This is a genomic window from Deinococcus aerophilus (assembly GCF_014647075.1).
In the GTDB taxonomy this organism is placed as follows: domain Bacteria; phylum Deinococcota; class Deinococci; order Deinococcales; family Deinococcaceae; genus Deinococcus; species Deinococcus aerophilus.
This window is the reverse complement of the sequence record NZ_BMOM01000004.1, coordinates 112,708-168,963: the sequence shown is the minus strand read 5'-3', so window position 1 is coordinate 168,963 and position 56,256 is coordinate 112,708. Positions and strand designations below refer to the sequence as shown.

Genomic DNA, 56,256 nt, shown 5'->3' with positions numbered 1-56,256 from the left:
CGGCTTTCCGAGGCCCATCCGCAACGACAGCGGCTACCGCCTGTACTCGCCCGAGGACGTGCGCGACATCGGGCTGATGAAAGAACACCTGCGGCGTGGAGTCAGTGCCAGCCGCGCCGCAGAGCTGACCCTGGGCGGCGTGCCGGTGGGAGCAGAGGCCCCGCCGTCGTCTTCCCTGGTCCGCCAAACTGAACCGGACCTCCCGGTCCAGCCGGACGATCTGGCCGAACGCCTGACCGCTGCACTGGTCGCTGCCGATACGGCGCGGGCCAGCGCCGTCCTGGCCGAGGCCCACGCGCACCTGCCCATCGAGGACGTGCTGATGCGCGTGATGTCGCCGGCCCTGGTCGAGATCGGGACCATGTGGGCGCGCGGCAAGATCACGGTGGCGCACGAACACGGCGCCAGCGCCTTTTTGCGTGCGCGGCTGTCGGCGCTGATGGACATCGCGGGCGTTCAGGAAGGCCTGGGGCCGCTGGTGGTGGCCGCCTGTGCGCCCGGCGAGCAGCATGAACTGGGCCTGATGATGCTGACCCTGGCCCTGCGCCGCCGGGGTGTGCGGGTAGCTTACCTGGGCGCCGACCTGCCGGTGGCCGCCATGATCGCCTTCGCCCGCGAACAGGGCGCGCAGGGGCTGCTGCTGTCGGTCAACGGCGAGTGGGCGCTCGACGCCCTGGAGCCCGCCCGCCCGCAGCTGCGTGCTCTGGGCCTCCCGGTATTCCTGGGGGGAGCGCTGCTCAACGCCCGCCCCGAACTCGCCGCCGAACTGGGCGGTGTGTACGCCGGACCCGACGCCCCGCACGCCGCGGCGATCATCGCCGGGACGCTGGACCGTCCACGTCCAGGCAACGCGCACCCTCAAAAGACCCAGATGGAGGAACAGCCATGAACATCCTCGTGACCGGAGGCAGCGGATTTGTCGGGCAGGAAATCGTCAGGGAACTCGTCTCACGCGGCCATGCGGTGTGGGCGGGCAGCCGGGAGGGGGCGGCCGTCGCCGGAGCGCGGGGTGTGCCACTGGATGTGACCGACCCCGGCAGCGTCCTGCGGGCGGTGGCACACAGCAACCCCGACGCCGTGATTCACCTGGTCGGCATCATCGCCGAGAAGGGGAACCAGACCTTCGAGGCGGTTCACGTGCAGGGCACGCGGCATGTGCTCGCCGCCGTGCCGCGTGGAGCGCGTTATGTCCACATGAGCGCCCTGGGCGCCGACCCCGAGAGCGGCAGCGGCTACAGCGCCAGCAAGGCCCGCGCCGAGGCGCTGGTCCGGACCAGCGGCCTGCCCTACATCATCTTCCGGCCCAGCTTGATCTTTGGGATCGGGGACGACTTTTTTGGGCGGGTGCTGCGCGAACTCGTCAGGACCGCGCCCATCGTGCCGCAGATCGGCGACGGATCCTTTCCCTTCCGGCCCGTCAGCGTTCAGGATGTGGCCCGGGCCTTTGCCACCGCCGCCGAGTCCGGGACCGGCGTGGGCGAGACCTACGCCCTGACCGGTCCAGAGGAGTACACCTTCCGCGAACTGCTGCAGCAGGAACTCAGCGCGATCGGCAAGAAAAAACCCATCGTGCCGGTGCCGCTCGCCCTGATGAACCTGGCCGTGCCGCTGATGAATCTGCTGCCCAGTCCGCCCATCACGCGCGACCAGTACGCCATGCTCAAGGAGGGCAACACGGCCCCCAACGAACCGGCCCGCACGGTTTTTGACCTACCGATGCTGCGCCTGCCCGACCAGCTGCCAGCCATTGTGGCAAACGCCACGGAATAGCCCGGTCCGCGCCGCCGGCTCAGCGCAGGGGAACTGCCCGCTTCAGATGGTGGCGGGCAGTTTTTCCAGGTACTTGAAGGGCAGGGACAGCGCTCCCTCACCCTGCCGGAAGGCCGCCAGATAACCCACCACCGTGCCGCCGGCCCGCTCGGCGATGCGCCCCAGGGTCTGGGCGGTTCCGCCGCTGGAAATCACGTCCTGCACGATGGCGACCTTCTTGCCCTTCAGGCGGGCGGCGTGGGGACTGTCCAGCCAGAACGTCTCGGCCACGCCCAGGGTCATGCTCGGGGCGTCCTGAATCAGCGGGTCGGTCATGTACGGACGGCGCTTCTTGCGCACGCATTCGTAGGGCAGGCCGCTGCGGTCGCTGAGTTCGTGGGTCAGCGGCAGGGCGTTGGTCACCACCGTGAGCAGCACCTCGGTGCCCTCGGGAATCATGACGAGCATCTCCTGGGCCACGGCATTGGTAAACTCGCTGTCACCGATGAATTCCACCAGCGGCACGCGGCCCATGCTGCCGACGCGGGCGCTGGGCAGGGTGCGCTCTACCCCACCGATGCGGACGGTCACTTCATTCATGAGACCCACCCTATCCCGGACCGTCGGCCCAGCAGTCATTCCGACTCCGAGGAGAACAGCGGCAGGTGTCCCAGGGCCGTGACCTCGGGGCGCTCCTGGCCCTCGGTGAACACGGCCAGGATGGCGGCCACTTCCCCGTCCACTCCCTCGATGATCTGGCGCAGCGAGTGCAGTGTGCCGCCGCTGGACACCACATCGTCCACAATGGCGACCTTGCGGCCGCGCACCTTGGGCACGTCGAAGCCGTCGAGCACGAGAAGCTGCGGAATGCCGGTGGTGATGCTGACCACCTCGCGCGCCACCGGATCGACCATGTAGGGCTTCTGGGTCTTGCGGATCACGATGTACGGCTTGCCGCATTCACGGCTGATCACGTGCGCCAGCGACAGCGCCTTGACCTCGGGCGTGACCAGCACGTCGATATCTGCGGGAAGCAGGCGGGCCAGCGCCTTGCCCGCCGCCTCGGTCACCTCGGTATCTCCCAGCATGTTGAACAGGGCCACGCTGACCCCTGGCGCGACCTCGACGATGGGAAGGTCGCGGCTCACGTCCCCGACTTGTACGGTGTGCGTCTTCACGGGCCAAAGTGTAATACGGACCGCCCGCGTGGGCAGCCCGGTCCACGCTCCGGCGGCGACCCTGCCTGCCGGGAACTCTTCAACATCTTCCAGAACACTTCCCGCCTGCTTGCTTCCTCTGGAATTCGTTCAAACCCCGTTTCAGGCGGTGGACCCAGGGGCACACTGCGTTATTGAAGGCACTGAGTTATGAAAAGCACTCCGCACGGCCCCCACCGCCCATGACCCCGGATGGGTCACCGCCCTCCATGCCCTCCCCGGCAAACGTCTAGCCGAATGGGAGAAGTTGACTTGTTTTGTCATCAATAAGGGTTTACCTTTCTGATCAATGATTGCCTCCTCCCCTACCCGTCCGGCCACTCCACCGGCCCGCACTGACCTCAGTGCCCTGAAATTCAACCAGTACACCGTGATCGCGGTGACGCTGCTGGCCGTGGTGGCTGGCCTTCCGGCCCTGACCGTGGTGCTGGGGGCCGCCATGCTGCTGGGCGCGCTGCGGCCTGACCTCTCGCCGCTGCGGGCGGCCTACCGGGCGCTGGGACCGAAAGTGGGTCTACACCCCGAGGTCGTGGATGAAGATCCCCGCGCCCACCACTTCGCGCAGGGCGTGGGCGGCAGCTTTCTGCTCGCCTCCGGCCTGAGCGTGCTGGCCGGGCTGAATGTCCTGGGGCTGCTGCTTGGTCTGGCCGTGATCGCTCTGGCGGGCCTGAACCTCAGCCAGCGCATCTGCGTGGGCTGCCTGATGTATTTCCAGTACCGCCGCCTGCGCTACGCCGTGCTGAGCCGCTGAGTCGGCTCTCAGCCCCCCTTCCCATCCTTCCCATCCCCGAGGTCTTCTGCCATGTCGGACATTGAAACGCTGAAGAAAGAACTGCCACCCTTCCAGATTTTTGATCTGATTCCGCAGTACGCCGCCGCCGGACAGATCGACCCCAAGAAGATTGACCTGCTGAAGTGGGCCGGGGTCTACCCGCAGCGCCCGGCCGAGGACGGCTTCCTGATGATGCGTGTCAAGGTGCCGACCGCCGAGCTGGGCAGCGAGGCCCTGCGGGTGGTGGCCGGCATTGCCGAGGACTTCGGGCGCGGGCTGCTGGACGTGACCGACCGGCAGGCCTTCCAGTTCCACTGGCTGCGCATTGGGGACATTCCCGAGATCCTCGACCGTTTGGAGCCGGTGGGGCTGCATACCCGCGGTTCGTGCGGCGATACCGTGCGCGCCGTGATCGCCTCGCCGCTGGCCGGGCTTGACGCCCGCGAACGCATTGACGTCCGTCCGATTGCCACGGCGATGGAAGGCACCCTGAGCGGCAACAAGGACTTCGAGGACCTGCCCCGCAAGTTCAAGATCAGCCTGACCGGCACGCCCGAACTGGAAGGCATCCACCTGATCAACGACATCGGCTTTCTGGCCCACGAGGTGGACGGCGAGATCGGTTTTGATGTGTGGGTCGGTGGCGGGCTGGGCGCTGTGGCGCATCTGGCGCGGCGGCTGGGCGTGTTCATCCGGCCCGACGAGGTGGTGGAGGTGGGCCGCGCGATTGCCGGGGCCTACCGTGACCACGGCTACCGCGTGAACCGCAAGAAGAGCCGCCTGAAGTACCTGATCAAGGACCTGGGTCCGGAGAAGTTCCGCGAACTCGTGGAAACCGCGTATCTGGGCCGCAAGCTGCGCGACGGGCCGCCCGCCCCGGTGGCCCGTTTCGGCGGCAGCGACGTACTGGGCGTGAACCCGCAGCACGACGGCCTGAACTACGTGGTCCTGACGACCACGGTAGGACGCATTGACCCGGCGAAGGCGCGGGCGCTGGCAGACCTGGCCGAACGGTACGGCAAGGGGGTCGTGCGCACCACCGCCTTCCAGAACATGATGATTCCGCATGTGCGGACCGAGGACGTGGACGCGCTGGTGGCCGAGCTGCAGTTGCTGGACCTCGCGCCCCGCGCCACGCTGCGCGGCACCACCATCGCGTGCACCGGCACGCAGTTTTGCCGCCTGGCCCAGACCGAGACCAAGGCGCGTGTGGCGGGCATGATCGATGAGCTCGAACCCCTGCACAGCGATCTGGACGTGCCGTTCGTGATCAACCTGACCGGATGCTCCAACGCCTGCACGCGCTATCAGGTGGCCGACCTGGGCTTCATGGGAGCGCTGCGCCAGAACAAGGAGGGCGGTGAGGAGGAGGTCTACAACGTCCACCTTGCGGGCAGCATCGGGCAGGCACAGCGCACCGGCAGCAAACTCAGGGGCATTGTGCCGGCCAGCCGCCTGACCGAGTACACCGACCGCGTGCTGAGCGACTTCAAGGCGCACAAGGCCGCGGGCGAGAGCTTCGTGGAGTACGCCGACCGTATGGGCAACGAGCGCTTCCTGCCCGATGCGGTCCTGAGCAAGGAACCGGAGCTGGTACCCGCGTGACCGTGGCCGTCTCGAGTTCGCCGCGCACGGCCGCCGGCCGCGTCGTGTGGTTCACCGGCCTCAGTGGAGCGGGCAAGAGCACGCTGGCCGCCGCGCTGCATGCCGAGCTCAGCGTGCGCGGCGTGCCGGTAGAACTGCTTGACGGCGACGCCGTGCGCGAGAACCTCAGCAAGGGCCTGGGCTTCTCGCGCGAGGACCGCGACACCAACGTCCGGCGCATCGCCTTCGTGGCGGGCCTGCTCGCCCGGCACGGCGTGACCGTCCTGGTCAGCGCCATCAGCCCGTATGCGGACACCCGCCGCGAGGTGCTTGGCGAGCTGCCGCGCCCGCTGGAGGTCTTCGTGGACGCTCCGCTGGACGTGGTGACGGCGCGCGATGTCAAGGGGCTGTACCTCAGAGCCATCGCGGGCGACCTGCCCCATTTCACCGGGGTCAGCGATCCCTATGAAGCTCCCCCACAGCCGGACCTGCACCTCAGGACCGACCGGATCAGCGTGTCCGAGGGAGTGCGTGAGTTGCTGCGGGCGCTGGGGGAAGAATGACCGGGCATATGGCGCAGGACCGGGCTCCGCTCCTGGCCTCCCCGCCGCGCGCCGCCACCCACGACCTGTTGACCTGGGCCCTCACGGCCCATCCGGACGCCCTGATGCCGAGTGCCTTCAACCTCAACGGAGTGGTCCTGATTGACCTCGCGGTGCGGGCTGGTTACCACGGTGAGGTGGTATTCGTGGACACCGGCTACCACTTTCCGGAAACCCTGCAGACCCGTGACCGCCTGGCCGCGCGCTACCCCGGCCTGACCTTCGTGACGCTCAACGCCGGGGCCACCCCGGAGGACGGCCAGACGCCCCCGGACCTGTACGCCCGCGACCCCGATGCATGCTGCGCCGCACGCAAGGTCGCGCCGCTGCAGCGCTACCTGCGTGAGAAGAACCCCTCGGCCCTGCTGAATGCCCGCAGCCGGGATCAGGCCACCACCCGCGCGGACATTCCCGTGGTGGAACACGGCGCCCGCATCAAGATCAATCCACTCGCCAGCTGGACCCGGCCACAGCTCGAGGCCTATGCCCGGGAACACAGCCTTCCGGTCAACCCCCTGTATGCCGACGGCTTCCTCTCGGTGGGCTGCTGGACCTGTACGCGCGCCGTGCGCCCCGGCGAGGATGTCCGCGCTGGCCGCTGGGCAGGCCAGGGCAAGACCGAATGTGGATTGTGGGCCGGCGCCGGCAAGCTCTGAACTTTCACGGCTCCATAGTTGACCTTTCTTATCCACTCTTTTCCCCCTTCCTGGAGACGCCATGCCCACCCTGCCCCATCCCGTGTCCTCGCTGCCCACACCGCTGGGCGGTCAGCTGATCGGCCGCGTGGCCCGCGCCGAGCCGGCCGAACTCGCCGGGCTGCCCCGCCTGGAACTCTCCGAGCGCAGCGCCGCCGACCTGGAACTGCTCGCCACCGGCGCGTACTCCCCGCTGACCGGCTTTCTGGGAGAGGCCGACTACCTGAGCGTTATCGAGCACCTTCGTCTGGCGGACGGCACGCCGTGGAGCTTGCCCATCACGCTGCCGGTTTCCCGGGCAGCGGCGCGCGGGCTGCGGGGCCGGGTGGTCCTGACCCGCGACGGCGCCGCCGTGGGCCTGATCGAGGTGCAGGAACACTTTGAGGCCCGCCGGGCCTGGGAGGCGCGCGAGGTCTACCGCACCGAGGACGAGGCCCATCCCGGCGTGGCGGCGCTGTACGCAGGGGGCGAGATCAATCTCGCCGGTCCGGTTACGCTGTTCGAGGTGCCGCGCGGGGCCTTCGCCCAGCACCACCGCACACCCGCAGAGGTCCGCGCCGTAATCGAGGCGCGGGGCTGGCGCACCACTGTCGCCTTCCAGACCCGCAATCCGGTTCACCGGGCACACGAGTACCTGCACAAGGTGGCCCTGGAGCTGGTAGACGGCCTGCTGCTGCACCCGCTGGTGGGCACCACCAAGGGCGACGACGTGCCGGCCGAGGTGCGCGTCAAGGCCTACGAGGTGCTGCTCGACCACTACTACCCGGCCCCGCGCACGCTGCTCAGCGTATATCCGGCGGCGATGCGTTACGCCGGGCCGCGCGAGGCGATCATTCACGCACTCTCACGGCGCAACTACGGAGCCACCCACTTCATCGTGGGCCGCGACCACGCGGGCGTGGGCAGCTACTACGGCACCTACGACGCGCAGGAGATCTTCAGCGCCTACTCGGCCGAGGAACTTGGCATCCGCATCCTGAAGTTCGAGCACACCTTCTACTGCCAGTCGTGCGGGCAACTGGTCAGTCCACGCACCTGCCCGCACGACGCCTCGCACCACCTGGTCCTGAGCGGCACGCGGGTCCGCGAGAAGTTGCGCGGCGGTGAGCCGCTGCCCGCCGAGTTCACCCGTCCGGAAGTGGCCGAGGTGCTGCGGGCGGCCTATACCGCGCCGGCCCTCGCACCCGGCAAAGTGGCCCCGGTCTGAGACGCCTGCGGTCCTCCGGTCTGCCCTGAACGGACGCAGGGCCCGGAACCGACTCCATCCCACCGGCCAGAGTCCGGGCCCGACAACACAAAGAAACAGACTTCATCCTTCATTCCGGAGCAAACCCATGACCCCAGACGACCGCACCCGTTTGAAGCGACGTTTCCGGACCCGCGCCGCACTGGCAGTCCTTGCGGCGCTGCTGCCTACCACCCACGCCCAGACCGTCACCACCGTTCGGCTGGGCTACTTTCCCAACCTGACCCACGCCCCCGCACTGGTGGGTCTGGAACGCGGCACCTTCCAGAAGGCCCTGGGAACCGTCAGGCTTGATGCCCGCTCCTTCGTCTCCGGCACCACCCTGACCGAGGCGTTTGCGGCGGGGCAGATCGACCTCGCGTACATCGGTCCGGGACCGGCCATCAGCGCGTTGGGCCGGGGGATGCCGGTGGGGCTGCTTTCGGGCGCCGCCGAGGCCGGAGCGGTGCTGGTCGCCCGGCAGGACAGCGCCATCCGGTCCTACCGGGATCTGGGGGGCAAAAATGTGGCGGTGCCCAGCCTGGGCAACACCCAGGACATCAGCCTGCGTCACCTGCTCAGGGAAAACGGCCTGCAGATCCGCAGCGACGGGGGCACGGTCACGGTCTCCCCACTTCCCCCCGCCGACGTGGTGGCCGCCTTCGCGGGGCGGCGGGTGGACGCCGCGCTGGTACCGGAACCGTGGGGCGCGGCGCTCGAGGCGCAGGGCCACCGGGTGATCGGTTCGGAAAAGACGGTGTGGCGGGGCGGCAATTACCCCACCGCCGTGGTGATCGTGAACACCCGCTTCGCCCAGGCCAATCCGGCGCTGGTTACCGCCTTTCTCAAGGCCCACACCGAGGCCGTGGCCTTCCTGAACCGCTCACCGGTCGCGGCCCGGAACGCGGTCAATGCACAGCTGCAGAAACTCACCGGCCAGAAGCTCGATCTGCGCGTGCTGCAACGGGCCTTCGCCCGCACCCACTTCACGGCCTCACTCGACCTGGAAGCCCTCCGGGAGTACGCGGCGCTCAACGTGGAAGCCGGCTATGCCCGCAGCGTGCCGGAGCTGAAGCTGCTGGTGGTCAAGTGACGCGGCCCGCACCCGGCCCATTTCACTCCAAAGGAGCCAGATGACCACCCTGCCCCACAAGACCGACCTTTCCCAGCCGGCCCGCCGACCGCCCTCCCGCTGGAGGGTGCTGTCATGGCAGGTTCTCGGGCTGGCCCTGATCCTGGGCGCGTGGTGGCTGGTCACCGACGTGCTCAAGCTGTATCCGGCCTACGTGTTCCCCGGTCCCCGCTCGGTATGGACCGAGATCAGTTACGGCCTGTGGGGCAGTGGGCCACAGGACGGCAAACTGCTCTCGGCCATCGGCGGCAGCCTGCGCCGGGTCCTTACCGGCTACGCCGCCGCCGTGCTGCTGGGAGGTGTCGCCGGACTGCTGATGGGAGCGTGGCTGCCGCTGCGGGCCACCCTGGGCGCGTACCTGACCGGCCTGCAGAGCGTGCCCAGCATCGCCTTCGTGCCGTTCGCGATCCTGTTTTTCGGCCTGAACGAGCGGGCGGTGCTGTTCGTGGTGATCCTGGAAGGCTTTATCCCGGTGGCCCTGGCGGTGTCGGGCGCCCTGCTGAATGTGCCGCCCACCCTGCGCGTTGCGGGGCGCACGCTGGGAGCGCGGGGCATGGGTCTGACGCTGCGGGTGCTGCTGCCCGCCGCGCTGCCCAACGTCCTGACCGGCCTGCGGACGGCCTGGAGCTTCGCGTGGCGCGCCCTGGTCGGCGGCGAGCTGCTGATCGCGGGGGCCAGGAGCCTGGGCGAGCAACTGGAGGTAGGCCGCAACACCGCCAACGTCGGCCTGGTGCTCGCCACCATCCTGATCATCGGCGTGATCGGCGGCCTGTTCGACGCCGCCCTGCGCGCCTTGGAAGGCCGCGTGCGGCGCGATTACGGTCTGGAGGTCCACCCATGACCACCGTGCAGGACAGACCCGATCACCAGACCGCTCCCCCATCCCCCCTGGCCGCCCGGACGTCCGACGGCCTGGGCCGCAGCCTGTCGCTGACGGGCGTGGGCTACCGCTACGGCGGGCGGGGACAGTCCGGCGCGGGCGTGGGGCCGCTGAACCTGCACATCGCACCGGGCGAGTTCGTGTGCGTCGTCGGTCCCAGTGGCGGCGGCAAGAGCACGCTGCTGTCGCTGCTCGCCGGCTTTCTTGCCCCGCAAAGTGGGCAGATCCAGCTGGGCGGCGAGGCTGTGCGCGGGCCACATCCGGGCCTGACGCTGGTGCAGCAGGAAGCGGCGCTGTTTCCGTGGCTCACCGTGACCGGCAACGTGGCCTTCGGGCTGCGCGGCCTGAAGCGCTCCGAGCGCGCGGCCCGCGTGTCCGACGCCCTGCGACAGGTCGGGCTGGCCGGATACGGCCCGCGGCGTGTTCACGAACTCAGCGGCGGCCAGCGCCAACGCGTGGCCCTGGCCCGCGCCCTGGCAGTGCAACCGGGCGTGCTGCTGCTCGACGAACCCTTCAGTGCCCTGGATCACGCCACCCGCACCGCCCTGGCCGACGAACTGCTGGGACTGTGGTGGCAGCACAAGCTGACGGTGGTTTTCGTGACCCACCAGCTGGACGAGGCGCTGCATCTGGGCGGACGGATCCTGGCCCTCAAGAACGGCGAGGTCGCGCTGGACGCGCCGGCAAAGACACTCAGCGTGCCGCGGCTGCGCGAGGTGCTGGAGTAGCACCCGGGTCACCGCCCAGAAACACAAATGCGCCCGCACCACCACGCAGGCCCGCCTCCATCCCACAGACGAGGGAAAGAGGCGGGCCTGTGTGACAGGAGTGCTGATTCTCAGTGCGCAGCCACCACTTCTTGTCCCCGCTGCTGCTCGGCCAGCCGCTCCCAGTTCACGCGCCGGCGCCGCCACTCGAAGATGCCGACCTTCACGATTTCCTCCAGGCCGCGGGCCACAAAAACGCCCCATATACCCAGCGGGGTGTACAGCCCGAGCGTGATCGCCAGCGGCAGCCCCACCACAAACGCGCCCACCACGTCCCCGATGATGATGCCCCGGCCGTCGCCCGCGCTGGGCAGCACGCCGCCCCCCACGATCATGTTGCGGACTTTGAAAACCTGGGTACTCGCGTTGATCAGAATGCCGAACAGCGCGATGTGATGCACATCCGCCCCGACTTTGGGAAACAGGCCGGGCACAATCAGGGCGCTCAGGGCAAACAGGGCACCGAAGCCCAGACCTGTGATCAGCCCCGCGCGGGTGATGCGGGCCAGCCACAGCTGCGCTCCGGCAGCGTCGCCGGCACCCAGCGCCCGCCCGATGAACACGGTGGCCGCGCTCATCAGGCCAAACGATCCCACAATGAAAATGCCCTCCAGCGTACCCACGATCTGGCTGGCCGCCAGCGCCACCGTGCCCACACGGGCGTAGACGGCAGCGTACAGGAAGTTGCCCAGGCTCCACGCGAACTCGGTGAAGGCCAGCGGCGCGCTGAGGGCGAGCAGCGGCGCGGCGATGGAGCGCAGGGCGGTGCGGGCCGGAAAACGCAGCGCGGCCAGACGGCGGGGTCCAAAGACCTGATACGCGAGCAGCCCGGCCTTGAGCACGTTGGCAATGACCAGCGCCCACGCTGCGCCCACCACCCCCAGCTGCGGCAACGGCCCGACCCCGAAAACCAGACCGTAGGCCACCAGACTCTCCACCACCACGGTCATGCTGGTGATGACCAGCGGCGTGCGGGCGTGCCCCAGCGAGCGCAGCGCCCCGCTGAAGATCCAGCCCAGCATGCCGGGAAGCAGGGCGAGCATGGCCACCTGCATGTACGGAGTCGCCGTGCGCGTCACTTCCGGCGCGCCGCCCGCCAGCCCCAGCAACCGTTCGGCCCCCAAGATGATGGGCAGTGTCAGCGCGGCCCCCAGCACCGTGCTGAGCACCAGCGTCACGCTGAGGGTATGGTTCACACCCGTCTGGTCATTGGCCCCGGCGCGCCGCGCGATCAGGATGCTGGTGCCCGAACCCAGCGCGCCCAGGGTGATGAAGAACAGAAAGCTCAGGCTGCCGCTCAGGCCCACGGCGGCCACCGCCACCGCCCCCAGCGTGCCCACGATGATCTGGTTGATGAAGGTCAGCAGCAGCTGAATCACCATCTCCAGGCTGACCGGAACGGCGATGGAGGCGATCTCACGCATGGGTGACTTGATCGTTTCAGTGGAGGGAACAAGACTGGGCACGGCAGACATACCGCGCCACCTTACACCGCGCAGGTCACGGCCGAATCAGTCAGATGGCCCATTGAAAGGCCCGGTGAAAGCCCCGGGCTCAGGCGGTGGCCGCTTCGCCCACCTCCGGCACCGCCACGAAGCCGCCTTTCGGATTGGCCTGCAGGCGGGCAAACGGAGTCTCGGGATCATGTGGCGTGCACAGAACCACCCCTTCCTCAAACCACTGCGGCAGGTACTTTTTACGCATTTCCAGCGTCGTGACCGGATACAGGTCGTATCCCATGATGTACGGCGTGGGCGCATGCGCCAGCATAGGAATCAGATCGGCAGCGTACACCAGGGTCTGCCCGGCACTTCTCAGGACCACGCCCTGCTGGCCCAGGTTGTGGCCCGGCAACGGCAGCACGCTCAGGCCGGGCCTGAGTTCATGCTCGCCGTCAATCACGTCGAACAGGCCGGCGTCGGCAATCGGCTCGAAGGTGTCGGGCACGTAGCTCGCACGGCTGCGCTCATGGGTGTTCCGGGCGTCCTCCAGCTCACGGCGCTGAACAACGTAGCGGGCGTTGGGAAAGGCCGGGGTGTTCAGCGCCGTGGTGTTGCGCCCGGCGTGGTCAAAATGCAGGTGGGTGTTGATGACCAGATGAATGTCATCCGGCGTCAGTCCCACGCCCTCCAGCCCCCGGAACACCGTTTCGTCGCGGTCCAGTCCGTAGATCGCCTCGAACTTCTCGCCGCCCCGGTCCCAAAAGCCGGTCTCGATCAGGATGTTCTCGCCCCCCAGCCGGATCAGCAGCGGGTTGATGCGCAGGCGGATGCGGTTCAGCTCATCTGCCGGGGCCACCCGCTCCCACAGCGTCTTGGGCACGCTGCCGAACATCGCCCCGCCGTCCAGGCGAAACCGACCGTCTGTGAGGCTGATGACCTCAATGTTTCCGATGCGTCTGTGATGCGTCCAGGCCATGCGGTCAGCTTAACGCAGCGCGCGCGGTGTCCCGGCGCCTACAGCCCGAGCGCCGCGCGCTGACCCGGCGGGACCAGGTCCAGGTACCTGGGGTGCTCGCGGATGTAGGCGGCCACGAAGGGACAGGTGGGCACGGCGTTCAGCCCGCGCGAGCGCAGGTCGTCCAGCGCGTACCGGATCAGCCGCGAGCCCAGTCCCTGGCCCTCATACTGCTCCTCGATCTGGGTGTGCGGCAGCATCCGGGCCCCGGAAAGAGGCCGGTATTCCGCGTAGCCGGCCATCTCGGCACCCACCCGGATCTCGTAGCGCTGCGCGTCCTCGTTGTCCCTCACGGTGATCTCCCCGCCGTCGCTGGTCATGCCCGATGGTACGGCAGGGGCGCGGCGGGCCGCTCCGCGGGCGGGGCCACGTCAAGGGTCTCATAAGGCCCTCTGCAGAGACCTTAAAGCGTACCGGTGGGTTGCGCCCATTCTGGGAGCCCACACTGGAAGGAATGTTCCGAAGTGCCGGCGTGAGGCCTCCGGACCGTTGCCCCGACCCTTACTCCCTTCCCGAGCGGTCTTCCACCCTCCCTTCAAAGGTTTCCCCATGACCAGTCCACAGCTCCCCCTCCACAATGCCCAAGCCACCCCCATCGAGATTCTGCTCGTTGAGGACAGCGAGCCCGACATTCTGCTGACCCGTGAGGCCTTTGAGGAAGCGGGCATGCTCAACCGGCTGCATGTGGTCCGTGACGGCGTGGAGGCGCTGGCCTTCCTGCGCGCCCGGGAGGGCACGCTTCCGCGGCCCGACGTGATCTTGCTGGACATCAACATGCCGCGCATGAACGGCATGGAACTGCTGCGCGAGATCAAGCGCGACCCCCAGCTGATGACCATTCCCGTGATCATGCTCACCACCAGCCAGGCCGACGAGGACATCCTGCATTCGTATCAGGCGTTCGCGGCGAGCTATGTGGTCAAGCCCATCGAGTTCGAGCACTTTTACCATGCCATCCAAGCGCTGGGCCGCTACATGCTGACCATCGTGCGGGTACCCCCTCCGGCGCGGCCCCAGGCCTCCGAACTGCTGGAATAGAGCCCGCGCCCGCGCCTTCTTCCCCGCCCTAAGAAGCGCTGGAGCGGCGCTGGCGCTGGCACTCGTACAGCATCAGGGCGGCGGCGGTGGCCACGTTCAGGCTGTCGGCTCCGCCCGCATGCATGGGGATTCGTACGCTGTGGTCGCTCTGCCGCCACGCGGCCGGCAGTCCCTCGTGTTCGGTGCCGAGCAACAGGGCCACCCGCCCACGCAGCGGCGCGTCCCAGTACACGCGCGGCGCGTCCGGCGTACACGCCACGGTGGTGAAGCCGTGTGCCGAGAGCCAGGTCTGCGCCTCCTCCTCGGTCATCACGGCCACGGGCAAGGCAAACACGCTGCCCTGGCTGGCCCGGATCACGTTGGGGCCGTAGGGGTCTGCCCCCCGCCCCAGCACGAGAACGCCCGCCGCACCCGAAGCGTCCGCCGTCCTCAGAATTGCGCCCACGTTGCCGGGTTTTTCCAGTCCGTGCAGCACGACCACCACCGCTTCCGGCCCGGGTTCGGGCAGCCTGACCCGTGGGGCGGAGACCACCGCCAGCAGACCGTCGGGGTTCTCGCGGCCGCTGACCTTCTCGAAGGCCGGGCGCGACAGTTCGGTCAGCGGGGCGCTCAGTGTGTCGGCGACCTCATGGGCCTCGGGACTGTACAGCTCCGGGCAGTGGTACACCTCGGCCGGCACGAGTCCACCGCCGATCGCCCGGAACAGTTCACGCGCCCCCTCGATCAGGATCACCCCCTCCTCGTCGCGGGCGCGGCGGGTCTTGAGGCGGACCAGCCGTTTGATCTGGGGATTTTGCAGCGAGGTGATGATGGGAGCGCGGGTCATGACCCCCGATTATGGGCCCCGTCCCGGTCGGGAGCGCTGAACCGGGTGCAGAGTCGGCCACACGGAGGCGGGCTGTGAGCTAGCTTGACGCCATGCCCCTGGCATATCCGCCGTTCAAGTCCTGCCCCTGCGGTTCGGGACACAGCTATGCCCACTGCTGTGGACCGGCACACGACGGGACGTGCCCGCCCGCCACGCCCGAGGCGCTGATGCGCGCGCGCTACGCGGCCTATGCCCTGGGCAACGCCGCTTTCGTGCTGAAGACCTGGCACCCCGACCACCGCCCGACAACGCTGCACCTGAATGACCACACGCGCTACCTGTGCCTCAAGGTCCATGAGGCGAGCGGCGACGAGGTGGAATTCAGCGCGACCCTGAAGGTGGCGGGCGGCGAGAAATACGTGCTGCGCGAACGCAGCGTCTTTGCGCAGCTGGACGGTCAGTGGGTCTATGTAAACGACGTGACGCCCCCGACGCTGGACGCCTGACCCCGGGCGCCTGAGAGCAGGCGGTGGCTCCAGCCCTGTGCCATCGTGCAACCCGGCACTGCCCGGGCGCGTACTGGAAGCATGACAGACCCCAACAGTGGCAACGGGCGCGGCTTCTCTCCTCAGCGGCCCGATCCGGTCAACAATCCCAGCGGTCCCCCGGGCCGCCCGGCCCCCCGTTTCTCCTCGCGCCTGGGCTGGATCGTCGGCGGTGTGGTGGTCGCCGGCCTGATCGTGGCCCAGAGCATCACGGTGGTCCCGGCGGGCTTCGTCGGGGTGGTGTTCAGCGCCCTGAGTGGCGTCAAGCCCGATCCTCTTCAGGAGGGCCTGCACTTCGTGGTTCCCTTTGTGGATAAGGTCACGCTCTATGACGCCCGGCTGCAGGAAGTCACGCTCGCCCATGACACCAACAAGCAGGACGAGGGATCCATCCGCGCCCGCAGCAAGGAGGGGCTGGACATCACGGCGGACGTGACCGTGCAGTTTCGTATTGACCGCAGCAAGGCGGCCATCTTGCACAAGGAACTGGGGCGCAATTACCTCAACACCGTTCTGCGCCCGCAACTGCGCAGCAAGGTGCGCGACTCCATCGGGCAGTTCGGGGCCGCCGACCTGATCAGCAACCAGCGTACCCAGCTGGAGGCCAGCATCACCACCGAGCTGGAAAAGGCCTTCTCGCGCAACAACCTGATTCTGGACGCCATCCTGCTGCGCGAACTGAAGATTCCAGAAAGTGTGGCCAAGGCCATCGAGCAAAAGCAGACGGCCGAGCAGCAGGTCGCCGTCGAGAGGAACCGGCTGCAACAGGCCGAGATCAGCGCCCAGCGCGACGTGGTTCAGGCCGAGGGCAAGGCCAAGGCCGCCATCGAGACGGCCAAGGGCGAGGCCGAGGCCCTGTCTCTGCGGGGCCGCGCCCTCAAGGAGAATCCGCAGCTGATCCAGCTCACGGTGGCCGAGCGCCTCGCCCCCGGCATCCAGACCGTGATGCTGCCCAGCGACAGCAACTTTCTGCTGGACCTGAAGTCGTTTGGCACCCAGACGCTGCCGAAGGTGGAGCAGACCCCGGCGCAGAGCGGCAACTGAGCACCGACGTGGGCACTACACTGCTCGGGATGAACGAGGCGAACGTCCGGCGCGGGAGGGACCGGCCATGATGGCGGTTCTGATCCTGCTGGTGATCTTCGGCGGCGTTACGGCGATTGTCTACGTGGACAACATGGGCAAGGCGGCCCGCCGCTCCCTGGAACCACCGCCCGGGGAACCGGCAGCGTCCCTGTCGGCTTCCCTCACGGCCGCCCCCTCGCATGTACCGTCCGGGCTTCCCGAGTCCCTGGCGCTGCGCCTGCCCGAACCGGCACGCACCCAGGCCTGGGGGCTGCTGTGTCTGGTCACCGACGCCCGCCTGGAAGGAGTGAACAGCGACCCCCGGACCGCCTATCTGCTGGCCCAGACCCGCGAGGCCTACCTGCCCGACACCCTGCGCGCCTACCTGAACCTGACCGACGGTGCGCGCCGCACCCTGCAGGGTCAGGGCCAGCCGCCCGAGATCCTCCTGAGCGAGCAACTGGGCCTGCTGGAAGACGGCGTGCGCGAGGCGCTGCGCCACGACCATGCCACGGCCGACCGCCTGCTCAGCCAGGGCCGCTTTCTGCGTGAACGCTTCGGTGCGGCAGACTCCGAATTGACGCTGGGCCAGACCCCTGCGGACCAGACCAGCAAGGGCCGGCTCAGGAAGTAAGGCTTCCGGCCTGCCGGCCCCGTTCCCACCCGCCAAAACTTTGGACCCGGTCCACAGTTGCCGCCGGTCCGGGTCCCGGCCCCTAGCCTGGGCACATGACAAGAGTCGCCTTTCTGGGCCTGGGCGCCATGGGTGTTCCCATGGCCGCCGCGCTGGCCCGCCGCACCCCCGCAGACGGGCCGACCCTGGTCTGGAACCGCCACTTTGACCGGGCGCAGGCGCACGCCGCCGAGTACGGCACCCACGCCGCTACCCTGCAGGAGGTCGCCGGGGCCGGGGTGATCTTTACCTGCCTGCCCACCAGCGCCGATGTGGACGAGGTGATCGGACAGATCGAGGAGTACCTGAAGGAAGGCACCGTCTGGGTGGACTGCACCAGCGGCCATCCGGACGCGGCGCACGCCCAGCGGGGCCGGCTGCTCGCGTGCGGTGTGAAGTTCCTGGACGCCCCGGTCAGCGGCGGCGTGACCGGAGCGCAGGCGGGCACCCTGACGGTGATGCTGGGCGGCCCGGCGGACGAGGTGCAGGCCGTGCGCCCCCACCTCGCGTTTGCAGACAAAATTGTGCATGTGGGCAACACCGGCGCGGGCTTCACGGTCAAGGCCATCAACAATGCCCTGCTGGCCGTGAACCTGTGGGCTGCGGGCGAGGGGCTCGCCGCGCTGGCGGGCAGCGGCGTGGATCTGGGCGCGGCGCTGACGGTCATCAACGCGAGCAGTGGACGCAGCAATGCCAGCGAGAACCTGATTCCCGCCCGCGTGCTGACCCGCGAATTTCCGCCGACTTTTGGCCTGGGACTGCTGGCAAAAGACATCGGTATCGCGCTGGACGTGGCATCGGCCAACAAGAGCAGCACGCCTGTCCTTGCCCAGGTCGGCGCACTGTGCCGCGCCGCCGCACAGATGGTCGGCCCGGCCGAGGACCACACCGCTATGCTGAAACTGGTGGAACAGATGAACGGAAAGGAACTTCGATGACACAGACTGACCCCCAACCCCGTTTCGCCGTCGTCACCGATGGCGGCCTGGACGCCTTCGAGACCCTCAACAACGACGTGGCCGTCGCACCGTTCTCGGTCAATTTCGGCAACACGAGCTACCGCACCAACGAGATCTCGCGCGCCGACCTGTTCCGGGAATTGCAGACCAACCCGCAGCACCCCACGAGCAGCCAGCCCACGCCGCAGGAATGGGCTGAGGCCGTGCGTGACGCCCGTTTCCGCTCCGGCCAGCTCTCGCAGGTGCTCGCCATAACCATCAGCGCGGGCCTGAGCGGCAGCCGCAACGCCGCCGAGCAGGCCCGCGGGGTCCTCAAGGACGTGCAGCTGCAGATTCATGACTCGGGCACCCTGAGCGCGGCGCAGGCCTTCCAGGTCCACGCGGCCCAGACGGCGGCGCTGCGCGGCGACACGCTGGAAACCGCGCTGAAGTGGGTGCGCGCCGTGCAGCAGGAAACCGAGCTGTACTTCACCATCGAGACGCTGGAGTACCTGCGCCGCGGCGGACGCATCGGGCGGGTGCAGGCCACGCTGGGCGGGCTGCTCAACCTCAAGCCCGTCATCACCGTGGACCGCGCTACCGGAACCTATACCAACGTGGGCCGCGCCCGCAGCTACAAGGGGGCCATCGAGGCCGTGGGTCAGCAGGTCACCCGCCAGCACGGAGAGGGCACCCCGCTGCGGGTGGGCCTGCTGTATGGCAGTGTGCGCGAGGACGCCGACGTCCTGCTCGAACAGCTCCGGCAGCGGCATCCCATCGTGTGGTCGGGCGCGGCAGGCGTCAACCCGGTGCTGAATGTCCACACCGGGCCGCGTGCGCTGGGTGTGGCGGCAGCGCCCGGCCCGTGGCCCTGGGAGCGGTAAACCGCCCTGCAGTTCAGGAGAAGCGGCAGCCTACTCCTGTCCAAACGGCAGGCTTCCCGTTGCCACGCCCGCGCCGCGCAGCCAGTCCAGCACGGCGGCGCGGGCTTCCGGACGAAACCCGTAGGCGAGCAACGCCGGGGCGTCCACGTCCAGCACGGCGTAGGGGTTATACAGCGCCAGGTGGAGGTCGGGGCGCGCACCGATCAGCGCAGGGTGGCGGTGGCGGGCCGTCGTCGCCAGAATCACGGGGGCGCCGGAGGCCCGCGCCGCTTCCCAGTCAATCTGGTCGGGCGTGTCGAAGGCATGCAGCGAAACCTCGTACACCTGAGCAAGTTCGCGGGCCAGCGTCTCGGCGTCCGCCGCGGCCTCGCTGACGGTCTCGCGCAGGGGCTGGCGATGGGCCACCAGCACCACCCGCGAATCGGGGGGCGGGGCCACCGGATTGCGGTAGGCGCTCAGGCCGCGTGCCCAGGCGCGGCGGAACACGGCAGCGTCCTGCTGCGGCTCGAGAGAAGCGTCGGCCGCGGCGGGGTACGCGTGGGCCAGAGCGTGCAGGCGGTCCAGGCTGGCCTGCACCGCTCCGGCATTCAGGCGGCCAGACAGCGCTGTCTGGACGGCTTCCAGGGTCGCTCCCTGGGCCTCGCGGCGCCCCAGCGCCATCACAAGATCGGCCCCGGCCTCCAATGCCAGTACGGCGGCCTCCCCGCGCCCGTAATGGCCGTCAATGGCCTGCATCCCCATGCTGTCGGTAACAATCACGCCGCCGTAGCCCCACTCCTGGCGCAGCAGGCCGGTCAGGATCCGGCGCGAGAGGGTGGCCGGATGCACGTCGTCGAGCGCGCTGTAGACGATGTGGGCGGTCATGACGGCGGGCGTGACGGACAGCAGGGTGCGGAAGGGGGCGAATTCGGTCTGTTCCAGTTCGGCGCGTGACTTGTCCACCCGGGGCAAGGCCAGATGGCTGTCCTGCGTGGTGTCTCCGTGACCCGGAAAGTGCTTGACGCAGGCGGCAACGCGCTCGGCGGCGTGTCCGGCCAGCGCGGCCCGGCCATGCCGGGTCACCCGCTCCACGTCCCCGCCGTAGGCCCGTTCCCCGATCACCGGATTGGCCGGATTCACGTTCACGTCCAGCACGGGCGCAAAATTCCAGTTGATACCCACGCTGCGCAGCTGCCGGGCCAGCGCGGCAGAGACCTCCTCGGTGAGGGCCACGTCGTCCGCCGCCCCCAGGCCCATGGCGCTGGGAGCAAACGGCCAGAACTCGGGGCGCAGGATCGCGCCGCCCTCATGATCCAGGGCGATCAGGGCGTCCTCTCCCAGCACCCCGCGCAGATCGGCACACAGCGCCCGCAGTTGCCCGGGCGACTGCACGTTCTTACCGAACAGACACACGCTGCGCACGCCGTATTTCTTCAGGTGTGCGGCGGTCTCCGGATCCAGGGTCGGACCGGGAATGTCCACCATGACGAGCGCGCCGGGCAGAAGGGGGGAAGTCACGTGGGCCAGCGTAGCGCGCGCCCCCCAGAGTGGGGCAAGCCGGGGGCGCGGCACATGAGGACGCCGGGCAAATTCTCAGGCAATGGAAGCCGCCTCACGCTACATTCTCGGCACATCCTCAATTTGCACCTGCGGAGCTTTTTCTCCCCCCCCATTCACCGCACCCTGTCCATATCACTGCACCCTGTCCATATCACTGCACCTTTGCCCTGTACCGTCCAAGGAGTCTCATGCACAAACCGCTTGCCGCCCGCCTGACCCTGAGCGCCGCTCTGATCGCCACCTCGCTGGGCGGGCTGGCCGGGGCCCAGAAAACCCAGCTGGAATTCTGGACCATCAGCCTCGCGCCGCTGTTCAACGACGAGATGAACCGGCTGGTCGCCCAGTTCGAGAAGGAAAACCCGAACGTGGACCTGAAATGGGTGGATGTGCCCAGCAACGCGATGGAACAGAAGCTGCTCGCCGCGGTCGCCTCGGGCCGGCCGCCCGCCGCCGTGAACCTGTCCTCGGACATGGCCGTGAAGCTGGTGCAGCAGGGCGCGCTGGAACCCCTGGAACTGAACGAGGCAGACCGAAAACTGTATTTTGCCTCCCCGCTGTCCACCTTCACCTTCGACGGCAAGGTGATGGGCGTGCCGTGGTACTGGGCACCCAAGGTCGTGGCCTACAACACCGAGATCTTCAAGAAAGCGGGCCTGGACCCCAACAATCCGCCGCGCACCATCCAGACCCTGATCGCCGCCGCCAAGACCATCAAGGACAAGACCGGCATGTACGGCTTCATGCCCAATATCGGTGGCATCAACATGCTGTACCTGTTTCAGGAAGCCGGCCTGCCCGTGCTGGACAAGACCGGCAGCAAGGCCGTGTTCAACAGCCCCGAACACATCCGGCTGGTGCAGGAGTACGTGGACCTGTACAAGAAGGGCTACATTCCCGAGGACACCATGCGCCGCGGATACACCGCCGCCACCGAGCTGTATTCCTCGGGTAAGCTGGGCATGCTGATCACCGGGCCGCAGTTCATCCTGCGCGTGGCGAACGACAACAAGGCCATCTACGACGTGACCAAGGTCGCGCCGTATCCCATCAACCTCGCCGGGAACGTCATTCACACCGGCCTGATGGGCTTTACGGTGCCCAAGGGCGTCAAGGACCGGGCGCTGGCGCAGAAGCTGGCGCTATTCCTGACCAACGACGTCAATCAGTTGCAGTTCAGCAAGGTCACCAAGACGACCTTCCCCAGCACGGTCAAGGCCAGCACCGACAAATTCTTCAAACAGGGCGGTTCCTCGGCCATCGATCAGGGCAAACTGGTCGCGAGCACCGAGCTGAAAAAGGCCAAGGACCTCACGCTGGTCTATCCGGACGCGAGCAAGCTGAACAAGGTCTTCAAGGACAACATCGAGAGCGCCATGGCCGGACAGAAGACCGTCAAGGCTGCGCTGGACGACATCGTGAAGGCCTGGAACGCGAGCCTCTGAGGCTGTGCCGAGGGCGGGGGTGTTCGGGGCAAGCCCGGACGCTCCCGCTTTCTCTGAAACGGGCAGAGTGGAGCGCCCCCCGCCCGCTTCTCCATGAACCGACCCAAGGAGGGACGCCATGACCCGAACCCTGCTCACACTGAGCGCCACCCTGTTTCTGGGGCTTCCCGCGGCCCACGCCACTCCTCTGCAAATTACCCCCATCCCCGACGCCCGTGCCCAGACGCCGGCCACCCAGCTGGTGCCGCAGCCCAAGCGGGCGGAGTTCCCTGCCGGCACGCTGCCCCTGACCGGGCTGGGCCTGCGCACGGTGGGAAGCGCCCCCGAACTCGGCTGGGCCGCCCGCGACCTGCGTGAGGAATGGAAATCGCGGCTGGGGGCGAATCTGCCGGAAGCCACAAGCAGCGGCCCGGCCATCGTGATCGGGACCCGGGCGGACCCGGCCCTGGCCGCCAAGGCGAAGGCGGCGGGCCTGGACACCGCCGCAGCCGAGGGCTACGCGTTGTGGATAGACGCGGGCGGCGCGTACATCGTGGGCGCGGACGCGCGGGGTGCCTACGAGGGCGCACAGACGCTGCGGCAACTGCTGACACCGGCGGGGCTGCGTTTTGCCCGGATCAGCGACTCTCCCGCCCTGAAGCAGCGCGTCGCCATGATTTACCTTGACCAGTACAGCAAGGGGGTCAACGACGCGCTGGTTCCCATGCTCGCGGCCCTGAAGTACAACGCCGTTCTGGTCATGAGCAATTACGTGCAGTGGGACGCGGCCCGCGCCGGAGGCTTCGCTCACCCCGGCGGCGCGAGCAAGGCCGAGGCCCGGCGCGTGGCCGATCTCGCACGCACGCACGGACTGGAGGTCATTCCGCTGATCGAGACGCTGGGGCATGTGCAGTGGATGTTCTACGGCGGGGCCAACAAGGACCTGTACCAAGACCCCGAATCCCAGAACCCGTACGCCTACGACACCCTGAATCCGGCCACCTACAGCCGCGTGGTCTTGCCCATCCTGAAAGAGGCGGTAGAGGTCTTTCGGCCAAAGACCGTCCACATCGGGCACGATGAGGTGCGCAACCGCGACCGCTTTCCAGCACGGGAAAACGGCCGGGCAGCGGGTTTTGAGCAGCTGTTCCTGAACGACACGGTGAGGATTCACGACGCCCTGAAGGCGCTGGGCGTGAACACCATGATCTGGCACGACTCGGCTTTCTCGGATTCGGTGATCGGCAGTCTGTCCGCCCGGTTGCCCAAAGACCTTCAGGTGGCGTACTGGAACTATGCCCCCGGCAGCGGTTATCCGGCGCTGCAGCAGATTGCCGGCCTGGGCTTCCCGGTGCTGGGCGCGTCGTGGGATGAGGCAGGCAATGCCGAGGGACTGGCGCAGGCGGCACAGAAAGCAGGCGCCCTGGGCATGATCCAGACGCGCTGGACCGGGTATTTCGGCAACCCCAGCATCTGGGACGGGCAGGCGCAGCAAGGCGTGGCCTATGTGAGGGCAGCGGGCGCGTTCTGGAACCCGGACGCGCCGCCCGTGACGAACGCCGAGGCACGCTACCGCGACCTGTACGCGCCCGTGGCATACCGCGCGGCGACCGGCGCGGCCGTGAACCTGAGACCACACGTAACGCGCAGCCTGACCGACAACGATGAAACCGGCTGGATTCTCAAGGGCCCGGACATTGACCTGCGCAATCTAAAGACCGGACTTCAGCAGATCGGGGCATATAAGTTCGACATCTCCGGCGCAGTGATGCTCAAGGGAGCGCGGGGGGCTGTCAGCGACCTGCCCACACAGGTCACCCTGGAAATCGGGCGCAAGGCCGACGCCCTCGCCTTTTTGCACACCACCGGCTGGCCCTCGGCCCTGGCCCGTGAGGTGATCGGACGCTACGAGATCGAATACGCCGACGGCACCAAGCTGGTGCAGCCGCTGGAATACGGCCGGCACATCCGCGCGTGGACCGATACGCTGCCCACTTCCATGATCCCGGCCCCCGGCTTCTCCGGCCAGACGGCGGACGGACTGCCGGTGGCTGTGCCCGTGCTGGAATGGACCAATCCCAGACCCGCCGCGGTCATCCGGTCGGTCACCGTGGTCAGTGAGGGCAAAAACGCCAACCCCACCCTGATCGGTCTGACCCTGATCGGGAATGGGAAATAGTGTGGCCTGGACGCGATCCCAGCCGTCCACCGTGACCGGACAGCTTGACACCCCTCCGGCATCACCCTACGCTTAGCCCACGTTCTACCTTTTCTCATCGCCCTGACTCCTCACCCGTATCCGCCGTGCGCGGAGGTGAGGCGTGTCCGGGCCTGGAGGCTTCACATGAAGAAACTGCTTCTGACCGCCCTGCTCGCCACCCTGCCCGCTGCCAGCGCCGCCACGCTGGTCTTCGGCGGCAACGGTGAACCCGTCAGCCTGGAATCGGGCAACATCACCGACGGCATCAGCATTCTGGTCCAGCGCCAGATCTATGACACCCTCGTCGGCTTCAAGGACGGCTCCACCGATCTCGCGCCGGCCCTGGCCACCTCGTGGTCCAGCAATGCCAACGCCACGCAGTGGACCTTCAAGCTGCGCCCGGGCGTGAAGTTCCATGACGGCACCCCGGTCAACGCCGACGCCATCGTGTTCAACCTCAGCCGCTGGTGGGACAAGAGCCACCCCTACGGCTTCCGCGACCAGGGCCGCACCTTCGAGATCATCGGCGACCTGCTCGGCGGCTTCAAGGGTGACCCCACCGCCGTCATCAAGAACATCGTCAAGGTCAACGACTCTACCGTGCGCGTGGACCTGAACAAGCCCAGCAGCGTGCTGCCCAACGTGCTGGCTGCCGGGTACTTCGGCATCGCCTCCCCGACCGCCATCAAGAAGGAGGGCGCCAAGTACGGCACGCCCGCGAGCAAGCCCGTCGGCTCGGGCCCCTTCATCTTCCAGAGCTGGCGCACCGGTGACCGCGTGACCCTGGCCCCCAACAAGACGTACTGGGGCGAGAAGCCCAAGGTGGACCAGCTGGTCATCCGCTCGATCAAGGACGCCTCCCAGCGCCTGAACGAGCTGAAGGCCGGTACCATCGACTTCGCCAACGACCTGACCCCCGACAGCCTCAAGAGCGTGCAGGCCGACAAGAATCTGGTGGCGATCAAGCGTCCCAGCTTCAACGTGGGCTTCGTCAGCATGAACAACAGAAACCAGTACCTGAAAAACGACAAGGTGCGTCAGGCCATCTCCATGGCGATCAACAAGAAGGCCATCGTGGATGCGTTCTGGAACGGGCTGGGCACCAGCAACGCCAGCTTCGTGCCGCCCGTGCTGGCCTGGGCGAACAGCAGCAAGGTACCGGCCGACTACAAGTTTGACCCGGCCGCCGCCAAGAAGATGCTCGCCGAGGCCGGCTACCCCAACGGCTTCTCGATCGACCTGTGGTACATGCCGGTCAGCCGTCCGTACTTCCCCAACCCCAAACCCATCGCCGAGGCGATGGCCGCCGATCTGAGCGCCATCGGCATCAAGGTCAACCTCAAGACCGAGGACTGGGCCAAGTACCTGCAAGACCGCAACGCCGAACCCGGCTTCGACATGTACATGATCGGCTGGACCGGCGACTACGGCGACCCGGACAACTTCTACGGTGCGTACTACGGCGAGAACGGCAGCAGCGACATCGGCTGGAACCCGCCCGAGTTGCAGAAGCTGCTGGAACAGGGCCGCGCCGCGACCACCCAGGCGGCCAAGGCCAAGGTCTACAGCCAGATCCACGATCTGACCTACGACGCGGCGTACCGCGTGCCGATAGTGCACAGCCAGCCGCTGGCCGCCGCCCAGACCTACGTCAAGGGCTGGACCCCCAGCCCGCTGGGCAGCGAGTCCTTCAACACCATCAGCATCGCCGGCAAGAAGTAAGGCCACACGCGCGTTCGGGCAGGGGGGCAGATTTCCGCATAGGGGTCTGCCCCCCTGCCTGAGTCAGGGCCACAGTGTTGGGGGTAAACTGCCCGGACCGGTGCAGGTTGGCCCATCCTTTTTCGTTCTTTGTTCCGGCTTCGCGTGACGCGAATCCAAGGAGGTCTGCTTTGGGCAGTTACCTGATCCGCCGCCTGTTGCGGACCGTGCTGGTCATGCTGGGCATCAGCCTGGTGGTGTTTGTGTTTGTGCGTTCTATTCCCGGCGATCCCGCCGTCGCCATGCTGGGCGAGCGGGCCACCCCGGAAGCGGCGGCGGCCCTGCGCGAGCAGCTGGGCCTGAACAAGCCGTGGTTTTTTAACCCGGCCAATCCGCTTGAAGCGCAGTACCCCAAGTACATCGGCGCGCTGCTGCAGGGCGACCTGGGCAGCGGTCTGAAAAGCAACATCCCGGTTCGCAATGAGCTGGCCGCGCGCTTTCCGGCCACGGCGGAGCTGAGCATCGCCGCGCTGTTCTTCGCCCTGATCGTGGGCATGCCCGCCGGCATTCTGGCGGCCCTGCGGCGCAACAGCGGCTGGGACAACCTCGCGACCGGCATCAGTCTGGTGGGGGTCAGCATGCCGGTGTTCTGGCTGGGCCTGCTGCTGTCGTACTTCTTCGCGGTCAAGCTGGGCTGGCTTCCCCCGAGCGCCCGGCTGGGCTACGAGTTCAACCTGCAGCCCGTGACCGGCTTCTATCTGCTCGACTCGATCATCACCGGCAACTGGGGTGCCTTCTGGGACGCCCTGCGGCACCTGATCCTGCCCGCCATCGCGCTGGGCAGCATTCCGCTGGCGATCATCTCGCGCATCACGCGCAGCAGCCTGCTGGACGTGCTGGGCCAGGACTACGTGCGTACGGCCCGCGCCAAGGGACTGGCCGCCAACGCCGTGACCATCAAGCATGCGCTGCGCAATGCGCTGCTGCCGGTCGTCACGGTCATCGGCCTGCAGGCGGGCGCACTGCTGGGCGGCGCGGTGCTCACCGAGACCATCTTCTCGTGGCCGGGCATCGGCTCGTGGGTCTACGAGGCCATCAGCCAGCGTGACTATCCCATCATTCAGGGCGGCGTGATCTTCGCCGCGCTCGTGGTCAGCCTCGTGAACCTGCTGGTCGACCTGAGCTACGCGGCCCTCGACCCCCGGATTCAGTACAACTAGTGAGGGCCCTATGACCACCACCACTCCCACTGCCGCGCCCGCCCGCAAGCAGGACAGCATCTTCTGGCGGCGTTTTCGCAAGAGCACGCCCGGCAAGATCGGCGCGGTCATCGTTCTGGTTTTCGTTCTGCTGGCGGTCTTCGCGCAGGTGCTCCGGCCCTACGATCCCACCACCGACCGCAACTACCGCTTGAACCTCAAGCCGCCGAGCATCACGGCGCTGTGGAACCCTGAGGCCCGCGAAACCTACACCGACCCGGTGACGGGCGAACTCAACCTATGGGCCGCGCCCTTCGGCACCGACAACCTGGGCCGCGACATGTTTGCCCGCGTGCTGCACGGCACCCGCATCTCCCTCAAGGTCGGCGTGGTCAGCACCGTGCTCGCGCTGGTGGTGGGCTCGCTGCTCGGGGTGCTCGCCGGGTATTTCGGCGGCTGGCTCGACAGCGTGCTGGGCTACCTCAGCGACGTGATGCTGGCCTTCCCGAGCATCCTGCTTGCCATCGGCTTTGCCAGCATCTTCAGCGTGGACAGTCCGCCGTTTCTGATCGCGGCGATGGACCGGCTGTTTGCGCTGAACAGTCCGCAACTGGTGACCGCCATGCTGGCCGTGTCGCTGGTGCAGGTGCCGGTGTACCTGCGTCTGGCCCGCAGCGTGGTCCTGAGCGTGCGCGAGCTTGAGTTCGTGCAGGCTGCCGGCGCGCTGGGAGCCTCGCAGGGGCGCATGATCTTCCGGCACGTGCTGCCCAACAGCCTCTCGCCGCTGATCGTGCAGGGCGCGCTGAGCATCGCCACCGCCACCATCGAGGTCGCCGCACTGGGCTTCCTGGGCATCGGCGCGCAGCCCCCGCTGCCCGAGTGGGGCACCATGATCAGCGACTCGCGCCAGTACTACGTGGACTACCCGTGGACCATGATCTTCCCCGGCCTCGCCATCTTCCTGACGGTGCTGGGCTTCAACCTGCTGGGAGACGGCCTGCGGGACGTCCTTGACCCCCGCAGCACACAGTAAGACCAGCGTTCACGAGAAGCGGCGGACCAGGTCAGGGTCCGCCGCTTCTCGTGGCCTGCGCCGGGACAGCTGCATCCCGGTCCCGGTTCTCTAGACAGCCGAGCTGAATCGATTCAGTTCCGGCATGTTTCCTGCTAGCCTCCCGTCATGAACGAAGCGGTACAGACGGCCGGACCCCTGAAATGGTGGCAGAGCGGAATCATCTATCAGATCTACCCCCGGTCGTTTCAGGACAGCAACGGGGACGGGGTGGGGGACCTGCCGGGCATCACCCGCCGCCTGCCGTACCTCGCCGGGCTGGGGGTGGACGCGGCGTGGCTCTCCCCCATCTTTACCAGTCCCATGCGTGATTTCGGCTATGACGTGGCCGACTACTGCGACATCGATCCGCTGTTCGGCACGCTGGCCGACTTTGACGCCCTGGTCGCCGAGGCGCACCGCCTGGGCCTCAAGCTGATGCTGGACTACGTGCCCAACCACACCTCCAGCGACCACGCGTGGTTTCAGGAAGCCCTGCAGGGCAAGGACAGCCCCAAGCGCGACTGGTACGTGTGGCGCGACCCTGCCCCGGACGGCGGCGTGCCCAACAACTGGACCTCGTTTTTTGGCGGCCCGGCGTGGACGCTGGACCCGGTCAGCGGCCAGTACTACCTGCACCAGTTTCTGCCCAGCCAGCCGGACCTGAACTGGCGCAATCCCGCGGTGCGGGAGGCCATGTTCGACGTGCTGCGCTTCTGGATGCGCCGGGGCGTGGACGGCTTCCGGGTGGACGTAATCTGGCTGCTCGCCGAGGACGAGCGTTTTCTGGACGAGCCGGTGCGCCCCGAATGGAAACCCGGCGACCCGGAAAAGGCCAAACTGGACCACATCTACACCCAGGACCAGCCCGAGACACACGATTACATCCGCGAGATGCGCGCCGTGCTGGACGAGTTCGACGACCGCATGATGGTGGGCGAGATCTACCTGCCGGTGGCGCAATTGTTGCCCTATGCGGGCACCGCCGAGAACCCGATGGTGCATCTGCCGTTCAATTTTCACCTGATTCTGCAGGGCTGGGACGCCGGACTGGTGCGCGATTTTGGCGACCACTACGACGCCGCGTGCCGGGCGGACGGCAGCTGGCCCAACTGGGTGCTGGGCAACCATGACCAGCACCGTTTCAAGACCCGGGTGGGGGCCGCGCAGTACCGGGTGGCCCAGACCCTGCTGCTGACGCTGCGCGGCACGCCCACGGTGTATTACGGCGACGAGATCGGCATGCAGAACGTGGACATCCCGCTGCACCTGCAGGTGGACCCCGCCGGACTGCAGCAGCCGGACGTGCCCGCCGAGGGCCGCGACCCCGAGCGCACCCCCATGCAGTGGGACGCCACGCCGGGCGCGGGCTTCACCGCGGAAGGAGTGAGCCCATGGTTGCCGCTGGCCGACGATTCCCACCGCGTGAATGTGGAGGCCCAGGAGGCCGATCCACACAGCGACCTGAACTACTTCCGGGCGCTGACCCGCCTGCGCCGCGACACCCCGGCCCTGGTCGGCGGCGACTATTCCAGCGTGGACGCCCCGCAGGAAGTGTTCGCTTTCCGGCGTTGCCTGGACGGAGCGCAGGTGACCGTGCTGCTGAACTTCGGGGCCGGGGAACACACCCTGGGCGATCTGGCAGCCGGCGAGACGCTGCTCAGTTCCTGCAATGACCGGCCGGCCAGCGGCGCGCCCCTGCGGCCCCACGAGGCCCGGATCCTGCGCCCGGCCTGACACCGGGCCTGGGCCGGCCGCCCAGCGTCCTGGCCGCCTACAGGGGCAGTGCGGCCAGGCGCAGCAGTTCCTGACGCACCCAGCAGGCGTCGTCAGGGCGGCGGCGGCGGTCCTGACGGGTCAGGGCGCCGTACAGGGGAAGCAGGGGATCATTCAGCTCCGGCAGGGCCTCGTCGGGGCAGATCAGCTGTCCGTACAGGCCCCAGCCGAGCAGCACGCCCACCCCGTACAGGTCGCTCTCCGGGCCCAGCGCCTCACCACGCGCCGCCTCGGGGCTCTGGAAGGCCGCCGTACCAAAGCGGGTGGGCACCTCGAAGGTCTCAAAGGCGGGCCCCGCGAGGTCCAGATCCACCAGCTTGGCGCTGCCGTCCGGCTCGACCAGGATGTTCTCGGGCTTGATGTCTCGGTGCACCAGCCTGCGGCTGTGCAGGTAGCCCAGTGCGCCCAGCAGGTGGGCCAGGGTAAGCAGAAAGGCCCGCCGCTCGTACCGGGCGGCGGGCCGCCGGGCATAGCGCTGGAACAGCACCTGCCCGCGTGCCAGGGTGGTGATCAGGGCCGGCTGATCATCCACGCTGGCGCGGCCCAGCAGGTGGACCAGCCGGGGATGGTCCAGCCCGCAGGCATGCTGGTACTCGCGGTCAGCAAAGACCGTCAGATGCGGCTGGAAGATCTTGACGGCACATGGTTGACCGCTCGCGTCCACCGCGAAATAAACCAGGCTGTGGGAGCCGCGTCCGAGCGGCCGGACCAGCCGAATTCCGTCTCCCACCAGCTGTCCTGCAACAGGCATTTGGCCCACGCTACCGCACTTGCCGTGCCGGTGGGTAGCCCTGGCAGCGGCGGCCGCTGGGGGCATGGCTGCCCCTGAGGGCCGCCGGGATGCCTACAATCCGTGCCATGAAGGGTTACGGACTTGTGCTGGGCGGCGGCGGCGCACGCGGGCTGGCCCACATCGGCGTGTGGCGGGTGCTGGAAGACGCGGGGCTGCGGCCCAGCGTGGTGGCCGGAACGAGCATGGGGGGGCTGGTGGGGGCCTTCGTCGCGGCGGGGTACAGCGGCGCGGACCTGGAACGCATCTCGGCGGGCGTGTCGTGGCGGCGGTTGCTGGACTGGCGTCCCGGCACCGGCCTGATCCGCATCTCGGCCATGGAGGACTGGCTGGCCGGACACCTGCCGCGCACCTTCGAGGAACTTCAGTTGCCGCTGGCCCTGACCGCCACCGATCTGCTCACCGGCCGGGGCCTGTACCTGACGCGCGGCGACCTCTTCACCGCCCTGCGCGCCACCAGCGCCTATCCCGGCGCACTTGACAGTGTGCCCGTGGACGACATGTTGCTCGCCGACGGCGGCATCGTCAATCAGGTGCCGGTGGACGCCGCGCTGTTCTTCGGAGTGCGCCGCGTCGTGGCGGTGGACGTCACGGCCCCGGATCCGCTGGAACTGCACGAACGGCGGGTGCTGTTGTGGAAAAGAGAGGCCGGTCTGGGGCCGGTGCGGGCGCTGCGCCGCTCGGTGGAGATCATGCAGGCGGGCCTGACCGACGCCCGGCTGAGCCTGTACCGCCCGGACGTGTTGCTGCGCCCGGTCCTGGGCAACATTGACCTGATGAATTTCAACCGCACCGAGCAGGCCATCCTGGCGGGAAAGGACGCGGCCACGCGGGAACTGCCGCGCCTGAGCGCCCTGCTGTCGTGAACATGTGGCGTGGTGCCGGGGCACACGCGGCCCAGCGCAGACCGGCCGCCGGAGCCATCTCCCCAGCGGGACGCGGCCAATCCGCTATCCTGCGCGGTGCATGACCAGACTCAACTCCGCTGGCCCCACCGCCCTCCAGAAAGTGTGGAAGGAATTCCTGGAACCCATTGTCTTCGCGGTGGTGATTACCCAGTTCGTGGCGACCCTGGTCGGCGTGGACGGCGTCAGCATGATGCCCAACCTGCGTGACCGCGAGCGCGTTTTTGTGCCCAAATACGAAACCTGGCTGCACAAGGCCGGGGTGGGCGAGTTCAGCCGGGGCGACATCGTGATCTTCAAGCCGCCGCGCGAGGCCGCCGCACAGATCCCCAACCTCAACAAGAACTTCCTGGGCCTGTGGAACTACCGCCCCTTTCTGATCAAGCGCCTGATCGGCCTGCCCGGCGACCGCATCCGGGTGGAGGCCGGCGAGGTCTTCATCAACGACGTGAAGCTGGACTCCAGCTGGACCACCGACTACTGGCGTCAGCAGGGCTGCTGGGACACCCAGAGCGAGCTGGCGAACGGGGCCACCTCCAGCCGCGCGGGTGTGATGCCCGACCAGCCCGAGATCACCGTGCCCGCCGGGCAGTACTTCGTGATGGGCGACAACCGCACCATGAACGGCTCGGAAGACTCGCGCCTGTTTGGCCCGGTGCCCCGGCGCGATGTGGCCGGGCGGGCCGCCGCCGTGGTCTGGCCCATCATGCGCAAGACGACCGCCAAGTACGACTGTGCCACCGAACGGGTCTCGGAACTCAGCGGCCCCAACGTGCTCAACCTGCGCGTGCTGGACCGTCCGGAAGGCTTCCGGAACCTTAAAAGTGAACTGAACAAGTAGGCAACAAAAGGGGGCGGCAGGGTCCAGTGCCCTGCCGCCTTTGCCGTGGGGACCCGAGGTCAGTCCTACCAGTCGGCCTCCTCCATCCCGGAGGCGTCCGCTTCTCCGTCGTCCCCGCCCAGTACGGTGATCTCGGTTTCCTCGGAGGTGACGCGGTACGGTCCCTCACTGGCGATGTAGTCGGCGGCCATCTTGAGGGTTTCCTGGACCCAGTGGTAATCGTTGCTGATGGTCGCCACGCCGATGACTTCCCAGTCGTGGGCGTCCAGACCGTCCAGCCGGGCCACCGTCAGCGGAAAGCGGGCCTTGAGGCGCTCGACGACCGGCCGCACCAGGGCACGTTTTTCCTTGAGGTTGCCCACCCACGGCATCTCCACGCGCACCGTGAGGACCCCGACATAACCCAGGGCCACCGGGGTTACAGCATCCCGGCCAGGAAGCCCTGGGCACGCACGGCACGCACCAGATCCATGACGGTCAGGCGGGTGGGGTCGTAATGCACTTCGATCTGGCCCTCATCGGGCGTGGCCTTCTCAACGCCGGGCAGGTCCTTCAGGGCGGCGGACACGCGCTCACCGGCCTCACGGGACATGCCGCGGACGCCCAGCAGCACACGGGTGGCGGAATTCGTCATGCCCGCCATTATGCGCCCTGCACTCCAGACTGGTCCGGCGCGCCGGGAGCCGTCTCCAGCCGGGTCCCCAGGTGACGCACCGCATACGCCCCCACGGTGACGGCCTGCTCCGCGCCGGCCGCCTGCTCCAGCGCCGGGGGAACCGGAAAATGCACCTCATACACGGCTGCGTCGTAGGCACTCTTGATCACGGCGTGCAGCAGGCTGCTGGCCGTCTCGGCCGGGGCCCCCGGAAACACGCTGACAGTACGGACAAGCACGATGGGCCGGTCGCCCTGCCACACCGGCTGCGCAAAGGCAAAGCCCCGCAGGACCTTGCCCGTCTCGTCGATGCCCTCCTCGGCCACGAAGGAGTGCTCGCTGCGCTCATAGAATTTCAGGGCGGGCAGACTGGTATGCAGGCGGCCCTGGCGCTCGCGTTCGGGGAGGCCATCGAAGGCAGAATCCAGATGGCGCTGGATGTCGAGGTCGAGCGCCTGCAAGGCCGCGTAATCCTGTTCGTTGAAGACTCGGTAACGCATGGCCGCAGGCTAGCAGGCCGGGGACAGGCGGCTCAGTCCAGCCGGCCCAGGAAGGCGTGCGTGCAGTAGGTCAACGTGACCTGACCGTCCACTCCATACCTCTCAAAGGCCCCGTCGAGCCGCCGCGTCATCGCCGAGAACTCCGGGGCGTCCGGCGCAGGCAGATAGCTGACGCTGCCCGCCAGCGCGTGCAGACGCTCACGGGTGAAACGCACCGGATTCTCGAAGGTCCGGACCTCGAAGCCGCCCGGCATGAAGCCGGGCAGTTCCGACTCGGGCACCCGCGAGAGGAGTTCGCCGTCCTCGCGGCTGAACCCGGCCACGACCTCACGGTAGGCGGCATTGAAGGGCGTCTGCACGCCGCGCCAGTCGTTCCAGACGAACAGGATGCGCCCGCCGGGCCTCAGCACCCGCCGGAATTCACGCAGCGTGGGGACCGGAGCGAACCAGTGGGCCGCCTGCGCGGCCGTGATCAGCGACACCGAGCGTGCGGGCAGCCCCGTGGCCTCCGAGGTTCCGGCCCGCACGCTCAGGCGACCGGCGGCCACCTCCGGCTCCAGGCTCCCCTCCAGCCGGGCACGCATGTCCGGATTGGGCTCCACGGCGTCCACCGCGAATCCGGGACCCGTGCCGTGCGCGAGCAGCAACCGCGTGAACAGACCGGTGCCCGCCCCCACATCCGCCACCCGGCCCGCGAGCAGACCCAGTCCTCCCAACCACCCGCCCAGCGCCGCCGGATACTCCGGACGGGCGGCCGCGTACACTCCGGCCCGGCCCAGAAAGCGGTCCGCATGGCTCATGGCCGGGGCTTGTGGGGAGCCGGTGAGGTGCGGAGCGGTGTGGGTTCCGACTGGTCCTCTCCCGCGCCGCCCGCCCGGACCGAGGGCCGCCACGCGCTGGCCAGAAAGTACACCAGCCCGGCCAGCGCGCCTGCCACGATCAGGAACCACAGCAGCCGCGACAACACGGCGGCCAGGCCCACCACAAATACCCCCAGCCCCACGAGCACCTGCCCCAGCAGCCACACCAGCGCCAGGGACACCACCGCCAGAAGGACCACGCCCAGGATTGCCAGGATCAGCCGTGCCATGCGGGCAGGATAGTGCAGGGGATGCGCGGGGTGGGCACGGCGCGGGCAGTGTGGCAGGGCCGTCGCCCCCGCCTCTCTTCTCTGCAGAACGGAAAAGGAGCCGCAGGCTTGCGCCCCGGCCCCTTTCAACTGCCTGTCTCAGGCCATGTTCGCGATGATCGCGTCAGCGAACTCGCTGGTCTTGACTTCCTTGGCGCCGTCCATGTTGCGGGCGAAGTCATAGGTGACGACCTTCTGCTGGATGGTCTGGTCCAGACCCTTCAGGATCAGGTCGGCGGCCTCGGTCCAGCCCATGTAGCGCAGCATCATCTCGCCCGAGAGAATCACCGAGCTGGGGTTGATGACGTTCTTGCCCGCGTACTTGGGCGCGGTGCCGTGGGTGGCCTCGAAGATGGCGTGGCCGCTGACGTAGTTGATGTTCGCGCCGGGCGCGATCCCGATGCCGCCGACCTGCGCGGCCAGGGCGTCGGAGACGTAGTCACCGTTGAGGTTCAGGGTAGCAATCACGTCGTATTCCTTGGGGCGCAGCAGAATCTGCTGCAGGAAGTTGTCGGCGATCACGTCCTTGATCACGATGCCGCCGGGCAGTTCGCACCACGGGCCGCCGTCAATCTCCTTGGCCCCGAATTCACGCTTGGCGAGGTCGTAGCCCCAGTCGCGGAAGGCCCCTTCCGTAAACTTCATGATGTTGCCCTTATGGACCAGCGACACGCTCTTGCGGTCATTGTCGATGGCGTACTGGATGGCGGCGCGCACCAGGCGCTCGGTGCCTTCCCTGGAAACCGGCTTGATGCCGAACGAGGAGGAGCCGGGGAAACGGATCTTCTTGACGCCCATCGAGTTCATCAGGAAGTCGCGCATCTTGTCGGCCTCGGGCGTGCCGGCCATGTACTCGATACCCGCATAAATGTCCTCGGTGTTCTCGCGGAAGATCACCATGTCCACGTCCTCGGGGCGCTTGAGGGGGCTGGGCACACCCGCGAAGTACTGCACCGGACGCACGCACGCGTACAGATCGAGTTCCTGACGCAGCGCCACGTTGATGCTGCGGATGCCGCCGCCGACCGGCGTGGTGAGCGGGCCCTTGATGCCGAAGAGGTACTCGTTGAAGGCGTCGAGCGTTTCCTGCGGCAGCCACTGCCCTTCACCGTAAACCTGCACGCTCTTCTCACCCGCGTAGACTTCCATCCACTCGATCTTGCGCTCGCTGCCGTAGGCCTTCTCCACGGCGGCGTCGAGCACCCGCACGCTGGCCTTCCAGATGTCGGGGCCGGTGCCGTCGCCCTCCACGAAGGGAATCACGGGATGGTTGGGAACCTGCAACTTGCCGCCCTGCATGCTGATCTTCTCGCCCTGGCTGGGCACCTGAATATGGCTGCTCATAACGGCCAATCTAACGCGCCCGGCCATGACATGCGGCGGATGCGCGTGTTACTGACCGGGTTTGTGCCGGGTCCAAATTGCCGCATGAGGGTTGGCTTCAGAAAAGGTCACCCAAACGTGGCCTGTCCTGAAGCCCGGACTCACCACAGCCGGTGGCCGGCGCGGCAGCTTGGTGAAATCCCAACGGGAACTTCCCCAAACGGAAATTCACACTTCAGGAGGTCATTCAATGAGCGATGACAAGAGCACCGCCGGGAACATGCTGGATTCCGCCAAGGCCAAGATCAATGAGGGGGCCGACCGCGCCCGCGCCGCCGGACATGACCTGGCATCCAAGGTGGGAGGCAGCACCATGGAAAACGCCGGCGACAAGGCCAAGGCCATGGAGGACCGCGCCAAGGCGGAAGTTCACAACAAAGAGGCCCACGCCAGCTACGACGAGGGCAAGCGCGAAGCGCAGGATGGAGACGGACACTAAGGTCTGAACGTCCAGCTTGCGTAAAATCAGTCTCCGTTCCCTGTGGGCGGGGGCTTTTTCATGGCTTACCGGTCAGGGGGCAAGGTTCGGACCCGCCGTCCAGGCGGTCCCACCGCCGGGGCAAGGAATCCTGTCCCTGTTGCACGTCTTTGCACGACCAACTTCCTGTCTTTCGCTACACTTCCCCCCATGACCACCCCCTCCCGGCGCCTGTCGCGCCGCGAACAGCACCGGGCCGGCGGCACGGGCGCGAAAGTGACCGCGCGCAACACGCTGATCGCCTACGCCTTCTTGCTGCCGTTCCTGACTCTGCTGGTCGTGTACCACACTTGGCCGGTGATCTTCGGCACGTATCTGGCGTTCACGAAGTACAACATCATCAGTCCGCCGCAGTGGGTGGGCCTGGACAACTTCCGCGAACTGCTGCGCGACGAGCAGTTCTGGTCGGGGCTGAAGAACAGCTTGAAGTACATCCTGGTGGTGCCGGTGATTCAGGTGGTCGCCATTCTGGTGGCGCTGCTGGTCAACCGGCCCATGCGCGGCATCGGTTTTTTCCGCACGGCCTTCTATGTCCCGGTGGTGACGAGTTTTGCGGTGGTAGGGTTGATCTGGAACTGGATGTACCAGCAGGAGGGACCGGTGAACGCGGTGCTGGGTTTCCTGGGCCTGCACCGGGGCGGCAGCTTTCTGAACAATCCGGCGACCGCCCTGTACGCCGTGATGTTCGTGACGCTGTGGAAGGGCATCGGCTACTACATGGTGCTGTACCTCGCGGGCCTGCAGAGCATCAGCCCGGAGCTGGAGGAGGCCGCCACCATCGACGGCGCGGGCCGCACGCAGGTCTTCTGGAACATCACGTTGCCGGGGCTGCGGCCCACAATACTGGTGTGCAGCCTGCTGTCTACCATCAGCGCCATCAAGGTATTCGAGGAAATCTACGTGATGACCCAGGGCGGCCCCGCCGGCAGCACCTACACCGCACTGTTCTACACCTACTCGCGCGCCTTTCAGGACTTTCAGTACGGCCTGGCCGCCGCCGGGGGCATCATCATTGCCGTGATCTCCATCCTGTTCGGGCTGATCAACTTCCGCCTGACGAGGGGAGGACGCGCCGATGCTTGAGACGCGCCCCGCACCCGTTCAGCCCGATTCGTTTGCCGCCGCCGCCGCCCGGCTCAAGGCCCGGCGCAGGCAGCGCCGCCGCCTGACCGATCTGCTGGCCTACACCGTGCTGATCGCCATCGCCCTGATCATGCTGTATCCGTTCTACTGGACCCTCATTACCAGTCTCGAGCCGACCGGCAACATCTATGAGGCCAAGATCGTGCCCCAGGCGGTGGGCCTGCGCAACTACGCCGAGATGTGGAAGGGCACCACCGTGCCGTTCTGGCGGCTGATCCTCAACAGCCTGATCATCTGCACGCTGGGCGTGTCCCTGACGGTCACGCTGGCCACCCTGGCCGCCTACCCGCTGGCGAAGATGCGTTTTCCGGGCCGTGACCTGATCTTCTACGCCATCCTGGCACTGATGGTCCTGCCCAACGAGTCGGGGCTGATCGTCAACTACATCACCACCATCAAGCTGGGGCTGCTGCAACAGACCAACCCGGTGATCGACGCGGTCCGGCAGTACCTCGCGGTGGTGCTGCCGGGGCTGGCCTCCATCGTGGGGCTGTTTCTGCTGCGGCAGGCGTACCTGGGCATTCCGCAGGAGCTGATCGAGGCCGCGCGCATCGACGGCGCCCCTGAGCTGACCATCTGGCGGCGCATCATGCTGCCGCTGGCAACGCCCACCATCGCGGCCTTCGCCATCCTGGAATTCGTGGCATACTGGAACTCGTTTCTGTGGGCGCGCATCATGCTGCCCGACAAGAACCTGCTGCCGCTCTCGGCGGGCCTGCTGGAACTCAGCGGCACCTTTTCCACCAACAGCCGCGCGGTGATGGCGGGCGCGGTGATCACCATCATCCCCATTCTGATCGTCTTTGCCTTCGGGCAGAAGTATTTCATGAAGGGCCTGGAGGGAGCGGTGAAAGGATGAGCCTGCTTTCACCGGTCTTTTTCGTCATGTGGCAGGGCCAGGAATCCCCCCGGCAAGAAAAGCCGGTGCTGCCTTCTCACCCCCACCTGCGGCCAATCACCGGAGAGAACGTTTCGTGAGCGGACCGCTCCTCCCCTACCGGACCCTCTCCCGGACCTGGGACGTGATTGTTGCCGGGGGCGGCACGGCGGGAGCCATCGCCGGCATCGCGGCGGCGCGGGCCGGTGCGCGGGTGCTGGTGGTCGAGGCGCAGGGCAGTCTGGGCGGTACCGGCACGAACGCCTGGGTCACGCCGCTGATGCGCAACGTCTCGGCGGGCGAGAACCTCAACCGGGGCCTGACCGACGAACTCAAGGCGCGGCTGCTCGCCCGCGGCGACGGCGCGGTGGACCCCGGCGGCAACGACAACTGGTTCAACCCCGAGGGCATGAAGTTCGTGCTGGAGCAGATGCTGCTGGAGGCGGGCGGCGAGGTGCTGTACCACACGCATATCGTGGAGCCCCTGCGGGAAGGAGACCGCCTCACGGCCCTCGTCATCCACAACAAGGGAGGGCTGCAGGCCCTGGGGGCCGATGTATTCATCGACGCCACCGGGGACGCGGACGTGGCGGCGCGGGCCGGGGTACCCTTCCACGCGGGCGACGAGGACGGCGTGCATCAGGCCATGAGCCTGCGCTTCACACTGGCCGGAGTGGACACGGCGCGGCTGTGCGCCTTCCTGAACGCGAACGGGCAGGGACAGACCGGCGAGAATTTCCTGCACTTCTGGATGGTCTGGGGCCGGAACAGCTCGCTGGAGCCGCTGTTCCGGCGGGCGGTGACACAGGGCGTGCTGCTGGAGCGCGACGGCGACTACTTCCAGGGTTTCAGCGTACCGGGCCGCCCCGGCGAGATCAGCTTCAACTGCCCGCGCATCCGGCCCGAACTGCACGACGGAGCCGATCCGTGGCAGCTCAGCGCGGCGCAGACCGACGGGCGCGGGGCCATTGACCGGCTGACCGCCTTCTGCCGCAGCTTCCTGCCCGGCTGTGAGGCGGCCTACATCGGCGTGGTCGCCCCCATGGTCGGCGTGCGCGAGTCAAGGCGCATCGTGGGCGAGTACACGCTGACGCTGGAAGACATCCTGGACTGCGCCCGCTTTGCGGACTCCATCTGCCACAACCACTACCCGGTGGATATTCATTCGGTCAAGGGCGGCGCACGGCTGCTGCACGAGCGCGACGGCGGCGCGCCGTACTTTGCGAAGGACGCCTACCACGAGATTCCCTACCGGGCGCTTGTTCCGGTCGGGGTGGCCAACCTGCTGGTGCCGGGGCGAGCGGCGAGCAGCACCTTCGAGGCGCAGTCGGCCATCCGCGTGCAGCAGAACTGCCACAGCATGGGCGAGGCCGCCGGAATCGCCGCCGCGTGGGCTGCACGCGGGCATGGCGGACGGGTGCGGGATGTGGACCCAGGGGCCCTGCAAACCGAACTGCGCCGCCTGGGGGCCGTCCTCTGACGCGCACCGGCCGGTCGCAGGTGCGTCCGCCGAGAGAAACCACGCCCCTTACACTTCCTGCATGTCCAACGACTCCTGGGCCCACATAGAGCCGGATGCCCGGTACACGCCTCAGATCAGCGTGCTGGTGCAGATGATGAACTACGCCCGAATGACGACCCTGCACGCGGTCCAGGGCCTGACCACCCAGCAGCTGGACGCCGTGCCGCAGGGCTTCAGCAACTCCATCGGGATGCTGCTGGCGCACATCGCGGCGGTGGACCGGCTGTACCACCACGTCTCGTTTGAGGAGCGTGCCTACGAAGAAGCCGATCCCGCCATGCTGGGCGCCCTGTCCATGGGCACAGAAGGCCCACCGCCCCCCACCGGCCAGAGCCTGAACGGATTGCTCGCCGAACTGGAGGCCTCCCGCGCCGCCACCTTGAAGGCCTTTGGTGGCAAAGATGATCGGTGGCTCGCGTCCCGGCTGACCGTCCCCGGATTCGAGGCCATGAACCACCACTGGGCCTGGTTTCACGTTATGGAGGACGAGGTAAGCCACCGGGGCCAGATCCGCATCCTGAGAAAACAAGCGAGCCAGGGAGAAACAGGATGAGCGGCGACTTTCTGCTGATCCGGCACGCCAGGGCCGCCGGACAGGCCCCGAACGCGCCGCTGACCCCCGAGGGCGAGGAAGCGGCGCGGCGGCTGGCGCCCCGGCTGGTCCCCCTGGGCATCACCCGCATCGTCAGCAGTCCGTGGGTGCGGGCAGTGGACACGGCGCGGCCTCTGGCGCAGCGGCTCGGCCTGAGCATCGAAACCGACGAACGCCTGACCGAGCGGGTGCTGTCCGGGACCGACCGCGCCGACTGGCAGGACCGGCTGCGCGAGAGCTTCAGCGATCCGGACCTGTGTCTGCCCGGCGGCGAATCCGGCCCCGCGGCGCGGGCGCGGGCGACCGCTACCCTGGCCGGGGCCCGCGACCCTCACGGCATGACCGCCGTGTTTACCCACGGCAATCTGCTCGCCCTGACGCTGGAGCTGGACTACACCGGCTGGGCAAACCTCAAGAATCCCGATGTGTGGCGCTGGAACGCGGATGGGCCCGCTTCACGTATACCGTGCCCATGACCCGCACCTTTCAGGCAGCTGACCCGCACGCCACACCCACGGTGAACGGGCGGCCCTACCGCATCGAGCGGCACGTTCTGGCCGGCATTCCCTGTCTGCTGGAATTGCCGCCGGAGGGCGAGGCCGTTCGGGCCGTGTGCCCGGTCTACCACGGAGCCTGGGCCACCAAGGAAGGCAAGCTGGGCGTGTATGCGGACCTGGCCGCACGCGGCGTGGCCGTGGTGGTTCCGGACGCCGCCCTGCACGGCGAACGGCAAGCCGACGCGCCGCCCGGCCTGAATGCCCGCGAGTATGTCTGGGAAAGTGTGCGCCGTACGGTGGCCGAGGCTCCGGCCCTGCTGGACGCGCTGGCCGACCGCCTCGGGCCGCTGCCGGCGTTCGTGGTCGGCTCCAGCATGGGCGGCTACGTGGCCCTGACCCTGGCCCGTACCGAAACGCGGGTCAGGCGGGCAGCGGCCCTGATCACCTCCGGCGTGTGGGAGGAACCGGAGGTCCACCGCAGCGAGCTGCGAACCTTTCTGGAGGACAACCGGCCCATCACCCATGCGGACGACTTCCCGCACATTCCGCTGCTGCTGGCGAGCGGCGACAGCGACCCGGTGTTCGGGCCAAGCGCACACCATGTTCCAACGGCGACGGCATTGCACGGCGCTTACGCCCGGGCAGGCCGCAGCAACCACTTTCACGAAGCGGTCCTGCCGGGGGTCGGCCACTACACCAGCCGCGCCATGCGTGACCGGGTGCTGGAATTTCTGCTGTCGGATGACGCCCTCACCCGTTGACGGCCCATCCTGAGCCGGCGGAAAGGAAGCGAGCGCCCGTATTCCCACCTGTCCCACATTGTGAAGAATTGCGCCGCAAAATTTATGTCGCGTCCGTGCAGCACGGAGAGAGAACTGTAAGCGGGGGATTGGCAGAATGCCGGTCAGTTATATCGAGAGAACCTTTGCCCGAACGCGCCGGCTGCCGGCGATCCACCCTGAACGTCCATCTTTCCTGCGAGGCCATGCGACACTCCCTTCCTTTCCCCGTTCGGCCACATCCGCCCTGTGCGGACTTCACGGCCATCAGGAACTCCTGGTGAGCCTCCTCGCGTCTCTGGCAGCCACACCCTCCGGGAGCGACGTGGGGCTGAGTGCCAAGGAACAGGCGCTGTTTGACGTGCTGAACGGTCATCCGGGGCGGCTGTTCTCACGGTCCGCCATTCTGGAGCGGGTCTGGGGGCTGACGTTTGAGGGCGACGACCGGATTGTGGACGTGTATGTCCGGCGTATCCGGCGCAAGCTGGGCGAGGACACCATCGAGACGGTCCGCGGCGCAGGCTACCGGTGCCCGGAAGACCGTCATGGGCCGCAGGCATGGCCCCACGCCCACCACCTGTCCCCGGACGCGCGCACGGTGCTTCAGCTGGGCCGCCGGATGCTGGGGGCCCAGAGCGTGGAGGAGGTGTTGCTGGAAATCGACGCGGCGCTGAAAGGAACGGTGCAGGTCGCCGGCGTCGCCCTGTTAATGAGCGCATCCAGGGACCGGGAGGGCGGCTGGGACATCCAGAACACGGTGGGTGACCCGGAGCTGAAGTGGGCGGCCATGCCCCAGCCCACCACGGACCTGGCCGAATACGGGGAGGGCTGGGGGCAAGACCGCTCCACTGCGCTACTTCCGCTGTGCGGCTCCGGGGAAATCTGGGGCTGGCTGGCCATGATCAGCCCGGTCAGGGTCCGCTGGCCGGCGACGGCGCGTGCCCAGCTCGAAGCGGTGGCGGCGCTGGTCCATCCGGCGCTGCGGCTGTGCCAGGAAACTGCCCTGCGCGAACAGACCCAGCGCGAGCTGCGGGAGCTGAATGCCCGGCTGGAACAGCGCGTCTTCCAGCGCACCCAGGAATTGCGCCAGGCCCAGCACCACAGCGAGGCCCTGAACCAGCTCTCGCGCCGCATGGAGACGGCCCGCAGCGTGCCTGAACTGCTCGCGCTCAGCCTGCCCCTGCTCGCGCAGCTCGCCGGTACCGATGCCTGCGCGGCCCACTGGCAACCGCTGGGCACACCCGCATCCCCGGCTCCGGCCCTGGCCTGCTACCGGCAGGACGGAACCTTCTGTCATGTGCCCGGCCTGCCGGACCCCGACGCGGGCACGCACGACGGCGCCGCGCAGACCGGCGAAGGCCTGACCCTGTATCCAGACAACGGCTGGACCGTTCGCAGCGAGGTGGACGGCGACGTCCTGATCCTGCACGCCTTTCAGGTGGATGGGCCTGTCCAGACGCCGGACGGATCAGCGGCGGAGCGCTCCCCCCAACACAGGGCCATGCCTTCCAGGGCCCACGCCGCGTTGCCCAGCCCCCTCCTGCAGATCGCCGCGCAGTCGCTGGCGCTGATGCTCGCGCGTCAGATGCAGCTCGCGGCCCTGGAGCGCACCGCCCTGACCGACGAATCGACCGGGCTGGGCAACCGTCAGGCTTTTCTGGCCGACCTTCACCGCGAGGTGGCCTTCGCGACCCGCCACGGCAGCGGCTTCGCGCTGCACCTGATCGAGATTGCCAACATCCGCTTCATGAATGCGACCGCCGGGTATGCGGGGGGCAACGACGCGATCCTGGCGCTGGTGCAGACCCTGAACGGGGTGCGCCGCACCGAGGACCGGGCCTACCGCCTAAACGGCGCGACCTTTGCGGTCCTGCTGCGCTCTGCGCCCGGTAGTGCGGCGCCCCCGGACGGACCGCCGGACGACCGGCAGGACCGCCTGAAACGGGGATGGCCCGGCCGCCTGCGCTCGGCCCTGGAGGGCCTGCTGGGCCGCACCCCGGCCCTGAACTTGCATGTGGGGCAGGCGCTGTTTCCCACCGGAGCCGACAGTGCCTCGGAGCTGCTCCGGACGGCCCTCGAGGACCTCGGACCACTGACCGTTCCCGCCCCGACCCGCAGGAGGTCAGATGCTGTCCCCCAAGATTGAAGCGCTGCAGACCGTGGGCCGGACAGAACTGCAGCCCGGCGAACTGGCCGATCAGGCCTCGCCCGCTGCCAGCGTCGCAGCGCACGCCCAGCGCTGTGACGACCTGTTGCTGGACGGGCGGGAAGCCGAACTGCTGGACGCCGCCACGCTGTTCGCCCGCGCCGCACGCGAGCAGGAGGACGACGCGCAGGAGATCGTGGCGCTGTCGCTGCTCGCCCACGCGGCCCAGCGCTGCGGACGCTTCAACGTCGCGGTGCAGGCCCAGGGGCGTGAGGCCGAGCTGCGGGCCCGCAGCGGCGACCGGGTCATGCAGGCGTACTGCCTGAACAACATCGGACTGCTGTGGGGCAACCTGGGTGTCTACGCCGACGCCCTGGCCAGCCTGCACGCCTGTCAGCAGCTGGGCGACCAGTACACCGAGATTCCCGACGAGCTGCGTGCGGCCTGCAGCGTGAATCTGGGAAACATCTTCCTCAACATGGGCCAGCCTGCCCAGGCCCTGTCTCTGCTGGAAACCGGGCTGGAACAGGCCCGGCGCTGCGGCGACCTGGAAACCGAGGTCGCCGCGCTGGGCATGATCGGGCTGGCCCACAAGAATCTGGCCCACCACGCCGAGTCCACCGCTACCCTGTTGCACGCCGTGGCGCTGGCCCGCGAGCACGACCTGAAACCGCAGCTGATCGACCTGCACGACAACCTGGGTCAGGTGCATCTGGAACAGCGGCAGCTGGAACAGGCCGGGACCATGTTCCGGCAGTCATTGTTCTGGGCCGAGGAAGCCCACGACGTGCAGGGGCGGGTCAACGCCCTGCTGGGGCTGGGCCGGCTGAACTTCCAGCGCGGCGAGCCGGACAGCGCCCAGACGTTGCTGCTCGAAGCGCTGGACCTCGCCAGGGCCCACGACCTCCGGCCCTCCACACTGAACATTCTGGAAGCGCTTTTTGGCGGCCTGGAAGCCCTGGGACGCTTGGCCGACGCTTACGGGTACCTGCGCGACTACCGCCTGCTGGAACGCGAACTGTTCACCGAGGAGACCGAGCGCAAGACCCAGAGCATGACCGATCACTTCGAGGCCGAACGCGCCCGCCGCGAGGCGGAAACGTACCGCCAGCTGGGTGAGGTCGCGCAGCACGCCCGGCTGCAGGCCGAAGAAACCGTGCGGGTCCGCACCGCCGAACTGGAAGCCGTGCAGATCGAGATCGTGACCCGGCTGGGCATGGCCGCCGAGTACCGCGACGACAAGACCGGCCAGCACACCCGCCGGGTCGGCGAACTCAGCGCGCACCTCGCACAGGCGATGGGCCTGCCGCCCGAGGAGGTCGACCTGATCCGCTGGGCCGCCCGCCTGCACGACATCGGCAAGATCGGCGTGGGCGACGACGTGCTGCTCAAGGCCGGCCACTACACTCCGGAAGAATTCGAGCGCATGAAACTGCATACGGTGATCGGGGCCAAGGTGCTGGAGGGCAGCACATCCCGGCTGCTGAGAATGGCCGAGGAAATCGCCCGCACCCACCACGAGCGCTGGGACGGCACGGGGTATCCGCGCGGTCTGGCGGCCCACGAGATTCCGGTCGCCGGGCGGATCGTGGCGGTGGCCGACGTGTTCGATGCCCTGACCACCGAGCGCCCCTACAAGCGGGCCTGGACGGTCGAGGAGGCCATTCAAGAGATGCGGGGGCAGGCCGGGCTGCAGTTCGATCCGGACATCGTGGAGCGCCTGCTGACCCTGGTAAGCAACAACCAGGCGTCGCTGGCCCCACTGCTGCTGCCGCGCCGGCAAAGCCACGCCGCGCCGTCCCTCACGGCGGCTTCCCCTGACGGCCCGCAGGTTTCCGCGCAGCAGTGGCAGCAGGCCCACGACCTGCTGGACCGCGCCTGGAGCCTGCGTCAGGGCGATCCCAGATCAGGCGGTGACCTCGCAGATCAGGGCATGAACCTGGCACGCCAGACCGGAGACGACCGGCTGCTCGGGCTCGCCCACCGCACCGTGGGCTTCTACCGCTACCTGTCCGGAGACTACGAGAACGCGCTGGCACACCTGTCGCAGGGCATGGACCTGGGCATCCTGTGCGACGACCCCAGCCTGCAGGCCGACTGCGCCAACTTCACGGCGGCCGTGTACAACAGCCTCAACGACTATGAGAAGGCCACCGACCAGCTGGCCGTGCTGCTGCGTATCGCCCGTGAGCAACGCGACCAGACCCGGGAGGCCCACTGCCTGCACAACCTGGCCACGCTGAGTTATGCCAACCGCGATCTGTCCAAGGCCCAGCAACTCGCCGAACAGAGCCTGGAACTGTACCGTGCCCTGGACGACGTGGGCGGTCAGGCCCACGCCATGAGCACGCGGGCGACCATCGCTTTTGATCTGGGACAGATTGAGGAGGCGGCGCAGTCGGCTCAAGCCGCCCGTGAATTTGGGATGATGGTTGGCAACATCTCCGTCATCAACACGGCGCTGGGGATTGCCGGCAAATCGGCAGCCAAGCTGGGGCGACCCGACGAGGGAAAAGCGCTGCTGATCCAGGCCATCGAACGTGATCAGGTCGCCCAATTGACGCCTTTCGAAGCCTGGCACCGCTTCGAGCTGGGGCATGTTCACCATCAGCTGGGCGAACTGACCGAGGCCCGACAGTGTTACGACGCGGCCCTGGAACTGGCCAAAAATTCGGTGATCCGCGACCTTGAGTTGCAAATCTGCCTGCGCCTTTCGGAACTGTGCGCCCAGGAGGGCCGCCACCAGGAGGCCTTTGAGCTGTACCGCCAGCACCATGACGTGGAAAGAGACATCCATAACCAGACGGCGGCCCTGAAAACCCGCGCCCTGATGACCCAGCTGGAAGTCGAACGGGCCAAGTCCGAAGCCCAGATTTACCGGCTGAAGACCATCGAGCTGGCGAATGCCAATCAGGCGCTGGAACGGGTGAACACCGAAAAGAGCGGACTCGTGAACATGCTCGAGGAACAGTCACGTCTGCTGGAACGGCAGCTTTCCGAAGACGGCCTGACTGGGCTGTTCAACCGCAAACATGTGGAGGGCCTGCTGCAACACGAGTTTCTCAACAGCCGGACAAAGCACCGGCCCCACGTCTCCCAACCGCTGTGCGCGGCGATGGCCGACATCGACCACTTCAAGCAGATCAACGACCGCTTTTCCCATCTGGTCGGAGATCAGGTGCTGCGGACCGTGTCCCGCCTGTTCCAGGGTGCGGTGCGGCCCACGGACAGCATCGGACGTTATGGCGGCGAGGAATTTCTGTTCGTCTTTCCCAACACGGAACTGGAACAGGGCCAGCGCATCTGCCAGCGGGTGCTCGAACAGGTGCAGAGCTACGACTGGTCCCAGATTCATCCGCACCTGAACGTCACGCTGTCCATCGGGGTGGCCTGTGATCCCAGCGTTTCCAACCACGAGAAGCTGATCTCCCTGGCCGACGAACAGCTGTACCGCGCCAAAAACTCCGGCCGCAACCGCGTCTGCACTGCCGGAAGTTAGCGCCTGCTTTCAGTCCAGACGGAGGGGCCACCCCACGGCCCGGCCTCGCCCGACCGGTTGACCGCTGCGGTGGCCCCTTTTCATGCCGGCTTACGTTTCCTTGTCTGCCCGATCAGGCCTGCATTCCAGTCGTGTCGGACCACAGCCCCCGCGACCAGACCATGCCCATTTCCCCCTCCGCTCCCGCAATGTGACTCCTGTGTGAACGCGGGGCCGGCACAGGGCTGCCGGGCCCAGCATGAGGAACACACCTGCACCCCCGACAGGGGCATGGCCGACCTCCCAGACGGTCACGGAGCAGTCACACACGGGCGTCAAAGTGATGGCATGGATAGGGCTCTCAAGGGCTCTCAGGCCACAGCCGCACCACTGTTCAACCTCTGGAGGTAACGAGTATGAAGAACACAGCACGCCCACTTTCCTGCATGGCCCTGATGGTCCTGGCACTGGCGGTGACCTCCTGCGGCTCGGTGCCGCCCGTGACCACCACCGCCTCGGTCACTGCCCCCGCAATGCGGCAGCTGGCGACCGTCCGGGTCGGCCCATCCGTGACCGAGACGGCGCTGCTGTCCAGCATGCCGGGCGCCCAGATCCTCAGCTTTGATCGCGAGGGCGGGTACGCGGTGGTCTCCCTGCCCGCAGCGCAGCAGAACCTGCAGGCCGCGGGCCTGGTGTCGGGTCGCCTGCAGGCCCTCGACGCCACACTGGTAACGCTGGAACCCGATCTGGACGTGGCGGTACAGTCTGATGACGAGGCCGAGTCTATGGGAATCACCACCTGGGCCGGTGGAATCACCACCTGGGCCGGTGGAATCACCACCTGGGCCGGTGGTCTGTCCTTCCTCGCAGGCACAAACCTGAACGGCGCGCTGAGCTACCTGAGCCAGCTGGGTATTCCCGAGGCCCACAAACTGGTGCCCGAACTGGGCAAAGGCGTCAAGGTCGCCGTGCTGGATACCGGAGTCGATCTGAACCACGCCCTGATCAAGAGCCGGCTGGATACCGTCAGCGACTGGGATTACATCGGCAATGACGCCGTTCCCCAGGAAGAACAGGCGGCTTCCGGCACGTCCAGCAAGTATGGGCACGGCACCGGGGTGGCGGGCGTGATTCTCCAGGTGGCCCCCAATGCCACCCTCATGACCTACCGCGTCCTGCGGCCCGATGGCAGCGGACCCCTGTCATACGTTGTCCAGGCGATAGACCGTGCAGTCACCAACGGCGCACAGATCATCAACCTGTCGCTGGGCATCACCACCAACTCAAGCGCACTGAATACCGTGATCGCCCGGGCGGTCGAGAAAGGCGTGCTGGTAGTCAACTCCAGTGGCAACACGGGCACAGCCGGCATGGTTTACCCCGGACAGAATGTGGGCAGCACCATGTTTCCCAAAGGCAGTGGCCTGATCGCCGTGGGCAGCGTCGGCACGACGCTCAAGAAATCCAAGTTCAGCAGTTACGCCAAGAACATGTCCCTGACCTCGTTTGGCGAAAATGTGCTCACCGCTTTCCCGGGTACGCGCATCGTCTCCGCCTCGGGCACGTCCTTCGCGGCTCCTGCCGTCAGCGGCGCACTGGCACTGGCGCTCTCCACAGGCCGGGCACAGCCGACCACCCTGAGCACCGACCTGCTGAACAGCACCACCCCGAATCTGGACCCCACCTACAATGGGGGGCTGGGAACAGGAACACTGAACGTCTACAACCTCGTCAGGAACTACCGCTAGGCCGCCGTGCAGACCTCCCAGACTCCACGAGTGATTCCCCCCGTCCTCCCCCCTTCCCAGCCCTGTCCCGTGCCCGGACTCCGTGCCGGCAGCCGCGGGATCTGGAAAGACACCCGGCCCAAACCCCTGAACGCCTGAATCCCTCCTCAACCCTGCACACCATGCCGCCCCACGGACATCCAGTGGGGCGGCATGGTGTGTGGTGGCTGGCGCTGGGTGGGGTCATCGGCGCTGGGTAGGACCGCTGCGGGCTGTAATACCCTGAAACCCGATGGCCGCGCTCCCCTCCGTCCTGCTGATTCCGCCCGACACCCGTCCGCACACGCTGGAGCTGCCCGCCAGCCTGGCGCGCATGACCGGAGCCACCGTGCGGATACCGCCCGCCGGGGCGCTGCCTGACTTCTTCACACCGGGAGATACCGACGGGCTCAGGACCTGGCTGCTCAGGGAGGCACCCGGTGCTGGAGTCCTGATCGTCTGCCTGGAAACCCTGTGCCTGGGTGGGATGATTCCGGCCCGCCGCGTCTCGGATGATCTGCCGCGGGTGCTGGACCGACTGACTGTGCTGCAAGACGTGAAACGCCTGAATCCGGAATTGCAGATCTTCGCCTTCGGGGTAATCGTGCGGGTGGCCCACGACAACGATCCACACGAGGAGAAACCCTATTACGGTCAGTGGGGGCGCGAGCTGCGGGCCTACAGCACGGCGTTTGACCGCCACGCCCGGCATGGCGCCGCCGAGCAGGAGGCGCTGCAGGCGGCCCGCGCCGCCGTTCCAGAGGAGGTTCTGAGCGACTGGCTGGGCACGCGCGAACGCAACCGCGCGCTGCATCTGGCGGCGCTGGACCTGCTGGCGGGCGGCGTGCTGGCCCACCTGTGCCTGACCCTGGACGACACCACCCCGTATGGACTGGCGGCCTTTGACCGCCGGATGCTGGAAGCCCGCGCCGACGAGTTGCAGGTGTGGAGCCGCCTGGACATCTACCCCGGAGCGGACGAGGTACCGTGCACGCTGCTTGCGCGGGCACTGCGCCCCGGGGCCGTGCGGGTCTGGGTGAACTACAGTGGTCTGGAAGGTGCGGGCGCGGAGTTGCTGTACGAGGACCGGCCTGCTGGGGAGCTGGTGCGCGCCCACCTGCGGGCGGCCGGCTGCGTGCTGGCACATTCACCCGCCGAAGCGGACTTTGTCCTCGCCGTCAATACTCCCGGCACCCGGCAAGCCCACTGGCAGCCGGACCACGCCACCGTGGATACCCCGCACCGGCACCTTCCCGCCTTCGTGGACGGGCTGCGGGCCAGCCTCGACGCCGGACAGACCGTGAGTCTGGCCGACCTTGCCTATCCCAACGGAGCCGAGCGTCGGCTGTGGCAGCTGTTGCAGCCGCTGCCGCTGGAACAACTGGCGGGCTACAGTGCGTGGAACACAGCCGGCAACACCCTGGGGTCGGCCATCGCCTTCGGGAAACTTGCACCGCTGGTTACCGACCGGGCCGCCCAGACCGGAGCCCTGTTCGCACGGATGGTGGATGATGCGCTGTATCAGGCGTTTGTTCGCTCCGAAGTCCGCGAACGGTTGCAAAATCCCAGCCCCTTCGATCTGGGCGATCAGCGCGAGGCGGCCGAGGCCCACCTGCGCGCCCTCATCGCGCCGCGCATTCACGCGCTGTGGGAACAGCATTTTGCCGGACAGGGGTTAACCCTGGATCTGGGCCAGCCCCATCTCGCCTGGCCCCGGCTGTTCACCGGTGTCTTTCCCCTGTCTGTCCAGCCGGACAGGACCCCCGCCCCGACATGATCCATTTGGCTGACGTGGAGCAGATCAGAATCTGTCACGCTGAGGCCATGAAGGAGCGCCTTGCCCTGCCCACCGCCACTTTCCTGGGTCTCGCGACGCTGGGACTGTGGCTGTATCTGCTGCTGTTCCAGGCAGTAGGGGTGGAGGTCGCCAACCACACCGGAGCAGTCACGGGCGGCCTGACCGTGTGTGGTCAGGAGGGCACCTGCCTGCACCGCACCCACCTGTGGCCCCGGCAGACCTGGCGCGTGCCGCTGCCCCCGGAGGAAAACGGGCGCGTCAAGCTGATGCTGCGGGATGCCGGGGCCACCCGGTTGACGGTCACCCAGCCCTCGGAAGACGGTGAGGTCCATTTTGTGCTGGGAGCGGGCGGGCACATCGGCGTGCAGCAATAGGTCCAATCGGCAGTAGCTGCCGCCAGCCGTCAGGGCGGCGCACAATGGGGCGGTGAGCCGTTCCCCCTTTGCCCACCTTTCCCTTCGTCGGGGCAAACGCCCCCCCGCCACCCCGGCCCGGCTCGCGCTGGGGGCCGTGCTGTTCGGGGGATGTGCGCTGGGCGCGTGGCTGACCCTTCCCCGTCCGGATGTGCGCGTGATCAATGCCAGCGGACAGCCGATCACCGTCACGGTGGACGGAGCCGGAGCCGCGGCCTCCCGGTCCCTGGGCGTGAACCGGGTCTGGGCGGTGGAGCCCCGCTTTGCGGCGGGTACGCCCCTGCGCTTCCGCGTCGCGCTGCCGGACCGGGCCGAACAGGAAACCACCTTTTCCACTCCGACGCTGCCGCTGCGGGTGGCGGTCACCGAGGAGGGCCGGGTCACTCCCCGGTGACCACTTTGCATATGTAAAGCCAGAAGGGCGCAATGACCGTGGGCGCTTCGCCGCCCAGGCCGCATTTTTGGCGTCTGACAGCGCCTCTTTCCCGCCGTCAGAGAGCGTGTTAGCCTCCCCTCAATCACAAGGAGGCAGGCATGACGGACACACTTCTGGGCGGTTTTCTGCCGTTTGAGCATGAACCCTATTTCAACTTCGCGCAGGACACGGTGGCCGCCCTGCAGCGCGCGGCGTTCCAGCAGGTGCGCCAGCGGTACGTCGGGCAGCACTTTCCGCTGTACATCGGTGGAAAGCGGGTCGAGGGCGACGACCTGTTTGAGGTCCGCAACCCCGCCGACACCCGCGAGGTCGTGTGGCACTTTCCACGGGCCACTCCCGAACAGCGGGATCAGGCCGTCGCGGCAGCCCAGACCGCCTTCGAGGAGTGGCGTCTGAGCGACCCGCTGCAGCGGGCGACCATCTTCAAGCGGGCGGCGGAGCTGCTGCGGGCGCGCCGTATGGAGTTCAACGCCGTCATGACGCTGGAGAACGGCAAGAACTGGGCCGAGGCCGACGGCGAGGTGGCCGAATCGGTGGACCACTTCGAGGTCTTTGCGCGCGAGACGCTGCGCTGGGCCCAGGGCAAGCCGGTGTATCCCATGCCCGACGAACACGTGACGACCGTGTACGAACCCATTGGCGTGGTCGCGTGCATCAGTCCCTGGAACTTTCCCAGCGCGATTCCGCTGGGCATGGCGCTGGGGGCCATCGCGGCGGGCAACACGGTGGTCTGGAAACCCGCCAGCGAGACGCCGCTGAGCAGCCTGCTGATGGTGGAACTGCTCTTTGAGGCGGGGCTGCCGCGCGGGGTCATTCAGTTCCTGACCGGCACGGACGACGTGCTGGGCGACCCGCTGGTGGACCACAAGGACATCCGCATGATCGCCTTTACCGGCAGCCGCGAGATCGGGTGCCGCATCTACGAGCGGGCCGCCCGGGTTCAGCCGGGCCAGAAGTGGCTCAAGCGCGTGATGGCCGAGATGGGCGGCAAGGACCCCACGGTGGTCTGTGCCGACGGTGATCTGGAGGCCGCCGCCCTGGGCATCGTGCAGTCTGCCTTCGGCTACGCGGGCCAGAAATGCAGCGCCTGCAGCCGCGTCATCGCCGAGGACAGCGTGTACGACGAGCTGCTGGAGCGCGTGCGGGCACTGGCAGCAGAGATTCAGGTCGGTCTGCCCGAGGACAACGCTCCGGTGGGCCCGGTGATCAGCGCGGGCAGCGCCGAGCGGATCATGAAGTATGTGCACAGCGGCAAGAACACGGCCCGCCTAGTGCTGGGGAGCGAACATCCGGATGTGGGCGAGCGGCAGGGCGGCTACGTTCAGCCCACCATCTTTGCAGACGTGGCCCCGGAAGATCCGCTGTTTCAGGAGGAAATCTTTGGCCCGGTCCTGGCCTTTACCCGGGCACGCGACTGGCAGCACGCCATCGATCTGGCCAACGATAGCGATTACGGCCTGACCGCTGCCTTCTACAGCCGCGACCCCCACAAACTCGCCGAGGCCCGCCGCAGGATGCATGTGGGCAACCTGTACCTGAACCGCAAGTGCACCGGGGCGCTGTCCGGTACCCACGCCTTCGGCGGCTATGGCATGAGCGGCACGAACGCCAAGGTGGGCGGCCCGGACTACCTGTTCTGGTTCCTGCAGACGAAGACGGTGGCCCAGCGGTACTGACGGTGAGAATGTCCGCTGGCCGTTGCCCGGACGTGGCCCGGGCCTCCGCCCCCGCTTCCGGGATGTCCGGCAGTGCGCGCGGTTCCGTGCGCCTCCGCAGGTCATCCGGGCAACCAGCCCGCCCGTCTGCGACACTACCCTCATGAATGATCCCGACCGCAACGAACGCGCCCAACTGGCCTTCGCCCGACTGTTGCCCAAGCTGTTCCGGGGCGGGCAGGCCTTTGTGGGAGTGGAGGCCTCCCTGAGCGGCCTGGACGCCGAGATGGCCGTGCGGGTGCCCGGCGACCTGCCGCATTCTGTGGCAGCCCTGGTCGCGCACATCAACTGGTGGAACCGCTGGATGCTGGACATCATCGAGATGGGTCAGGCCCAGCCCTATCCCGCGCACGCCGCCGACACCTGGCCGGACGTGGCCGCCGGAGACTGGAGCCGTGTGAAGAACGAGTTCTACGAACTGCTGGCCCGCATTGACGCCCACGCCTCGCGTCCCGATCTGGCGAACCCGGTCAACCACGAGGAAACCATCGGCGAGCTGCTGGCCGACTTCGCGCTGCACACCGCCCATCACTTTGGACAGATTGTGAGCGTACGTCAGGCGCTGGGCGCGTGGCCCCCGCCCGGAGGAGGCGACACATGGTAAGCGAGATCTTCGGCAAGGCGGTGGGCAACCTGTACCTGGGCGGCCCAGCCAACGTGTCCTGGCAGCGGGCGCTGGAAAACCTGAGCGCCGGGGACGCCGGGCGCGTTCCCGACCCCCTTCCCCACTCTGTGGCGCAGGTCGTGGCCCATGTTCAGTTCTGGCAGGTGCACCTGCTGGAAACCATCGCCGGGCAGAACCCGCCCACGCCCGAACACGCCTCGGGGGGCTGGCCCCCACCGGGCGACCTGCCGGGCGACTGGGAGGCGCTGCGGGAGACGTTCCTGCGGAACGCTGGAAAGCTGCGCGCCCACGCCCGCGACCCTGGCCTCGCCGCCACCCCGGACCGCCAGGGCCTGCCCTACGCCGCGCTCCTGACCAGTTATGCCGGGCACAACGTCTACCACCTCGGTCAGGTGGTGACCATCCGTCAGGCGCTGGGGCTGTGGCCGCCGCTGGGCGGCGGAGATACGTGGTAGGCACCGTTTTTCACCCCGATCTGTCCTGATCCGCGCCGGATGTGGAAGTGTTCCTGCCGGCTCCTCCTTCCCTCCTGCACTCCTGATTCCCCAAGGGCCCACATGACCGATTCCAGCGTCTTCTACCGCTCGCGCAAGTCCTATCCCGTTGCCGTCCGTGCCGAGGGCGTCTATGTCTTTGATGACCGTGGTCAACGCTATCTGGACGGCAGCTCCGGGGCGCTGGTCGCCAACATCGGACACGGGCGGACAGCGGTGGCCGACGCAATGGCGGCGCAGGCGCGGCGGCTCGCCTTTGTGCATGGGTCGCAGTTCTCCAGCGACGTTCTGGAGGAATACGCCTCGCGTCTCGCCGGCTTTCTGAAGCTGCCGGGGTTCCGGTTCTGGGCCGTGTCGGGCGGCTCCGAGGCCACCGAGAGCGCCATCAAGCTGGCCCGCCAGTACCACGCCGAACGCGGCGACCTGGAACGGTACCGGGTCGTCACCCGCAGGCCCAGCTACCACGGCGCGTCGCTGGGCGCGCTGGCCGCCTCAGGCATGGGGGCGCGGCGCGAGCTGTATACGCCGCTGATGAACGAATCGGCGTGGCCCAAACTGTCCAAGCCCAATCCCGAGCTGTCCGGCGAGGCCGACGCCGAACGCCTGCGGACTCTGCTGGAGGAGCTCGGCCCGCAGACGGTGGCCGCCTTCATGGCCGAACCGGTGGTGGGGGCCTCGGACGCGGCGCTGGCCCCCAGTCCGGGCTACCACGCCCGCATCGCCGAGATCTGCCGCGAGTACGGTGTGCTGTTCATTGCCGACGAGGTCATGAGCGGCATGGGCCGCTGCGGCGCACCGCTGGCCGTTCAACTCCACGGGCCGGTGACGCCAGACATTGTGGTGCTGGGTAAGGGTCTGGCCGCCGGGTACGCTCCCCTAGCCGGTCTGATGGCGAGTCCCACGGTCCATGACACGGTCATGAACGGCTCGGGAGCCTTTAAACACGGCTTTACCTATGCCGGACACCCGGTCAGCGTGGCGGCGGGCCTGAGCGTGCTGGACACCGTACAGAACGAGAATCTGGTGGAGGCGGCGCGGGAACGCGGCACGCAGCTGCTCGCCGGCCTGCGCACGCTCCGGTCCAGACACCCACAGGTGCTGGAGGCACGCGGACACGGCCTGCTGCTCGGACTGATCCTGGGCGACCCCGCCACCGGAGAGGCGTGTGCCGGCCCCGGGCTTGCCGAGCGCGTGGCGCTGGCGGCCCGGACGCGCGGCCTGCTCACCTATCCCGGCACGGGCGCGGTGGACGGCACGCGCGGCGATCACCTGCTGCTGGGACCTCCGCTGAGCATCCGCCCGGCGGAGATCGAGGAGCTGCTGGCAGCGCTGGACGGCGCTCTGTCCGACACCGGGGGCTAAAGGCAGCCCCCCTC

The 56,256-nt window shown here is 67.7% G+C and carries 55 protein-coding genes (1 of these 55 only partly in view); 41 read left to right on the top strand and 14 right to left on the bottom strand.

The features are described from left to right. Both IEY21_RS04280 and IEY21_RS04275 read left to right on the top strand, forming a co-directional pair. Positions 1 to 889 carry the 3' portion of a MerR family transcriptional regulator gene (locus IEY21_RS04280; RefSeq protein WP_188901705.1) on the top strand. Its footprint begins 107 nt before the window's first position, so only the last 889 of its 996 coding nucleotides appear in the window; its start codon lies off the left edge, out of view; the stop codon is at positions 887 to 889. Then, on the top strand, positions 886 to 1,770 hold the full coding sequence (locus IEY21_RS04275) for a complex I NDUFA9 subunit family protein (RefSeq protein ID WP_188901704.1): 885 nt from the start codon (positions 886 to 888) through the stop codon (positions 1,768 to 1,770). Before IEY21_RS04280 ends, IEY21_RS04275 begins: the two co-directional genes overlap by 4 nt. A gap of 42 nt (positions 1,771 to 1,812) precedes the next feature. Here the strand turns inward: IEY21_RS04275 and IEY21_RS04270 are convergent, their stop codons facing one another. Continuing rightward, positions 1,813 to 2,349 (bottom strand): phosphoribosyltransferase family protein, encoded by a 537-nt coding sequence (locus tag IEY21_RS04270; RefSeq protein ID WP_188901702.1) that lies wholly within the window; start codon positions 2,347 to 2,349, stop codon positions 1,813 to 1,815. A 35-nt stretch (positions 2,350 to 2,384) separates the two neighbouring features. Continuing rightward, positions 2,385 to 2,927 carry a phosphoribosyltransferase family protein gene (locus tag IEY21_RS04265; RefSeq protein WP_188901700.1) on the bottom strand — a complete coding sequence of 181 codons (543 nt, stop codon included), beginning with the start codon at positions 2,925 to 2,927 and terminating at the stop codon, positions 2,385 to 2,387. Between the two features lie 328 nt (positions 2,928 to 3,255). On the opposite strand from IEY21_RS04265, the gene IEY21_RS04260 reads away from it, so the two are divergent. From IEY21_RS04260 to IEY21_RS04225, 8 genes are all read left to right on the top strand, one after another. Then, positions 3,256 to 3,717 (top strand): DUF4395 domain-containing protein, encoded by a 462-nt coding sequence (locus tag IEY21_RS04260; RefSeq protein ID WP_188901698.1) that lies wholly within the window; start codon positions 3,256 to 3,258, stop codon positions 3,715 to 3,717. 51 nt (positions 3,718 to 3,768) lie between these two features. Next, positions 3,769 to 5,343 carry a nitrite/sulfite reductase gene (locus tag IEY21_RS04255; RefSeq protein WP_188901696.1) on the top strand — a complete coding sequence of 525 codons (1,575 nt, stop codon included), beginning with the start codon at positions 3,769 to 3,771 and terminating at the stop codon, positions 5,341 to 5,343. A gap of 2 nt (positions 5,344 to 5,345) precedes the next feature. Further along, on the top strand, positions 5,346 to 5,885 hold the full coding sequence (gene cysC, locus IEY21_RS04250; RefSeq protein WP_188901792.1) for an adenylyl-sulfate kinase: 540 nt from the start codon (positions 5,346 to 5,348) through the stop codon (positions 5,883 to 5,885). An 8-nt stretch (positions 5,886 to 5,893) separates the two neighbouring features. Next, on the top strand, positions 5,894 to 6,580 hold the full coding sequence (locus tag IEY21_RS04245; RefSeq protein WP_229752875.1) for a phosphoadenylyl-sulfate reductase: 687 nt from the start codon (positions 5,894 to 5,896) through the stop codon (positions 6,578 to 6,580). A gap of 61 nt (positions 6,581 to 6,641) precedes the next feature. After that, positions 6,642 to 7,826, top strand: coding sequence for a sulfate adenylyltransferase (sat, locus tag IEY21_RS04240; RefSeq protein WP_188901692.1), 1,185 nt, complete (start codon positions 6,642 to 6,644; stop codon positions 7,824 to 7,826). 127 nt (positions 7,827 to 7,953) lie between these two features. Further along, positions 7,954 to 8,937 (top strand): ABC transporter substrate-binding protein, encoded by a 984-nt coding sequence (locus IEY21_RS04235; protein ID WP_188901690.1) that lies wholly within the window; start codon positions 7,954 to 7,956, stop codon positions 8,935 to 8,937. Positions 8,938 to 8,977: 40 nt separating this feature from the next. After that, a complete protein-coding gene (locus IEY21_RS04230; protein WP_188901688.1) occupies positions 8,978 to 9,817 on the top strand; it encodes an ABC transporter permease in 840 nt (279 codons plus the stop codon). Continuing rightward, positions 9,814 to 10,584, top strand: a complete 771-nt coding sequence (locus tag IEY21_RS04225) for an ABC transporter ATP-binding protein (RefSeq protein WP_188901686.1) — start codon at positions 9,814 to 9,816, stop codon at positions 10,582 to 10,584. Before IEY21_RS04230 ends, IEY21_RS04225 begins: the two co-directional genes overlap by 4 nt. 110 nt (positions 10,585 to 10,694) lie before the next feature. Here IEY21_RS04225 and IEY21_RS04220 read toward each other — a convergent pair whose 3' ends face one another. The 3 genes from IEY21_RS04220 to IEY21_RS04210 all read right to left on the bottom strand — a co-directional run bounded on the left by IEY21_RS04220 (position 10,695) and on the right by IEY21_RS04210 (position 13,400). After that, positions 10,695 to 12,098 carry an MATE family efflux transporter gene (locus IEY21_RS04220; protein WP_188901684.1) on the bottom strand — a complete coding sequence of 468 codons (1,404 nt, stop codon included), beginning with the start codon at positions 12,096 to 12,098 and terminating at the stop codon, positions 10,695 to 10,697. Between the two features lie 79 nt (positions 12,099 to 12,177). Then, positions 12,178 to 13,041, bottom strand: a complete 864-nt coding sequence (locus IEY21_RS04215) for an MBL fold metallo-hydrolase (RefSeq protein WP_188901682.1) — start codon at positions 13,039 to 13,041, stop codon at positions 12,178 to 12,180. 38 nt (positions 13,042 to 13,079) lie between these two features. Next, on the bottom strand, positions 13,080 to 13,400 hold the full coding sequence (locus IEY21_RS04210; RefSeq protein WP_188901680.1) for a GNAT family N-acetyltransferase: 321 nt from the start codon (positions 13,398 to 13,400) through the stop codon (positions 13,080 to 13,082). Positions 13,401 to 13,629: 229 nt separating this feature from the next. On the opposite strand from IEY21_RS04210, the gene IEY21_RS04205 reads away from it, so the two are divergent. Continuing rightward, positions 13,630 to 14,118, top strand: coding sequence for a response regulator (locus IEY21_RS04205; protein WP_188901678.1), 489 nt, complete (start codon positions 13,630 to 13,632; stop codon positions 14,116 to 14,118). 28 nt (positions 14,119 to 14,146) lie between these two features. On the opposite strand, the gene IEY21_RS04200 is transcribed toward IEY21_RS04205, so the two are convergent. Beyond that, positions 14,147 to 14,944 carry a TrmH family RNA methyltransferase gene (locus IEY21_RS04200; protein ID WP_188901676.1) on the bottom strand — a complete coding sequence of 266 codons (798 nt, stop codon included), beginning with the start codon at positions 14,942 to 14,944 and terminating at the stop codon, positions 14,147 to 14,149. 92 nt (positions 14,945 to 15,036) lie between these two features. Between IEY21_RS04200 and IEY21_RS04195 the strand changes: the two genes are divergently transcribed. From IEY21_RS04195 to IEY21_RS04175, 5 genes are all read left to right on the top strand, one after another. Then, entirely contained in the window at positions 15,037 to 15,432 is a 396-nt protein-coding gene (locus tag IEY21_RS04195; protein WP_188901674.1) for a YchJ family protein, read from the top strand. An 81-nt stretch (positions 15,433 to 15,513) separates the two neighbouring features. After that, the gene (locus IEY21_RS04190; protein ID WP_188901672.1) at positions 15,514 to 16,515 is read left to right on the top strand and encodes a prohibitin family protein; all 1,002 of its coding nucleotides are present in this window, start codon (positions 15,514 to 15,516) and stop codon (positions 16,513 to 16,515) included. Positions 16,516 to 16,582: 67 nt separating this feature from the next. After that, entirely contained in the window at positions 16,583 to 17,170 is a 588-nt protein-coding gene (locus IEY21_RS04185) for a hypothetical protein (protein WP_188901670.1), read from the top strand. 95 nt (positions 17,171 to 17,265) lie between these two features. Continuing rightward, positions 17,266 to 18,147, top strand: a complete 882-nt coding sequence (locus IEY21_RS04180; protein ID WP_188901668.1) for an NAD(P)-dependent oxidoreductase — start codon at positions 17,266 to 17,268, stop codon at positions 18,145 to 18,147. Further along, on the top strand, positions 18,144 to 19,031 hold the full coding sequence (locus tag IEY21_RS04175; RefSeq protein WP_188901666.1) for a DegV family protein: 888 nt from the start codon (positions 18,144 to 18,146) through the stop codon (positions 19,029 to 19,031). The genes IEY21_RS04180 and IEY21_RS04175 overlap by 4 nt, the downstream gene beginning before the upstream one ends. Before the next feature lie 30 nt (positions 19,032 to 19,061). On the opposite strand, the gene IEY21_RS04170 is transcribed toward IEY21_RS04175, so the two are convergent. Further along, positions 19,062 to 20,528: a glycoside hydrolase family 3 protein gene (locus IEY21_RS04170; RefSeq protein ID WP_229752870.1), complete on the bottom strand. Its 1,467-nt coding sequence runs from the start codon at positions 20,526 to 20,528 to the stop codon at positions 19,062 to 19,064. Positions 20,529 to 20,758: 230 nt separating this feature from the next. On the opposite strand from IEY21_RS04170, the gene IEY21_RS04165 reads away from it, so the two are divergent. The 6 genes from IEY21_RS04165 to IEY21_RS04140 all read left to right on the top strand — a co-directional run bounded on the left by IEY21_RS04165 (position 20,759) and on the right by IEY21_RS04140 (position 29,879). After that, positions 20,759 to 22,012, top strand: a complete 1,254-nt coding sequence (locus IEY21_RS04165; RefSeq protein WP_188901664.1) for an ABC transporter substrate-binding protein — start codon at positions 20,759 to 20,761, stop codon at positions 22,010 to 22,012. Between the two features lie 118 nt (positions 22,013 to 22,130). Next, on the top strand, positions 22,131 to 24,170 hold the full coding sequence (locus IEY21_RS04160) for a beta-N-acetylhexosaminidase (RefSeq protein ID WP_188901662.1): 2,040 nt from the start codon (positions 22,131 to 22,133) through the stop codon (positions 24,168 to 24,170). Positions 24,171 to 24,335: 165 nt separating this feature from the next. Beyond that, entirely contained in the window at positions 24,336 to 25,913 is a 1,578-nt protein-coding gene (locus IEY21_RS04155; protein ID WP_188901660.1) for an ABC transporter substrate-binding protein, read from the top strand. Between the two features lie 170 nt (positions 25,914 to 26,083). Then, positions 26,084 to 27,112, top strand: a complete 1,029-nt coding sequence (locus IEY21_RS04150; protein WP_188901658.1) for an ABC transporter permease — start codon at positions 26,084 to 26,086, stop codon at positions 27,110 to 27,112. 10 nt (positions 27,113 to 27,122) lie between these two features. After that, the gene (locus IEY21_RS04145) at positions 27,123 to 28,124 is read left to right on the top strand and encodes an ABC transporter permease (RefSeq protein ID WP_188901656.1); all 1,002 of its coding nucleotides are present in this window, start codon (positions 27,123 to 27,125) and stop codon (positions 28,122 to 28,124) included. A 147-nt stretch (positions 28,125 to 28,271) separates the two neighbouring features. Then, a complete protein-coding gene (locus IEY21_RS04140; RefSeq protein WP_188901653.1) occupies positions 28,272 to 29,879 on the top strand; it encodes an alpha-amylase family glycosyl hydrolase in 1,608 nt (535 codons plus the stop codon). Between the two features lie 37 nt (positions 29,880 to 29,916). On the opposite strand, the gene IEY21_RS04135 is transcribed toward IEY21_RS04140, so the two are convergent. Further along, positions 29,917 to 30,669 (bottom strand): serine/threonine-protein kinase, encoded by a 753-nt coding sequence (locus IEY21_RS04135; protein ID WP_188901651.1) that lies wholly within the window; start codon positions 30,667 to 30,669, stop codon positions 29,917 to 29,919. A gap of 107 nt (positions 30,670 to 30,776) precedes the next feature. Here IEY21_RS04135 and IEY21_RS04130 point away from each other — a divergent pair, with 107 nt between their 5' ends. Together IEY21_RS04130 and lepB are read left to right on the top strand one after the other, a co-directional pair. Further along, positions 30,777 to 31,574, top strand: coding sequence for a patatin-like phospholipase family protein (locus tag IEY21_RS04130; RefSeq protein ID WP_188901649.1), 798 nt, complete (start codon positions 30,777 to 30,779; stop codon positions 31,572 to 31,574). A 100-nt stretch (positions 31,575 to 31,674) separates the two neighbouring features. Continuing rightward, the gene (lepB, locus tag IEY21_RS04125) at positions 31,675 to 32,454 is read left to right on the top strand and encodes a signal peptidase I (protein WP_188901647.1); all 780 of its coding nucleotides are present in this window, start codon (positions 31,675 to 31,677) and stop codon (positions 32,452 to 32,454) included. Between the two features lie 65 nt (positions 32,455 to 32,519). Here lepB and IEY21_RS04120 read toward each other — a convergent pair whose 3' ends face one another. The 6 genes from IEY21_RS04120 to icd form a co-directional block, all read right to left on the bottom strand. Next, positions 32,520 to 32,867 carry a DUF503 domain-containing protein gene (locus IEY21_RS04120; RefSeq protein WP_188901645.1) on the bottom strand — a complete coding sequence of 116 codons (348 nt, stop codon included), beginning with the start codon at positions 32,865 to 32,867 and terminating at the stop codon, positions 32,520 to 32,522. Between the two features lie 5 nt (positions 32,868 to 32,872). Then, entirely contained in the window at positions 32,873 to 33,097 is a 225-nt protein-coding gene (locus tag IEY21_RS04115) for a heavy-metal-associated domain-containing protein (RefSeq protein ID WP_188901643.1), read from the bottom strand. Continuing rightward, positions 33,097 to 33,609, bottom strand: coding sequence for a DUF1999 domain-containing protein (locus IEY21_RS04110; protein WP_188901641.1), 513 nt, complete (start codon positions 33,607 to 33,609; stop codon positions 33,097 to 33,099). The genes IEY21_RS04115 and IEY21_RS04110 overlap by 1 nt, the downstream gene beginning before the upstream one ends. 32 nt (positions 33,610 to 33,641) lie before the next feature. Beyond that, a complete protein-coding gene (locus IEY21_RS04105) occupies positions 33,642 to 34,409 on the bottom strand; it encodes a class I SAM-dependent methyltransferase (RefSeq protein WP_188901639.1) in 768 nt (255 codons plus the stop codon). Next, a complete protein-coding gene (locus IEY21_RS04100) occupies positions 34,406 to 34,699 on the bottom strand; it encodes a hypothetical protein (RefSeq protein ID WP_229752868.1) in 294 nt (97 codons plus the stop codon). The genes IEY21_RS04105 and IEY21_RS04100 overlap by 4 nt, the downstream gene beginning before the upstream one ends. A 138-nt stretch (positions 34,700 to 34,837) precedes the next feature. Then, positions 34,838 to 36,082 carry an NADP-dependent isocitrate dehydrogenase gene (gene icd, locus IEY21_RS04095; RefSeq protein WP_188901637.1) on the bottom strand — a complete coding sequence of 415 codons (1,245 nt, stop codon included), beginning with the start codon at positions 36,080 to 36,082 and terminating at the stop codon, positions 34,838 to 34,840. Between the two features lie 229 nt (positions 36,083 to 36,311). On the opposite strand from icd, the gene IEY21_RS04090 reads away from it, so the two are divergent. From IEY21_RS04090 to IEY21_RS04010, 17 genes are all read left to right on the top strand, one after another. After that, a complete protein-coding gene (locus tag IEY21_RS04090; RefSeq protein WP_188901635.1) occupies positions 36,312 to 36,560 on the top strand; it encodes a hypothetical protein in 249 nt (82 codons plus the stop codon). A gap of 189 nt (positions 36,561 to 36,749) precedes the next feature. Further along, positions 36,750 to 37,682 (top strand): carbohydrate ABC transporter permease, encoded by a 933-nt coding sequence (locus IEY21_RS04085; protein WP_188901633.1) that lies wholly within the window; start codon positions 36,750 to 36,752, stop codon positions 37,680 to 37,682. Beyond that, positions 37,675 to 38,601: a carbohydrate ABC transporter permease gene (locus tag IEY21_RS04080; RefSeq protein WP_188901631.1), complete on the top strand. Its 927-nt coding sequence runs from the start codon at positions 37,675 to 37,677 to the stop codon at positions 38,599 to 38,601. Before IEY21_RS04085 ends, IEY21_RS04080 begins: the two co-directional genes overlap by 8 nt. A gap of 115 nt (positions 38,602 to 38,716) precedes the next feature. Continuing rightward, positions 38,717 to 40,099: an FAD-dependent oxidoreductase gene (locus tag IEY21_RS04075; RefSeq protein ID WP_188901629.1), complete on the top strand. Its 1,383-nt coding sequence runs from the start codon at positions 38,717 to 38,719 to the stop codon at positions 40,097 to 40,099. A gap of 61 nt (positions 40,100 to 40,160) precedes the next feature. Then, the gene (locus IEY21_RS04070) at positions 40,161 to 40,694 is read left to right on the top strand and encodes a DinB family protein (RefSeq protein ID WP_188901627.1); all 534 of its coding nucleotides are present in this window, start codon (positions 40,161 to 40,163) and stop codon (positions 40,692 to 40,694) included. Further along, a complete protein-coding gene (locus IEY21_RS04065) occupies positions 40,691 to 41,209 on the top strand; it encodes a histidine phosphatase family protein (RefSeq protein ID WP_188901625.1) in 519 nt (172 codons plus the stop codon). Before IEY21_RS04070 ends, IEY21_RS04065 begins: the two co-directional genes overlap by 4 nt. Then, complete coding sequence (locus tag IEY21_RS04060) at positions 41,206 to 41,991, top strand: alpha/beta hydrolase family protein (RefSeq protein ID WP_188901623.1); 786 nt, start codon at positions 41,206 to 41,208, stop codon at positions 41,989 to 41,991. The genes IEY21_RS04065 and IEY21_RS04060 overlap by 4 nt, the downstream gene beginning before the upstream one ends. A gap of 298 nt (positions 41,992 to 42,289) precedes the next feature. Continuing rightward, a complete protein-coding gene (locus tag IEY21_RS04055) occupies positions 42,290 to 44,155 on the top strand; it encodes a winged helix-turn-helix domain-containing protein (protein WP_188901621.1) in 1,866 nt (621 codons plus the stop codon). Beyond that, complete coding sequence (locus IEY21_RS04050; protein WP_188901619.1) at positions 44,136 to 47,654, top strand: diguanylate cyclase; 3,519 nt, start codon at positions 44,136 to 44,138, stop codon at positions 47,652 to 47,654. The genes IEY21_RS04055 and IEY21_RS04050 overlap by 20 nt, the downstream gene beginning before the upstream one ends. 395 nt (positions 47,655 to 48,049) lie before the next feature. Then, positions 48,050 to 49,381, top strand: a complete 1,332-nt coding sequence (locus IEY21_RS04045) for a S8 family peptidase (protein ID WP_188901617.1) — start codon at positions 48,050 to 48,052, stop codon at positions 49,379 to 49,381. A gap of 271 nt (positions 49,382 to 49,652) precedes the next feature. Next, on the top strand, positions 49,653 to 51,176 hold the full coding sequence (locus tag IEY21_RS04040; RefSeq protein WP_188901616.1) for a DUF4127 family protein: 1,524 nt from the start codon (positions 49,653 to 49,655) through the stop codon (positions 51,174 to 51,176). Between the two features lie 47 nt (positions 51,177 to 51,223). Then, a complete protein-coding gene (locus IEY21_RS04035) occupies positions 51,224 to 51,571 on the top strand; it encodes a hypothetical protein (protein WP_188901614.1) in 348 nt (115 codons plus the stop codon). 52 nt (positions 51,572 to 51,623) lie between these two features. Beyond that, positions 51,624 to 52,004, top strand: coding sequence for a hypothetical protein (locus IEY21_RS04030; protein ID WP_188901611.1), 381 nt, complete (start codon positions 51,624 to 51,626; stop codon positions 52,002 to 52,004). Between the two features lie 140 nt (positions 52,005 to 52,144). Next, positions 52,145 to 53,722 carry an L-glutamate gamma-semialdehyde dehydrogenase gene (locus IEY21_RS04025; protein WP_188901609.1) on the top strand — a complete coding sequence of 526 codons (1,578 nt, stop codon included), beginning with the start codon at positions 52,145 to 52,147 and terminating at the stop codon, positions 53,720 to 53,722. Positions 53,723 to 53,864: 142 nt separating this feature from the next. Further along, entirely contained in the window at positions 53,865 to 54,365 is a 501-nt protein-coding gene (locus IEY21_RS04020; RefSeq protein WP_188901607.1) for a DinB family protein, read from the top strand. Further along, positions 54,359 to 54,841, top strand: coding sequence for a DinB family protein (locus IEY21_RS04015; RefSeq protein ID WP_188901605.1), 483 nt, complete (start codon positions 54,359 to 54,361; stop codon positions 54,839 to 54,841). The genes IEY21_RS04020 and IEY21_RS04015 overlap by 7 nt, the downstream gene beginning before the upstream one ends. Positions 54,842 to 54,943: 102 nt before the next feature. Then, positions 54,944 to 56,242, top strand: a complete 1,299-nt coding sequence (locus IEY21_RS04010; RefSeq protein WP_188901603.1) for an aminotransferase family protein — start codon at positions 54,944 to 54,946, stop codon at positions 56,240 to 56,242. The last annotated feature ends 14 nt before the right edge of the window (positions 56,243 to 56,256 follow it).

Bases quoted from the DNA above. Each gene is read 5' to 3' on its own strand.
- IEY21_RS04255 (WP_188901696.1), top strand. From the start codon at position 3,769: ATGTCGGACATTGAAACGCTGAAGAAAGAACTGCCACCCTTCCAGATT.
- IEY21_RS04260 (WP_188901698.1), top strand. From the start codon at position 3,256: ATGATTGCCTCCTCCCCTACCCGTCCGGCCACTCCACCGGCCCGCACT.
- IEY21_RS04105 (WP_188901639.1), bottom strand. From the start codon at position 34,409: ATGAGCCATGCGGACCGCTTTCTGGGCCGGGCCGGAGTGTACGCGGCC.
- IEY21_RS04220 (WP_188901684.1), bottom strand. From the start codon at position 12,098: ATGTCTGCCGTGCCCAGTCTTGTTCCCTCCACTGAAACGATCAAGTCA.
- IEY21_RS04070 (WP_188901627.1), top strand. From the start codon at position 40,161: ATGTCCAACGACTCCTGGGCCCACATAGAGCCGGATGCCCGGTACACG.
- IEY21_RS04195 (WP_188901674.1), top strand. From the start codon at position 15,037: ATGCCCCTGGCATATCCGCCGTTCAAGTCCTGCCCCTGCGGTTCGGGA.
- IEY21_RS04180 (WP_188901668.1), top strand. From the start codon at position 17,266: ATGACAAGAGTCGCCTTTCTGGGCCTGGGCGCCATGGGTGTTCCCATG.
- IEY21_RS04140 (WP_188901653.1), top strand. From the start codon at position 28,272: ATGAACGAAGCGGTACAGACGGCCGGACCCCTGAAATGGTGGCAGAGC.
- IEY21_RS04015 (WP_188901605.1), top strand. From the start codon at position 54,359: ATGGTAAGCGAGATCTTCGGCAAGGCGGTGGGCAACCTGTACCTGGGC.
- IEY21_RS04050 (WP_188901619.1), top strand. From the start codon at position 44,136: ATGCTGTCCCCCAAGATTGAAGCGCTGCAGACCGTGGGCCGGACAGAA.
- IEY21_RS04215 (WP_188901682.1), bottom strand. From the start codon at position 13,041: ATGGCCTGGACGCATCACAGACGCATCGGAAACATTGAGGTCATCAGC.
- IEY21_RS04080 (WP_188901631.1), top strand. From the start codon at position 37,675: ATGCTTGAGACGCGCCCCGCACCCGTTCAGCCCGATTCGTTTGCCGCC.
- IEY21_RS04270 (WP_188901702.1), bottom strand. From the start codon at position 2,349: ATGAATGAAGTGACCGTCCGCATCGGTGGGGTAGAGCGCACCCTGCCC.
- IEY21_RS04145 (WP_188901656.1), top strand. From the start codon at position 27,123: ATGACCACCACCACTCCCACTGCCGCGCCCGCCCGCAAGCAGGACAGC.
- IEY21_RS04190 (WP_188901672.1), top strand. From the start codon at position 15,514: ATGACAGACCCCAACAGTGGCAACGGGCGCGGCTTCTCTCCTCAGCGG.
- IEY21_RS04020 (WP_188901607.1), top strand. From the start codon at position 53,865: ATGAATGATCCCGACCGCAACGAACGCGCCCAACTGGCCTTCGCCCGA.
- IEY21_RS04210 (WP_188901680.1), bottom strand. From the start codon at position 13,400: ATGACCAGCGACGGCGGGGAGATCACCGTGAGGGACAACGAGGACGCG.
- lepB (WP_188901647.1), top strand. From the start codon at position 31,675: ATGACCAGACTCAACTCCGCTGGCCCCACCGCCCTCCAGAAAGTGTGG.
- IEY21_RS04090 (WP_188901635.1), top strand. From the start codon at position 36,312: ATGAGCGATGACAAGAGCACCGCCGGGAACATGCTGGATTCCGCCAAG.
- IEY21_RS04245 (WP_229752875.1), top strand. From the start codon at position 5,894: ATGGCGCAGGACCGGGCTCCGCTCCTGGCCTCCCCGCCGCGCGCCGCC.
- IEY21_RS04185 (WP_188901670.1), top strand. From the start codon at position 16,583: ATGATGGCGGTTCTGATCCTGCTGGTGATCTTCGGCGGCGTTACGGCG.
- IEY21_RS04085 (WP_188901633.1), top strand. From the start codon at position 36,750: ATGACCACCCCCTCCCGGCGCCTGTCGCGCCGCGAACAGCACCGGGCC.
- IEY21_RS04225 (WP_188901686.1), top strand. From the start codon at position 9,814: ATGACCACCGTGCAGGACAGACCCGATCACCAGACCGCTCCCCCATCC.
- IEY21_RS04010 (WP_188901603.1), top strand. From the start codon at position 54,944: ATGACCGATTCCAGCGTCTTCTACCGCTCGCGCAAGTCCTATCCCGTT.
- IEY21_RS04165 (WP_188901664.1), top strand. From the start codon at position 20,759: ATGCACAAACCGCTTGCCGCCCGCCTGACCCTGAGCGCCGCTCTGATC.
- IEY21_RS04155 (WP_188901660.1), top strand. From the start codon at position 24,336: ATGAAGAAACTGCTTCTGACCGCCCTGCTCGCCACCCTGCCCGCTGCC.
- IEY21_RS04275 (WP_188901704.1), top strand. From the start codon at position 886: ATGAACATCCTCGTGACCGGAGGCAGCGGATTTGTCGGGCAGGAAATC.
- IEY21_RS04040 (WP_188901616.1), top strand. From the start codon at position 49,653: ATGGCCGCGCTCCCCTCCGTCCTGCTGATTCCGCCCGACACCCGTCCG.
- IEY21_RS04035 (WP_188901614.1), top strand. From the start codon at position 51,224: ATGAAGGAGCGCCTTGCCCTGCCCACCGCCACTTTCCTGGGTCTCGCG.
- IEY21_RS04100 (WP_229752868.1), bottom strand. From the start codon at position 34,699: ATGGCACGGCTGATCCTGGCAATCCTGGGCGTGGTCCTTCTGGCGGTG.
- IEY21_RS04110 (WP_188901641.1), bottom strand. From the start codon at position 33,609: ATGCGTTACCGAGTCTTCAACGAACAGGATTACGCGGCCTTGCAGGCG.
- IEY21_RS04175 (WP_188901666.1), top strand. From the start codon at position 18,144: ATGACACAGACTGACCCCCAACCCCGTTTCGCCGTCGTCACCGATGGC.
- sat (WP_188901692.1), top strand. From the start codon at position 6,642: ATGCCCACCCTGCCCCATCCCGTGTCCTCGCTGCCCACACCGCTGGGC.
- IEY21_RS04025 (WP_188901609.1), top strand. From the start codon at position 52,145: ATGACGGACACACTTCTGGGCGGTTTTCTGCCGTTTGAGCATGAACCC.
- icd (WP_188901637.1), bottom strand. From the start codon at position 36,082: ATGAGCAGCCATATTCAGGTGCCCAGCCAGGGCGAGAAGATCAGCATG.
- IEY21_RS04235 (WP_188901690.1), top strand. From the start codon at position 7,954: ATGACCCCAGACGACCGCACCCGTTTGAAGCGACGTTTCCGGACCCGC.
- IEY21_RS04065 (WP_188901625.1), top strand. From the start codon at position 40,691: ATGAGCGGCGACTTTCTGCTGATCCGGCACGCCAGGGCCGCCGGACAG.
- IEY21_RS04115 (WP_188901643.1), bottom strand. From the start codon at position 33,097: ATGGCGGGCATGACGAATTCCGCCACCCGTGTGCTGCTGGGCGTCCGC.
- IEY21_RS04135 (WP_188901651.1), bottom strand. From the start codon at position 30,669: ATGCCTGTTGCAGGACAGCTGGTGGGAGACGGAATTCGGCTGGTCCGG.
- IEY21_RS04230 (WP_188901688.1), top strand. From the start codon at position 8,978: ATGACCACCCTGCCCCACAAGACCGACCTTTCCCAGCCGGCCCGCCGA.
- IEY21_RS04060 (WP_188901623.1), top strand. From the start codon at position 41,206: ATGACCCGCACCTTTCAGGCAGCTGACCCGCACGCCACACCCACGGTG.
- IEY21_RS04160 (WP_188901662.1), top strand. From the start codon at position 22,131: ATGACCCGAACCCTGCTCACACTGAGCGCCACCCTGTTTCTGGGGCTT.
- IEY21_RS04130 (WP_188901649.1), top strand. From the start codon at position 30,777: ATGAAGGGTTACGGACTTGTGCTGGGCGGCGGCGGCGCACGCGGGCTG.
- IEY21_RS04205 (WP_188901678.1), top strand. From the start codon at position 13,630: ATGACCAGTCCACAGCTCCCCCTCCACAATGCCCAAGCCACCCCCATC.
- IEY21_RS04045 (WP_188901617.1), top strand. From the start codon at position 48,050: ATGAAGAACACAGCACGCCCACTTTCCTGCATGGCCCTGATGGTCCTG.
- IEY21_RS04200 (WP_188901676.1), bottom strand. From the start codon at position 14,944: ATGACCCGCGCTCCCATCATCACCTCGCTGCAAAATCCCCAGATCAAA.